Genomic DNA, 57,671 nt, shown 5'->3' on the forward strand with positions numbered 1-57,671 from the left:
TTTCCAAGAAATCTATCCCTGGCTGTAAAATATCCTTTATTCCTTGATAACGATTAATGATGAAACCCTCCAATTGATCCTTGATGGATTCATCCAATAAATCAATGGTGCCGTTAATCGCTGCAAAGACGCCCCCATAATGGATGTCCGACACGAGTAGGAGCGGGGACTTCGTTATTCGAGCCGTGAAAATATTAGCAACGTCCTCATGGGCCAGGTTGATTTCCGCCGTTGAGCCTGCGCCCTCTATGATGAGAATATCGTATTTTGCCGCAAGTCTTTCAAATGAACTTTCAATACTTGCTCTGATCTCCGGTAGAAAATCTCCATATTTCGTATAGCAACCAGTATGAAATAACTTCCCATTCATGAAAATTTGCGTCTCATCATAAGCCGGCTTAATCAGGATGGGATTCATATCCGCCTCAGGGGCTGCGCCAGCACTTAATGCTTGAATATAAGTAGAATAAGCAATCTCACGATTATCCTCAGTTACATAGGATTTCGAGGAAATATTTTGTGCTTTGAAGGGGGCTGCAGCGTACCCTTTGTTCCGAAGCATACGCAGCAAAGCTGCTGTGATAAAGCTTTTGCCGCAGGAAGAACTAGTTCCAACAATCATCAAGGATTTCATAAAGTTCACCACCCGTCTCGCTAAAGTATTTAATTTGGTTATTATACCGTATGAAAGTGCTTAAATAGAAATGTTTTCCTAGATAAATATAAAGGAAAATAGCAACTTTTAGGAGATTATGACGTTTATATGGGTGATGCTGGAATTGAGGGTTGATAGGGGGCATCGATTATTTTTCCAAAGGGATGAGTGGAATTGAGAAGGTTTGCGGCTATTGTATTTTCTATGATTGTTTTGTTACTGATTAGTGCTAATTCGCAGGCGTACGCCAATAGTGCTTCGATATTTCTTAACGGGACGCAGCTTAGCGCGGCAAATTTGTCTCAGGTTGAAATCGTAAACAATAAAGTGATGGTTCCTATACGAGTAGTAGAGGAGTTGGGCTACAGTGTAGATTGGAGTAAGGCGGAGCAAACCGTAACCATTCAAAGTAAGCAGAAAACGATAACGATGACGGTCAATGAATCCAGTGCCCAAGTCGATGATCGAGTCGTTATGCTGTCTTCGTCCCTTCTGCTGAAGGGAAATACTTCATTTGTCCCCTTGCGTTTCATGAGTGAGGAATTTGGCCTTGAGGTGAACTGGGACAATCGCATAAAAACTGTGTATTTGACTTCGAATGAGACTGCTGATACTCAGGATTCACTCGAATTTCTGGAGGAGCCTAAAGCGGAAGTCGGCAAGAGTGCAGGTGCAGGAACAGCTGCAGGTGCGACAACGGGTTCACCGAGAACAGGCGCAGGAACAGCTGCAGGTGCGACAACAGGTTCAATGAGTACAGGCACGACAACAGGGACAGGCACTACGGGTTCAACGAGAACAGACACGACAACAGGGACAGGCATTACAGGTTCAATGAGTACAGGCACGACAACAGGGACAGGCACTACGGGTTCAATGAGTACAGGCACGACAACAGGTACAAGCACTACAGGTTCAATTTCAGGTACTGGGGCAAACCCAGCTACGGCGGCAAGTGGTGCGGATGCTGCCTCAACTCTTACGAATCGGAGAATAGAAGACATTCATTTTACGGACAATCGGCTCACGATCACTATGGATCAAACGGTACAGCCGAAGGTATTTGCTATAAGTCAACCGGATCGAATCGTTCTTGATCTGCCGGGAACTGCACTGTCGGATGCTTTTAGCGTAAAAAATAGTGCCGAGGCGGGCGTCAATCAGATTGAGGTGGAGGAAGAGTATTCATTTGCTAGTAAAGTACGATACTCCCTCTTCGATTCCAAGTCATCTACTATACGAATTGTCCTAGATTTAAGTGCCCAGGCGGATTATCGAATGTCTACGGGAGAATCTATTATCGTTCTAGAACTGTCGGAGAAGACGGTGGCGGGCGCGATCCACCCAGATACAGATAACGCAAGAAAAATTGTCGTCATTGATGCGGGACACGGAGATCAAGACAATGGTACGACCGGGGTGTCAGGAAGAGTCGAAAAGGATTTTAATCTGACGATGGCATTGAAGGTCGAAGAGTTGCTCAAACAAGAGCCGATGATCGATGTCGTGCTTACACGGTACGATGATACTTACGTCACAAGGCCTGATCGGGCCAAGCTCGCTAATGATCTTCAAGCGGACGCGTTTATCTCCATTCACGCCAACTCCGTGCTGAATATCCCGACAGCAAGCGGTACCGAAACCTACTATTACAGTGATATAAGCAAACCCTTGGCGGATATGATGCATAAGCACCTGATTCAAGCGACCCAGCTTAGGGATCGCAAAGTCAAATACAACAACTACGAAGTGTTAAGAAGAAGCAACATGCCGGCTGCGCTGCTGGAGGTGGGCTTCTTATCGAACGCGGAAGAGGAAGCCTTGCTCTTCACGGAGGATTTTCAGGACCGGGTCGCCCAAGGGATCGCGGATGCGATAAAAGAATACTTTGGAATTGTTTAGCAAGGCATCATAATTAAAATTCTACTAGCTCTCTCCTCGAGTAATTTCGAAGGGAGAGTTTTTATTTTCTATTCAATGTTAACCAAAACTGTAAATAACAAGGGAGGATAAAACATAATTCTGTCGAATCATGTATACAAATCCATTATTTTATATAGGGCTAAGGAATTAAATTGATAAACAGTAATTGCTGGATAACGTCATATAAAGGAGGGAGAACGATGCATTACATAGCTCATATTAGACAGATAGATCATCAACACCAGACGGTGGAAGAGCATTTGTTAGGGGTAATGGCTCTAGCCGAAACACATGGTGAGAAGCTAGGAATTAAGCATATTACTGGATTGGCCGGGGTGCTTCATGATTTAGGTAAATACACCGTTGAATTTAAGGACTATATTTTAGGAGCGGTAGATAACCCAGAATCTCCACCTACTAGAGGAAGTGTGGATCATTCAACCGCAGGCGGGAAACTATTATATCAGCTCTTTCATACAAACAAAGCGGTAAAAGAAAATAGATACCGTGGAATTTTAGCGGAAGTCGTCGGAAACGCGATCATTTCCCATCATTCTTATCTACAGGATTTTTTGAGTCCAGAATTGGAATCCAAATATTTGTTTCGCGTAAGAGACAAGGAACTCGATAAGTTCGATGAAACAGTGGAGTTATTTTTTAAGTATGTAATGAAGGAATCTGAATTCTACCGTTATGTGGATCAAGCCGCAGATGAACTGGACACATTCCTATCGAAAAAATCTTCAGCGAGTAACGAGAATAAACTGATGTTTTTAACCAAGTTTGTATTTAGTGCACTAATTGATGCCGACCGAACAAACACCCGCCTGTTTGAAGAGAATATAGCAGAGAACTCTGGCCCGAATACAAAAGAAATATTTGATGCTTATTACAATAGGCTTATGACAACAATAAATTCTTTTACCATTCAACCGGATGCCCATTCCCGAATTAATCAATTAAGAAGAGAAATGTCGGACCACTGCGAACAATATGCAGCGAAGCCATCTGGCGTATACACGTTATCCATCCCGACGGGCGGCGGTAAAACTTTAGCCAGTCTAAGATATGCCCTCAAGCATGCCCAGCTATATCACAAAAAGCATATTATTTATGTTGTGCCATATACCACAATTATTGAACAGAATGCGGAAGAAGTGCGCAAGCTATTAAAGGATGACATGCATATCCTAGAGCACCACTCAAACGTAATTGATGATGTGGATGAGGACGATGAATCTTGGGATGGGATTATGAATGTTAAGCAAAAACTAAAACTGGCTAAAGATAACTGGGATTCTCCCATTATTTTCACAACGATGGTTCAATTTTTGAATGTTTTCTATGCCAAAGGAAGTAGGAATATACGTCGGCTTCACAACTTAAGTGAATCGGTCATTATTTTTGATGAAGTGCAAAAGGTTCCTATTCCCTGCGTTTCTTTATTTAATCAGGCTCTGAATTTTTTAGAGACGTATTGCCAATCTAGTATTGTGCTATGTACGGCAACGCAGCCTGCTCTGGACTTTGTTGAACATAAGCTAGATCTCAAGCCTGATGCTGAGATGATATCGAATCTCCCCAAGGTTATTGAGGCATTTAAGCGTGTTGAAATTATAGATCATGCTTCGGATGAGGAATTTAATAATGAGAAGCTTGCGGACTTTATTAGTGAAAGGTTGCAAGAGGTTCAGAGTGTTCTCGTTATTTTGAATACTAAGGGCGTGGTGAGGAATTTATACCTTCAATTGAAGGAAAAACATAGTGATATTCCTTTATATCACCTCAGTACATCGATGTGTGCTGCACATCGAAATCAGATTTTGGGAGAAGTTCGGCAACATCTTGAGAATAGAAATAGGGTTATTTGTATCAGCACGCAATTAATAGAAGCGGGAGTAGATGTTAGCTTCGAATGCGTCATTCGTTCTCTTGCGGGTCTGGATTCGATCGCGCAAGCAGCGGGAAGATGCAACCGACATGGCGAACAGGCTTTACGGCAAGTGTATGTCATTGACCATGTAGAAGAGAATTTGAAGCATCTGAAGGAAATCAGAGTGGGTAAACAAATATCCAAAAAAATGCTCATCGATCTCAAGCGGGATCGGACAGTGTATGGCGGCGATATTTTATCGGATGTAGCGATAGAGCGGTATTTTAAACAGCTGTATAGAGAATTTGATCATGATGTGGATTATGATATCCCGCAACTAAGGAAGAAAATGACGGAGCTGCTTTCGGCAGCCAAAGCGGAGAACACATACTTTCAGGCCTTTAACAGCAAGCATAACGAAAGTCTGCCCTTATATTTGGCTAACAGTTATAGAACAGCGGCTGAGCATTTTCGGGTTATTGACAATCTTACCACGTCAGTGCTTGTTCCATATCGTCATGAAGGGAAGGAGATTATTGCAGAGTTAAACGGAGAGAGAAGTATTGCGGATCTAACCCGGTTATTACGGAAAGCGCAGCAATATATGATTAATTTGTTTGATCGTGAACTACAGTTATTATCCAAAAATAGCGGATTGGAGAGCTGTCTGGACGGGAAGGTATTGGTATTAAAAGAAGGGGCTTATAGCGAGGAATTTGGATTGGACATTGAGAACGATAGCGGGTTTGATTTGAGTATATTTTAATCAGTCCAACGAGGAAGGAGGTGAGTTCTATGCGAAATTCAATCGAGTTCGAGGTTTACGGTGACTATGCCCTTTTTACTGATCCGTTGACAAAATTGGGAGGAGAGAAGCTGAGTTATCAGATTCCGACCTATCAGGCGATGAAAGGAATACTCGAAAGCGTCTATTGGAAACCGACTTTGATCATGATCGTCGACGAAGTTCGAGTCATGAATGCTATACGCATGGAATCCAAAGGCATTCGTCCCATAGATTATAGCGGTGGAAATACATTAGCGAATTACACGTACTTGAAGCAACCGAGGTATCAAGTCAAAGCGCATTTTGAATTTAACATGAACCGTCCAGATCTGGCTGATGATCGTAACGAAAACAAGCATCACAATATGTTGAAACGAGCGGTGAAGGCCGGAGGACGCAGAGATATTTTTCTTGGGACGCGGGAATGTCAGGGGTACGTTGAACCTTGTGTGTTTGGTGAAGGTAAGGGATTTTATGACGAGGTAGAAGAACTACATTTCGGGCATATGGTTCATGGCATCAATTATCCGGACGAGACAGGTAGAAATCAAATGGAAATCCGTCTATGGAACCCGGTGATGAGAAGTGGCATTATCCAATTTATTCGGCCAGAACAATGCACACAGGTTCGCAAAGTTTCCGATATGCTGCCCAAGACCTTCAATTCATCTAATGTTGAGTTCGTTGACAGACTATTAGCACAAATTGGAGAGGAGGGGAATGGATGAGTTGGTTATTGCATTTGTATGAAACTTATGAATCGAATCTGGATCGCGTCGGGGAAATCGAAAAAAGATACAATGACCGTGAATATACTCTACTACCTATCTCCCATACAACGCAGAATGCGCATATTGAAGTAGAAGTTACAGAAGATGGAGAGTTTCACTCCGCGTTCATTATTGATAAAAAGGATGCGAGCACTCTCATTCCGTGCACAGAGGAATCGGCAAGTCGCGCTGGTTCAAAAATAGCGCCTTATCCGCTGCACGATAAATTAAGCTATGTTGCTGGGGATTTTGTCGCCTATGGTGGCCAGATCAAGAAAGAAGAGCCTTATGCATATTATATCAAGCAACTGGAAAGCTGGGCTCAGTCTCCTTATGCTACAGCCAAGGTTCGCAGCATTTATAACTACTTAAAAAAAGGTCAATTAATACAAGACCTAGTCCATGTGAAGATTTTATGCGTTGATGCGGATAACAAGCTAATTGAGAAATGGGATAAAAAATACGAGCCGCTGTATCCGGAGAAACCTCTTATTTTCTCAACAGTAGCCGGGGGGCAAGACAGTGCCTTTATCCGCTTCAATGTGCACTCTCCCAAAGAAATTTTGACAAAAGTGTGGAAAGATCGGGAGATGTATGATTCCTTTATTAAATACTACCAGGACTTATTAGGCAGTGAAGATATTTGTTATGTAACGGGTCAAAAGCTGCCGAGCACGGACAGGCATGCGAATAAAATCAGGAACGCAGCGGATAAGGCTAAGCTTATCTCGGCTAATGATACTAGCGGATTTACGTTTAGAGGTCGTTTTAGCCAGAGTAATGAAGTTGCCAGTATCAGTTACGAGGTATCCCAAAAGGCTCATAACGCCTTAAAGTGGCTGATTAACCGACAAGCCAAAATTATAGATCAACGCGTATTTCTGGTATGGGGCAACGACATGCCGGAGGTGGCAGATCCAACAGAAGACACATTCTCCATTGATCCCACGCCTGTTACGTTGGTACAAAAAAAGTCATTTACAAACCAGGAGCTTGCGAGTGAGATATCTAAGGCATTGGATGGTTATCGAAACGATGTTACATCGAAATCCGAGGTCAATATTATGATTCTTGACTCGGCCACCACTGGACGAATGGCTGTATTATACTACCGCCATATGAATAAGGAACTGTATTTGGACAGGCTGGTGAAGTGGCATTCGTCTTGTGCCTGGCTGCATCGTTATCGGAAGAATGAACAAGGTGAATTTGTTCAATTTTATGGAGCACCAGCTACCAAGGATATTGCATTCGCAGCGTATGGGCCGCGAGCTAATGAGAAAATCGTAAAAGGATTAATGGAGCGCCTGCTGCCATGCATTGTGGATGATCTGAAAATTCCCCAGGATATTGTGACCAGTGTATATCAGCGGGCTTCCAATCCAGTTTCTATGGAGAAATGGGAGTGGGAGAAGACTTTGAGTATTGCCTGCGCCCTAATTAATAGACAGGAGGGATTCAAGTTGGCATTAGACACAGAAAGTAATGATCGGGATTATCTATTCGGACGACTATTGGCGGTAGCAGATGTTCTTGAACGATCCGCACTTGGGCGGGAAGAGACGCGGGCGAGCAATGCCATTCGTTATATGAACGCATTTTCAAGACATCCGTCCAGAACCTGGATGACGATTCAGCAAAGCTTGCAGCCGTACCAGGCTCGGTTGGGGACGAAGGCAAACTATTATTCTAAAATCATTGATGAAGTGGCATCTAGAATAAAGCTCGAAGAATTTAACAACAAACCACTATCTGGAAAATACTTATTGGGTTTCTATAGTCAACGCCACGAACTCTATCAGAAGAGGGAAAATAATAAAGATGTTGTAGAAGCATCTAATGAAGAGGAGAAATCAATATGACCATTCTAGATCATAAAATAGATTTTGCGGTAGTTCTATCCGTGACGAATGCCAATCCCAATGGTGATCCTTTAAACGGAAATCGTCCAAGACAAAATTATGATGGTCACGGTGAAATTTCGGATGTTGCGATCAAACGCAAAATCAGGAACCGTCTACAGGACATGGGAGAATCCATATTTGTTCAGTCCAATGACCGTAAGTCAGATTCGTTTAACAGTTTGAGAGAAAGGGCGGATGCAAACACAGAATTGGAGAAAATTCTAAAGTCCAAGACCAGTTCGAGTGATGATTTTGCTAGGATAGCATGTCAGGAATGGCTGGATGTTCGCAGTTTTGGCCAAGTGTTTGCGTTTAAAAGCTCCGACAAGAGCGGGGGTGTCTCTGTCGGTGTAAGAGGGCCAGTATCCATTCACACTGCTGTTAGCGTTGATCCGATTAATATTACAAGTATGCAAATTACGAAAAGCGTCAATTCTGAGCCGGGTAAAGAGCGTGGTTCAGATACGATGGGCATGAAGCATCGCGTAGACTTCGGGTTTTATGTTTTTTATGGAAGTATTAATACGCAATTGGCTGAGAAAACGGGGTTCACGAAAGAAGATGCGAACAAGATTAAGCAGGCGCTGGTCACTCTGTTTGAAAATGATGCATCGGCGGCGAGACCGGATGGAAGTATGGAAATTCATAAGGTCTATTGGTGGGAACATAAATCGAAGCTTGGCCAGTATTCTTCTGCCAAAGTCCATCGTTCGCTAAAGGTGACGTCTCGGTCGGAAGAGCCGAAATCGATCGAGGACTATTCGCTGGAACTTATTGAATTAGAAGGACTAAAGGTTGATGTGATAGATGGCCTCTAAGGAAGATGACGATTACCTCATGTTATCGGGGATACAGCATTTTCAATTTTGCAAACGACAATGGGCGCTTATTCATATTGAGCAGCAATGGGAAGAGAACGTGAGAACGATTGAAGGACAATATCTCCATCAGAAGGCGGATCAGCCATTTATTAGGGAGAAGCGTGGGGACAAACTCATTGTAAGAGCAATGCCCGTCAAGTCTGCTGAACTTAAGATCACAGGTGTATGCGATGTAGTAGAGTTCATTAGGGATGATAAGGGAGTAGAGATCCAAGGTGCTGATGGGAAATATCGAGCTTACCCGATTGAATACAAACGGGGAAAACCAAAATTAAATGATGCTGACTTATTGCAACTAACTGCTCAGGCTATATGCCTGGAAGAAATGCTGTTATGCAATATAGACAAAGGTTTTATGTTTTACAATGAAATAAAGCATAGACTCGAGGTTGGAATCACTGCGGAAATGAAAGATAAAGTGAGAATGCTCGTTTCCGAAATGCAGGATTACTATATTCGCAGACTGACACCGAAAGTCAAGACGGGTTCTTTTTGCAAAAGCTGTTCCCTTCATTTGATTTGTTTGCCAGAATTGATGAATAAAAGGTCTGTGAAGAGTTATATTGAAGGGAAAATCAAGGAATGAAGAAGCTGCTGAATACGCTATTTATTACGCAACCCGATGTCTATTTATCCTTAGATGGAGATAATGTTGTTCTTCTCAAAGAGCAGGAGAAGCTCGGAAGGTTGCCGCTTCACAATCTGGAATCCATCGTAGCATTTGGTTATACGGGGGCAAGTCCAGCATTTATGGGGTATTGTGCAGACAGGAACATTTCATTGGTGTTTCTTACCATGAGTGGAAGATTTCTCGCTAGAGTCATTGGTGCAAGCAAAGGTAATGTAGTTCTGCGGAAGAAACAATACCTACTTTCGGAAAACGAGTCGCTATCCGCTAAAATTGCCCGGAATTTCATTGTAGGAAAAATTTTCAATCATAAATGGATGATTGAGAGAATGACCCGGGACTACCCATTGCGTTTAAATGTAGATCAATTTAAGGAAGTGTCCCAGCACCTATCGTCAATCATGATGGATGTACGAGTATGCGAAGATCTGGAGCGATTAAGGGGCTTGGAGGGGCAAGCGGCTGTAAGCTACAATGCATTGCTGGATCAAATGATCCTGCAGCAGAAAGAACATTTTCATTTCCGTATCCGCTCAAGAAGACCGCCATTGGATAACGTAAATGCTATGCTGTCGCTAGCTTATACTTTGTTAGCTAACGATACGGCATCCGCCTTAGAAGCGGTAGGACTTGATGCATATGTTGGTTTCTTACATCGGGATCGCCCCGGACGAGCTTCTCTAGCCTTAGATGTCATGGAAGAGCTACGAGGAATCTACGCTGACAAGTTCGTTCTGACTTTAATTAACAAGAAAATTGTGAATCATGAGGACTTCCTTCATAAAGAGAATGGTGCTGTGATCATGACGGATGAAGCAAGAAAAAAATTCTTAGCAGCTTGGCAGAACAAGAAGCAAGAGAAGATTACACACCCGTATCTTGGCGAGAAAATTTCTTGGGGACTCGTGCCCTATGCACAGGCATTGCTGCTGGCGCGTCATTTACGTAATGACTTGGATGAATATCCTCCATTTCTATGGAAGTAGGTGTGAGATATGCTAGTATTAATTACGTATGATGTAAGTACGGTGAGCAGTGCGGGGCAGCGCAGATTACGAAGGGTATCCAAGGTATGCCAAAACTATGGACAGCGCGTGCAAAACTCAGTATTTGAATGCGTGGTTGATGCCGCTCAATTTGCAACTCTAAAGTTAAAGCTTATGGATATTATTGATCCTGATCAGGATAGCCTTCGCTTCTACCAGCTTGGGAATAACTATAAGAATAAGGTTGAGCATATTGGTGTCAAAGAGTCACTAGATTTGGAAGGGCCCCTAATTTTGTAAGGTGCGAATGTGAAGCGAACATGATTCTCCAGGGACATTCGCACCAGCCGATTTACTTAAATTATATTTGTTGGAAGAAAACACCTGGGAAAAAATCAGATAAACAACAAATATTGGAGTATTTATACTTGTATTTGCGATTTTAGGGTAATTTTACCTTGAAAATCGCCGTCGCATCCCTCGCGGATGCGTGGATTGAAATATCCAAAACCTTAAGAAACTCCGCTTCCTCGGCATGTCGCATCCCTCGCGGATGCGTGGATTGAAATACTCATTTAATCATCAACCCACTTTCACCAAGCGTCGCATCCCTCGCGGATGCGTGGATTGAAATAGCGACTTTGACACTATCCTCGGGGACATCACTAGGTCGCATCCCTCGCGGATGCGTGGATTGAAATTTCCGTCCTGAACGGGAACGGCGTCTGCGTCTCTTCAAGTCGCATCCCTCGCGGATGCGTGGATTGAAATTAAACTTGCCTCATCTAATTGCAATTCCGCTTGCCCATGTCGCATCCCTCGCGGATGCGTGGATTGAAATAGTACGCACCCGGTTAAGGTGCTCACACGTTTGGGAGTCGCATCCCTCGCGGATGCGTGGATTGAAATTTGTACAAACTGTAAAGCCCTTTCTGGCAGATTTGTCGCATCCCTCGCGGATGCGTGGATTGAAATGATCCTGTGGTATCATCCCTTGTCGCCTCCTTAGTCGCATCCCTCGCGGATGCGTGGATTGAAATCCCTACCACTGTGCCGCAATTATGGCAAAACTCAGTCGCATCCCTCGCGGATGCGTGGATTGAAATTGCAAGATCGCGCTGGAATAATGACTCTGATACATTGGTCGCATCCCTCGCGGATGCGTGGATTGAAATGGGGTGATAACATGGCTGAAGATAAAAGTAAAAAAGTCGCATCCCTCGCGGATGCGTGGATTGAAATTTGGGCTATATCGCGAATATCCATGCCCTTAAACGTCGCATCCCTCGCGGATGCGTGGATTGAAATGCGAATTAGAAGCCTTCCAAAACGAATGGAAATGCGGTGAGTCGCATCCCTCGCGGATGCGTGGATTGAAATTTACCGTGCAAAGGTTAGTGACGGCAAATCAGTGTCGCATCCCTCGCGGATGCGTGGATTGAAATAATCCCTTGTGATCCATCCCCTACCCCCCTATCGTCGCATCCCTCGCGGATGCGTGGATTGAAATGAAATAGAAGTGGAGACGAAGGGAAAAGATTTAATGGTCGCATCCCTCGCGGATGCGTGGATTGAAATGTCCGGGATACCGTGCGGGTAACCTTTAGTCTCGTAGTCGCATCCCTCGCGGATGCGTGGATTGAAATTAGGAAGCGTACACTATCAGCAATGACTTCTGTGTCGCATCCCTCGCGGATGCGTGGATTGAAATTGCGCTTGTAGATACCGTCAAGGTGGTTCAACTCCTGTCGCATCCCTCGCGGATGCGTGGATTGAAATGAGAATCATTGAATTTGACCGTGAATATTGCTGGGCAGTCGCATCCCTCGCGGATGCGTGGATTGAAATAATCAAAGTCGGAATATCATCTGGAGAAAGAACTACATGTCGCATCCCTCGCGGATGCGTGGATTGAAATGTTGTGGCGGTGCGTGGTTTGAAATAAATGCATTGGTCGCATCCCTCGCGGATGCGTGGATTGAAATAACCCACATTGCGTATCACCTTCCGTTTCTTGTTGTGTCGCATCCCTCGCGGATGCGTGGATTGAAATATGATAAAAGGTTGGTTTGTATCATCCATCACTGTGGTCGCATCCCTCGCGGATGCGTGGATTGAAATATAGCAGCAACGACTGCTAATATGGTAAGTTCTCGTCGCATCCCTCGCGGATGCGTGGATTGAAATTTTGAGCCATGACAAAAACCTCCTCGTTAACGATGTCGCATCCCTCGCGGATGCGTGGATTGAAATCATCGAAGACTGACTAACGCACCAAAAGGCATGGAGGTCGCATCCCTCGCGGATGCGTGGATTGAAATGGTTGCCCGAGTACGATCGACATAGTAGGTCAGCGTCGCATCCCTCGCGGATACGTGGGTAGAAATTACTAATCGTTTTAAGCCAACAGGAAGAGATTCCTTCATTACTACTAGGATTTTAAATTTTGTTAGGTACCATGGACATCTTAAAATTTCACTTCCAAAAACAAGGCGCTACTCATCCTGAGCAGCGCCTCCTTTGCGATATTGTAAGGGGGAGGTTCCAGTGGTGCGTTTAAACGCAGTGCTGAAATAATGCTGTGTTTCGTAGCCGACCTGCCTGGCGATTTCGGCGATGGTTAGATCGGTGCCATTGAGCAGCTGGGAGGCCCGACGAATACGGATTTGCGTCAGGTAGCCATTGAACGAAGCGTCAAGCTCCTGCTTGATCATCCGGCTTAAATACACCGGAGAGGTTTGAAGCTGCTGGGCCATGGATTCCAGGGTCAGCGTACAATCGCCGTAGTGCTCCAGCATATACTGCTTGGCTCTGCGCACCAATGGGGAAATGGCGGTTTCCTTTAGCACAGTGGATTTGCATTTGCGATAGACGGCAGGCATGGAAGTAAGGCCATTTTCCCCCTCGGCCAGATGGATGTCGACAGGCACCTTTAAGTAAGTCCGCACGGACGATTCAATTTGGTGGAAATCGCCATCGGCTGAGAAGCTCCACAGCAGTACGACAATGACGCCAAACGGGTCTCGAAAAATAACTTTTGGATAGGAGGAGAGCAGCTCGGCGGCAATGTTCTCGATGGCGAATAGATAGAGCTGGCGCTCACTCTCCTTCATCAGAGGCTGCGGAGTTGCAGACTCACGCAGACGAATCATGCCGAGCAGGCTCGGCGTGGTCACGGGCAATTGGAGAAAAGCCAGCTGCTCTACAATTTCCTCCTCCGTCATGCTGCCCTCCATCCATTCCTGGCAGAAGCGCTCCCGCAGCAGGGGATAGCTCTTTGTAATTTGCCGGGAGGCGGTTTGTAAATGCTGCTGTTGAATCGCCTCTTCCTCTAGCTCATTCCTAACCTGGCGCAGTACCTTTTCCAGTTGTGCCGGGTTGGCGGGCTTCAGAATATAGTCCTTTACCTGGAGGCGGATTGCTGTTTGGGCATAGGTGAATTCATCATGGCCGGTAATAATAACGATTTTGCAATCAGGCAATGCTTTGCGAATATGCTTCATCAGCTCGATTCCATCCATAATTGGCATGTTGAGATCGACAAGCAGAATGTTGACTCGATGCTTTAGTGCCAGCTCCAGCGCTTCTTCGCCATCTTCGGCCTCCGCGACGACATTCAGCCGCAGCTGCTCCCAATCGACGCTTTCTCGAATGCCTTCTCGGATGATGAATTCATCGTCGGCAATGAGCACCTTCCAACAATACTCTGTGGAAAGCGACTTCTCTTTTATCATCAACGATCAACTCCATTTAGATTGTACTCGTCCCGTATAAGCGGGTGGGTTACCGTTACCACAGTTCCCTCGCCTAACGTACTGGCGAGGCTCAGACCATACTTGTCGCCGAAGGTAAGTCGCAGGCGGGCCTGAACATTCAAGATGCCGTATCCCTTTGTCTCTTGCCCCCGCCTCACGGCTCCGGCCGTTTGATTCGCCCAATCCTCCCGAGGAGATCTACCGGCACCAGGCTCAGCTTCGGAGCTAACCACCTGTTCCAGAGCGCGATGAAGCTTCGAGAGCTGTTCTTCTGTCATGCCTTTGCCGTTATCGCGAATCGTCATCACTAAATTACTTCCTTGTTCCTTAGCTTCAACTTCAATCAATCCCGGCCCGCGGCGTTCTTTAATTCCATGATAAATGGCATTTTCCACGATTGGCTGAAGGATCAGCTTCAGCACGCTAAGCTCCTGAACCGCCGGATCGACCATCAGCACATAATCTAATTTATTCTGATATCGCACATGCTGGATTTGTAAATAACTGCGAATATGCTCGATTTCATCGGATAATGGGATGATGACATTACCCTTACTTAGTCCGATTCGGAACAGCTTTGAAAGCGACTCCGCCATTTCGGCGATATCTACGGCGCCTTTGCGGCGGGCCACCCAGTGAATCGTATCCAGCGTATTGTATAGAAAATGGGGTTTAATATGCGCTTGAAGGCTGCTTAACTCGGCCTCGCGCTTTTGTTGTTCCTGCCGTTCGGTCAAGGAAATGAGCCGATTGATCTGCAGGAGCATTTCATTGAAACGGCGGCCCAGCAAGCCGATTTCATCCGAACGATCGCCCCAATATCGGATTGTTAAATCTCCAGATTGTGCCTTTTGCATAAAGGACATCAATTGCCCGATCGGTCTGGAGATCGAATGAGCCAGGTAGAAGGAGGCTGTCATCCCAAGAAGGCAGACGACAAACACGAAGCTGACGACATAGAAGCGTATTTCCCGTATCTCTAAAATCGAATCCTCGGTAGCGAACACGCCGACCGTCGTCCAATTTGTGAACGGGGATACCCGATAGATGAACTGCAGCTTACGTCCGTCGGCCTGATGGGAATGCGTGCCCGAGCTATCTTTATTCAGCCATTCCAGTGGAATATGCTCAATGTACGGGTCGGAAGGAGCGTAGATGAGCTCGCCGTTGCTGTCGATGACCGTAAGGTAGCCTGTTTTTCCAAGTCGGACGTCCTGTGCCGTTTCCGCAATGACTCTCAGCTTCAGATCGATCAGGACGACCCCTTTTACCTGCTGCGTATCGGGATCAAGGATCGCTCTTACCGCCGAAACGACCTCACTGTTCTTATAGTTGACATGATTTGTGACATTGCGTTCGTTCGGATGGCCGACGATTTTGAATATCCCTTTATTGCGGACGGCTTCCTGGTACCAAGACTCGCGAGTTAAGTCGCTCTCCGTCCGTGCATACATTTCGTTGCTGATATATTTGCCGTCGCTGTTGACGATCATGATACCGGCGACTTCTGAGTGAAGCGTCGTGAAACCCTGCAGGAATTTGCGGATATCGTAATGATCTTCCTCCTGGGCAGACTCTTGCAAGGAACCCAGTTCGCGATCGGACTCCAGAAAACGCTGGACATCAGGATTGAAGGCAACAAGGAATGTCATGTTCTGCAAATTTTCCACATACGTTTCCAACGATTCATTGACCTTACCGATGAGCTGTAGCGTGTTGTTCGTAACCTGGCGATCCAGAACACGATCCACCGTCCAGTGAATAAGGAACCCGAGGCCGATTGACGGAAGGATGCTGATCAGCAAAAAGTGGATGATTAGCTTATAGCGAATCGGTAAGTTATTAAATGACAAGTGACGTATTCCCGCTGACTTAAAATTATTTCGCATAGTAGTCATCCACATTATGCCGCGTCACTACGGTAATTCCGGTATCCACTTGTTCGGGAACGGGGGGCATGCCTGCGATTTGCGCGGTGTTCCGATCATGTCCCAGGGAGAAGAGGAACTGGAGCGACCAATAACCCATATTCCAGGTGCCCTGGGCCATAGTAGCGGAAATATCCCCGTTCTTCACGAGATCCAGCGTGCCTTTGTCGGTGTCGAAGCTAATAATTTTTGGCCGCTGATCTCGGCCATTTTCTCGTACAGCCTCAGCTACACCGATACCGCCATTCGCTTCCGTGGCAAAAATGCCGGCGATATCGGGATAGTCCTGCAAAATTTCCTCTGCCGATTGTCTGGAGTAAATTTGATCCCCTTTGCCATTTTTTACGGCAACGACTTTCATTTCAGGATAATCCCTCTGAATCGTCGCTAGAAATCCGTCGGTTCTTTCCTGGTGGTTCTGTTGGTTCGGTGTCGTGACGACGGCGACTTGACCGCTTTCGTTCGTCAGCTCCGCCATTTTTTGCGCTGCCCGGACCCCGGAGGAATAATTATTTGTGCCTAGAAAAGAATAAGCTTTGCTTCCAGGGGCGTCGGAATCGAAGAGGACGACAGGAATACCGGCATCGACCGCCTTATTGATCGTTTCCGTCAAGTCGACAGGGTGTATGGCTGAAATTGCGATGCCGGCAGGCCTTTTGGCGATGATTTGCTCCAGCACGGTGATCTGCTCATGGATGTCACGCTGCGTCGAGCCACGGTATTCCACGGATACATTGAGCGCCTGTGCCGCATCCTCAAAGCCCTTTAAGCTGCTTTTCCAATAATCGATCCCCATTTGAAAGGTGACCATCACATATTTCTCATCGATTTCGCCGCGCAAGCCAGCGGTCTTCCACTGTTCATTAAGCTGACTTTGAGATCTGTAATCCAACACATACAGCAGGAAAAAGCCGATCAGTAGTAAGTATACGATCCAAATCTTTTTCACATTGAAACCCCTTTCATAACTTGAGCTTGGACAACATCATACTACGAAATGCTGCCGAAATGTATCCCTTATTCTTTAAGTAGCGTAGCTTTGTAATGTACTGCAACGTACAAAAGGCCGTCTCTAACGCAGAAATCTCTCTGCGGCTAAAGACAGCCCAAGGCTGAATTACGTCCTATGTTTAGGTGACACCATCCTCCCATTTACTCCTTTATCGCGACCTTTTCCGCCTCGTCTGCTTGCTTGCTCTCTTTGCTGGCCCTTGATTCTTTGTTTTCGATTTCGTGCACATCGTACAGCACCCGCGCGAGCAAGTCCTGACTGTAGTTGCCGAAATGCTTGCCGTAAATGGTTAACCCTCTTTTGTTGACCGGCTTGTCGGTGACTGCGATTCTGAAGGTCAGCTCGCTCTTGTAATCCAACTGGATCTGGTCGATCGTAACATCTGAAATACGGCATCCGTCAATGAAGCTGCCTTCGTGATTGATACGGATCAGCTTTAACATGCCGTACTGATTCAAATGGGGCGGCCACCAGTCAGGGTTGAAGGTTCCCCGTGCATCACCAAAATCGCCTGGACTTGTCCAGGAACCGATTTCGATTCCATTGACATAGAAATAGATGTCGGATGGATAATTATCGTTGAAACCAGGTGCTTCCGAGCTCAGCTCCATTGAGAATTGAATTTCACGGAACGTTTGATTCGGCTTCAAATAATTAGGAATCCGGTATTCCAGGAATCCGTCAGCAAGCCAAATGATTTCTGAATCGATGCGCTGCGGATCGGCGAAATAGCGAGGGTCGTCAAAGTCGCCGATAATGCTGTCTTTGGTCGCTAATCCACAGGTAGGAACTGCCTGGTAATCACTGTAGTGCCCAACCTGAATTTCGACTTCATATAAATTTTCGACATCCTTGCTGCGTAGATCGACCATCAGCTTATCTTTGTTCAAATAACAAATTTTCTGAATTCCGTGCTTGCCTACCGTCGTATTGATTTCAATAAGCCCGCTTTCCTCGAGCTTCCGAATATGCATCGTGATAGCCCCGTTGCTCAAATTAAGCTTGTTAGCCAGATCATTCAGATTCAAGGACTGATTGTTTGCTAACAGCTCGAGAATCTGAATTCGAATTTCCGAGCCTAAAGCCTTGAATATATCGATCCCACTCATTAGATCTTTAATATAGATCATCTACCGTACCAGCCTCCGAAAAAATAATTTCATTCCGTTTGTTTCAAATAATTATAAACCAACAATTCTAAAAATGAAAGCAATTAATTAAATAATGTAATATTAATGCATTATGAGACAAATTTTTACATAATAATGTGATATTATTTTATATTAATATAAAGTTTACCTATAAGTGAGTCAGTGAAAAGACGACAAAAGGCGAGTTTTATTAAATATATCGGTTTTTGGACGGAATAATTTTATGCAAACATAAAAAGATTTATATGGATATGTTTACAATGAGTTTTCTATATGCTACTTTATAGCTGTAAGCGGATTCATTTGGAAAAAATGCAATCAGTTCATAATTACTTGAAACAAGGGGGTAATAAAATGCAACAACGACCGTCACAGAAGAAATGCGTGGTTTGCGGTGACAGCCTGCACCTAATCATGCCTACAATAGAAAGCGAATGACCAGGCCTTGGATGAATGGCCAGCTGCATGCAGGCTATAAAAATGCTGCTCAACAGACCGGCTCGATTTCCATGAATAGATCCAGAGCAAAGAGCCCGGCTCATTACTGCCGACACATCATCAGGCAATGGCGGTAAGGTACGGTTCCCTTCTTCAGGCGGATTTTGACAGATTAATTCACTCTGCAATTCGGGAAAAACATGTCTAAAACATATCTTTCTTCGAAAATAGCGCATCTAATTATACCTTTCCTAGATACTCAGTCACCATTCTACACATAAAAGCACCCTAGATAACAAAACAAAAACCTAGATAGCAAAACAAAAAGTGAATGTATTCATCTATTCCATAATGATTGAGAGGCAGTTTCATGAATAGAACAACGTTGGGGCTATTTTTAGCACTAATAGTAGTATTCACATTGGTTTTATCGGGTTATGGTGATGGCAGCTCACAGACGAATGTATCTGGGTAGAATGCTGTGTCGTCTGGCAATAATTCAGCCAGAGTTGAGAATGCTGCTGAGGGGCAACTGATGAGGCTCAGCTGAATGCTGATTTACCGAGTAAAGATATTACCGGGGAAATAACGGTATGGGCTTTTAACGAGACCGTGTTCGATGAAGTGGGCGCGGCGTTCATGGCTGAATACCCCGGGATCAATCAAGGTGCCGCATCGTGGTTCCGTTGTATTTATTTTTTAGCGATCTGGGCTGGATCAATACGCATCTACCCTTTGTTGTGCCGTCTTTATTTGGGCACGGGCTCAAGGGCGCGATATTCGTGCTGATTTTTATCCAGTTTTATAGAAGGATGCCGAGCGTGCTGGAGGAAGTGGCGAGAATCGACAGGGCCGGCCCGTTTTGAACGTATTGGAACATCATGTTTCCTTTGGCGAAGCCGTCCACGTTGGTCGTCCATGTTGGTCGTGTTTTTGTTCTCGGTCGCCTGGCACTGGAATGACAGCTTGAGCCGAATACGTATTTGATGGTACCAAGCTTCTATAATCTGACGCAGCGGATGGCTGTGTTTTACGGCACGAATAATCAGGCAGCAGAGACGATGTTCCAAATGTCGTCCACTTCCATCAGGATGCACCGACAGAGCTTAATCAAGTGATGGCCGCGGTTATTTTAACGATACTTCCGATCCTGATCATGTATTTGTTCGTTCAGCGTCATTTTGTGGGGAGTGTCGAACGTTCGGGAATCGCTGGAGAATAAATCATGCTACAATTGAAATGGAGGGTTATCATTGAAAATAAAACTAGCTATCGGATTGACAGCCTTGCTGCTATTAACCTCTTGCAGTGAACAGGCTTTATCCGGTTTGCCTGAAGGGGCTGCTGGGGCTGCTCTGGGAACTACTTCAGGAGCTGTTGAAGGAGGCGGAAAAATGCTGGCAGAGACGGGGAAACAGGTTGCCGATGAGGCTCCGAAGTTTGAAAACGCATCGGTTCATGATCCGTCCGTCATTAAGGTGGAAGATACTTATTATGTCTTCGGATCCCATTTGGCTGCCGCGAAGACGACTGATTTCATGAATTGGACGCAGATTGCTTCGGGCGTGCACGATGGGAATCCCTTGATTCCTAATGTGACTACCGAGCTGGCGGAGACGCTGGAATGGGCGCAGAGCAATACGCTCTGGGCGCCGGACGTCATTCAACTGCCGGATGGGCGCTTTTATATGTACTATAACGCCTGCAAGGGGGATTCCCCGTTGTCGGCGATGGGCGTCGCGGTTGCGGATCATGTCGAGGGGCCGTATAAAGATTTGGGTATAATGCTCAAGTCGGGGATGTGGGGGCAGCCGAGCGAGGACGGTACAGTGTATGATGCCACCGTTCATCCGAATGTGGTGGATCCTCATGTATTTTTCGATAAAGAAAATAAGCTGTGGATGGTCTACGGTTCTTATTCCGGGGGCATCTATATTTTGGAGATGGATTCCAAGACCGGGTTCCCTTACCCAGATCAGGGTTACGGCAAGAAGCTGCTTGGAGCAAATCATAGTCGTATCGAAGGGCCTTATATGCTGTATAGCCCGGAGACGGATTATTACTATATGTTCCTGTCCTACGGCGGCCTTGATGCCATTGGGGGCTACAATATTCGCGTCGTACGCTCAAAAGCGCCTGACGGCCCGTTTGAGGATGCCGAGGGTCATGACATGACCGGCGTAGGCGGTCCGGCGGGAACATTCTTTGACGATGAGGCGATCGCGCCTTATGGCGTGAAGCTGATGGGGAATGTGCAATTCGATTATGTGGAAGGAGAGACGCCCGGGGTGGGTACGGCCTATGTATCTCCTGGGCATAATTCCGCCTACTATGATAAAGCGACTGGGAAGTATTATCTGATCTTTCATACCCGGTTCCCGAACCGGGGGGAGAGTCATGAGGTGCGCGTCCATCAGATGTTCCTGAACGAGGATGGCTGGCCGGTCGTTGCCCCTCACCGCTATAGCGGTGAAACGATTGGAGCGTATGAAGCGGCCGAGTTGGTCGGCGATTACAAGTTCGTCCGCCACGGCAAGGACATTACTGCGGAGGTCAAGGCGTCCTCGATTATTCATCTTGGGGCAGACGGCAAGGTCAGTGGGAGCGAGACGGGCACATGGCGCTTCATCGGCGATCATGGTTTGGAATTGAAGCTGGACGGCAGCGTATTTCGCGGCGGGTTCCTGCGTCAGTGGGATGGGGGAACGATGCAGAACGTCATCGTTTTCTCAGCGCTTTCTGAAGCCGGAGAAGCCGCATGGGGTAGCCGCGTGGGGTTGAAGGAGTAGGCTACGCGTGGCCACTTCGACATGAAATAGTTTGAGTGAGTTACAGGAGAGCAGGCCATGTGCCGCGCTGGAGAAGCAGGCTCTATGGGGATGCAATAGCTTGCGGTGGTATAGGAGGAGCGGGTTGTGTGGTAATGCAGGAAGCAGCTTTATCGATCGCCGTCATGCAGCAATGCACCGCGCGCTGGGAGCTGCGCGCGGTACGAAATGTGTAGGAGGATCAGGTTGCGTGGTAATGCAGGAAGCAGCTTGTATGAGATGCAGTAGTAGCTCGTGTGGCTTTTGAGGACCAGCCTAAATGATGTTAAAGGGCTAGTTATCGTATCCAATTTAATATTCTGCTAAAGCCCTTGACCAAATTGGTCAAGGGCTTATTGCAGTTATAGGGCTTATTGATCGTGTAAGTGTTTATAGAACCTATGGAGAAAAGCTGGAGACGCTAGAGACGCTGGAGAGTAGCGCAGAATAGTGTCTTCGTTGTTGGAGGTACTGGCTAATTTTAAAAGGGGATCGCCTGAAATAAGGCACTCGATTTCGATTTATACTAACTGTATTTCATACATTTAGAATGATACTTTTTAGCGTTGAATGTACAACTAACTGTATTTTCTGTATTTAGAATGGACATTTAGAGGGAGGAAGGCGTTTAGGGCATGTTCTAGATGTAGGAAATACAGTTAGTTTGCAAAAATGACCATGGCAACACAAAAATAAATGTACTAAATACAGCTAGCTCTTACAGCTAGTTCCTGAATATGTCCAACTAGTCGAGTTCATCCCGCCCTGTATCTACCCTCGAGCACCAGGTTACATTTCGCTCCGCAGCTACGTCCTACCCTCTAACCCCATTCCACACCGAGTATGACTTACCTTGCCCAACGATTCGACCGACCGCCGTCATGCAGCAATGCACCGCGCGCTGGGAGCTGCGCGCGGTACGATTGATCATGCCAACGTGCCCAAACACGTAACTATATCTAGCCTTATGCGAGTGCGAGAAAATGTTAGTCACTAGCCCCCAGTTGCGGTATTCTGCTATATGAGAGGTGGCCAATCAGTCAATCGACCATCCGACCACCAATCAGTCAATTAGTGCACCATCCACCCAACCACCCACCGGAACCGCCCAACCGGCCATCCACCCAACCACCCATCCACCCACCGGAACCAACCAACCGATCAGTCAATCGACAACACCGCATTCACACAATCGCGTAACTCCTCTAGGTGTTAAAAAATATGAATATATTAACGCATATATTATATATTTATATAAAATTAATAGGATAAATTAAAGGGATGTACCGGCTATCGATGCCAAAATCTGCTTGGCACAGGATTAGTTTCATATAACTATAAAAAGATTTAGTTTAATGATTTACAATCCAAATACTATATGTTATTTTATATTTGCAAGCGGATTCATTAAAGTAATATAAAAACATTTTATGTTTAATTGAAATGGAAGGTGAATAACTTGTCCACAACGTCAAGGTCAGCAACAAAGCTAAGTGCACGGATGGTCGTAGACAAAGCATTCAAGATTGCGGAAGTAGACAAACGTATTTACGGTTCCTTCATTGAGCATTTAGGACGAGCGGTTTATGGGGGGATTTATGAACCATCTCATGCCACCGCAGATCATTTAGGGTTTCGTCAAGATGTGAAAGAGCTTGTCCAGCAGTTGAATGTGCCTATTATTCGTTATCCGGGTGGAAATTTCGTTTCTGGCTATAACTGGGAAGACGGGGTTGGGCGGGTGGATCAGCGGCCGAAGCGACTCGATCTCGCATGGCGAGCGCTAGAACCGAACGAGGTAGGAACGAACGAATTCATGAGCTGGGCGAAGGATGTAGGCTCAGAAGTGATGATGGCGGTCAATCTTGGTACTCGGGGCGTGGACGCGGCCAGAAACCTATTAGAATACTGCAACCATCCCGGAGGCAGTTATTGGAGCGATTTGCGCCGCAGTCACGGCTATGAGCAACCGCATAAGATTAAAACCTGGTGTCTTGGCAACGAGATGGACGGCCCTTGGCAAATCGGACAGAAGACGCCGGTGGAGTATGGACGCTTAGCTTATGAAACGGCAAAAGCGATGCGCTTGGTTGATCCTGACATCGAGCTCGTATCCTGTGGCAGTTCCGCCACATCTATGCCGACGTTCCCGGAATGGGAAGCGATAACACTAGATCACACTTACGATGTGGCTGACTTCGTCTCGTTGCACCAATACTACGGCAACAGAGACAATGATACGGCTAATTATCTTGCGCGTTCGATGGATATGGAGCATTTTATCCGCACCGTAGTTGCCACCTGCGATTACATTAAGGCGAAGAAGCGCAGCAAGAAGACGATGTATTTAAGCTTTGACGAATGGAATGTATGGTACCACTCCAATCAACAGGACAGGGAAATCGAGCCGTGGACTGTGGGGCCGCCGCAGCTGGAGGATATTTATAATTTCGAGGATGCCTTGCTCGTCGGCAGCATGCTGATTACACTTCTGCGACACGCCGATCGGGTGAAAATGGCTTGCATGGCCCAATTGGTCAATGTGATTGCACCGATTATGACTGAGAATGGCGGAAGAGCTTGGAAGCAGACGATTTTCTATCCTTATTTACATGCTTCGATTTATGGTCGTGGTATTTCACTGCAGCCGGTCGTCGAATCCCCGGTCTATGATGCACAGGATTATACGGATGTTCCTTATTTGGACAGTGCCATTGTTTATAACGAAGCGGAGGATGAGCTAACGATCTTCGCTGTGAATCGTCATTTGGAGGAATCGCTGAATCTAGAGTGTGATGTGCGTGGATTTGAAGGTTACCGGGTGGCAGAACATATTGTGCTCGAGCACGACGATCTTAAGGCAGTAAATACCGCCGAAGAAGAGAAAGTGAAACCACATAATCGGGGCAATGCCACATGTCAGGATGGTTACGTGAATACTCGTCTATCCAAAGCTTCTTGGAATGTCATACGGCTAAAAAAGGCTTAATACAGATAGCCATGCAAGGGTATGCCGAAAATAGCATAGCCAGCGGATCTTGGTATAACCAACCATAACCGCCGGATTTAGTTGATGCATAACTGCTACGTAACTGTATATCTGCGAAACTGTGTATGCGTGTATCCGCATATCCGCGAAACTGCATAACTGTGTAACTGCATAACCGCGAACTGCGTAACTTCGTATCCGCGTATCCGCGAAACTGCATAACTGTGCAACTACGCAACTACGCAACTACGCAACTACATTTATGCTTAACTTCATTTACTTCTATGATCTGCACTTAAAAACTAAATTTTTTAAGGAGGTCAGTTATGAAGCAAAGATGGTTTATTGTGCTTGTTGCAATGTCAATGACACTGATGTTATTTGGATGTGGACAATCGCCCCAAAGCACGGGAGGGGATAGTACGGTTCTCGACGCTGGGGCAGGTGAAGGGGCGACGGAATTGTCCTATTGGACATTCGTGGAGCTACACGGTCAACATTTTGAGAAGATGCTTGGAAAATGGAACGAGGCCAACCAGGATCGGCAAATCAAGTTGAATGTGACAGTAATGCCTTATGATGACATGCATAATAAACTATCGATCGCAGTACAGACGGGGGTCGGGGCCCCGGATATCGCGGATATTGAGCTAGGCAAGTTCCCAGACTTCCTGGCGGGTACTCCCCAGTTGGAACCTTTGAATGATGTGATTGACCCGTACCGAGGTACGATCGTGAAGTCCAGGGTCGATTTGTACAGTAAGGGTGGCCAAAACTATGGCGTTCCTACACATGTAGGCGCTTCAGTCGCTTTCTACAATACCGAAATTCTGGAGCAGGCCGGCGTTGACTACAAGACGATTGAGACCTGGGAAGATTTCAAGCAAGCGGGCATTAAAGTGTATGAAGCGACTGGAAAATATATGGGTACCGCGGATACAAGCGCAACCTGGCAAGCCTCGATGCTGCTTGCCCAGCAAGGCAGCGATTTCACGGATGAGGCTGGCAAGCCTGTTGTGAATTCGGAAGCCATGGCCAAAGGCATGGCGATTCTAAAAGATTTGCAGGACAACAATGTCATAGCCACGGTTGCCGGAGGGCAGCCGGATACGGAAGAAGCCTATGGCGAGTTTAATGCGGGCAACTATGCCACCGCCTTTATGCCGTTATGGCAAATGTCGAGGTATACAAACTACATGAAGGATTTATCCGGGAAAATCGCAATTGCGCCGATCCCTGTCATTGAGAAAGGTATGCCCCGTTCTGTAGGCGGTGGCGGCACGGGAACGGTAGTGACAAAAACGGCCAAGGACGTTCAGCTGGCCAAGGATTTCCTGGCCTTCGCCAAATTGTCGTTGGACGCGAACAAGGAAATCTGGAATACATTAGGCTTCGATCCGGTCAATATGGACGTCTGGGAGATGCAGGACGTCACGCATGATCCGGATAATCAGTTTGTGCGTTATTTCCAGAATAATCCCTTTGATGTCTTGAATGAAATTAAGAGCGAAATCCAGCTGATCAAATCAACTTCCGCAACGCCAACGATCAATAATGTGCTATGTACGATCACATTTAACGAAATATTTGAAGACGGTAAGGATATAAAGGAAGCTCTAGACGCAGCTCAAGCGCAAATTGAACAGGAATTGAAATAGTGAAGCAGCTCCCAATCAAATTCATAAAAGGAGTAGTGCGATGATCAAGAAATTTCTCTACTCGCAAAAAGTCGCTCCCTATGTTTTTGTGCTGCCTTTTATATTCGTCTTCATATTCTTCTGGGTCTATCCGCTGGGCAGCTCTTTCAGCATGAGCTTTCAAAAAATACAGCTTGGGCAGGAAGCCAGTTGGATCGGCTTCAGCAATTACGAGAAGCTGATGGGCGACGGCGTTTTTCTTAAGGCCGTAACCAACAGCGCCGTGTACATGGTGCTCACCTTAGCCGTTCTAATTCCTTTTCCAATGCTGTTTGCCGTACTCATCAACAATAAATTCATGTGGGGGAGAGATTTTTTCAAATCCTCCTTCTTCTTCCCCGCCTTAACTTCGGTGGTCGTGGCGGGAACGATCTTCAGACTGATGTTTGGAGAAATGGAAGGCTCTTTGATCAACAGCGTGCTGGGATGGTTTGGGATCGGGCCGGTCAAATTTCTGAAGGGGCAGGTTACCGGATTCGTTGCGCTAGTATCGCTAGCGACTTGGAGATGGACAGGGGTCAATATGCTTTACTTCCTGGCAGGTCTCAAAAATATTCCCGACGAATACTATGAAGCCGCCTCGATGGACGGAGCATCATCCTTCCAGAAATTGACGAGGATTACGATGCCTCTATTAAAGCCCACCACGATCTACGTGCTGACGATCAGTATTTATGCGGGCCTTGCGATGTTTATCGAGAGCATGATGCTGTGGAACGGCAATAACTCACCGAAGAACATTGGATTGACGATCGTCGGCTACTTGTACCGGCAAGGAATCGAGAAGAACAACCTGGGATACGCGGCGGCCGTCGGCATTGTGCTCCTGGCGATCACGATGATCATCAACCTGGCGCAGCTGGCCTTTTCTGGGATGTTCAAGAAGGAGGACTGACGAATGAGCAGGGATAATTTGATCAAAATCGTCCTCTTCGTTCTTTTTGCAGGCTTGTGTGCATTGATTTTGCTCCCTTTTTATGCGGTTACGATTGCTTCCTTCAAGCCGGGCGAGGATTTGATTCGCTACGGGTTGAATTTGAGCCTCGATCTGTCGGTTATGAATTTTGACAATTTCATATATTTGTTCGCCGGTAACCATGCGTACTTTACCTGGTTCTTCAACTCGCTGCTGCTGACGACCGTTCAGGTCGTGCTGACTTTGCTCGTTAGTGCGACGGTGGCTTACGGGTTCTCGGCCTATGAGTTCAGAGGGAAGAACTTCTTGTTTATTTGCGTGCTGTTAATCATGATGGTGCCATTTGAAATATTGCTGCTCCCTTTATATACGCTGACGAACAAAATCGGTCTGATGAACTCCTATTCGGCCATTGTGCTTCCCGGCGTGGCTAGCGCCGCGACGATCTTCTTCTTTCGGCAATATCTAAGAGGGGTTCCGAAGGAAATTATTGCTGCAGGCAGGGTTGACGGCGCTTCGGAGTATGGAATTTATATGAGATTAATATTGCCTGTTATGAAACCATCATTTGCTGCTATGGCGATTTTAAACGGCATGAACAGCTGGAACAATTTTCTTTGGCCGTTTATGGTGCTCAGCGATGCCGGGAAATACACTCTTCCGATCGGTCTGAAGACGCTGTTGACGCCTTACGGAAATAACTACGACTTATTGATTGTCGGTTCGTTTTTCTCGATTATTCCTATTTTTATCTTGTTTGTAGCTTTTCAGAAGTATTTTATAGATGGCATGACGGCTGGAGCAGTGAAGGGCTAGATATAAGCTAAAAAGAAAGACGTATTTCCGTTTTTCAGGCACCGTCAGGTGCTTTTTCTTCATTTTGTTCAAATCTATGTCCATGCACTGGATTTTATTTTAAAGAAGCATAAATCCTTAATGCAAATAAAAGATACTATATTCGATTCATTGATAAAAATTACACTTTCATAATGAAAGATAGAAAAAAATCCTGAAACATTATATATTTATATAAAACTAAGGACTGATAATGGGGGTGTTAATTGTTTTTTTTAGCATAACTTTGACGAAAATAGGTTTAGTTTTATAAAACTATAAAAAGATTTATATTTTATTGTTTACAATCTGTATTCTATATGTTATTTTATATTTGCAAGCGGATTCATTCAAGTCTTGCAAAAATGTTTTAAGTTTAATTAAAACTGGTTCAGGGTTAACATTTATATTTTTAATATAGTGTTAAATCAATATTCATTAGGAGGGTTTATGGTGGTCAAGAAAAAAAGTTGGTTTATGCTCGTTTCGCTTATTTTCATCCTCTCTACCGTGTTAGCGGCTTGTGGAGGCAAAGAGAATAGTGAAGCAGGAAACGGTAACGGGGGTTCAGGGAAAGCCTCAGAGACGAAAGAATTGACATTTATGTATCGTGGAGGTACCGACGAACAGAAAGCGTATACAGAAGTCGTCAAGAAATTTGAAGAGGATCATCCTGGTGTAAAAGTAAAAATGGTCGTTACAGCAGCAGACCAATATGCCACGAAGCTAAAAGCAGCGATCACGGGTAATAAGGTGCCTGACGTATTCTATTTTGAATCAGGCGACTTGAAAGCTTATGTGAATAGCGGCATTCTTAAGAACCTTACGCCTTACCTGAATTATAGCGAGGATATTAATCTTGATAACATTTGGAAATACGGTGTGGACTTGTACCGTTATGATGGAGAAATGGCTGGACAAGGCGACATCTATGGCATGCCAAAGGACGTTGGGCCATTTGCTTTAGGATATAACAAGACGATGTTCGAGAAAGAGGGCATTCCTCTCCCGGACAATGACGTTCCGATGACTTGGGATGAGTTCATCGAAGTGAATAAGAAGCTGACGAAGGACACCGACGGGGATGGAAAGGTCGACCAATATGGAACAGGCTTTAACGTGAACTGGGCATTGCAAGCCTTTGTTTGGAGTAATGGAGCTGACTGGATCGATGAGACCAAAACTAAAGTAACGATCGATGATCCGAAATTTGCGGAAGCGCTGCAGTTCTTTGCTGATATGCAAAATGTTCACAAAATTACACCTTCCGCTGAAGATGCGCAAACATTGGATACCTACCAGCGTTGGATGAAAGGCGAGCTAGCTTTTTTCCCGGTAGGACCTTGGGATATGAGTACTTATGAAGGACTTCCGTTTGAATATGATTTGATGCCTTACCCTGCGGGTTCCACAGGCAAGCCGGCCACTTGGACGGGTTCGCTTGGAATCGGGGTTTCGGAGAAAACGAAGTATCCAGAAGAGGCAGTTGCACTAGTCAACTATTTGACGGCATCTAAGGAAGGCATGGAAATGCTAGTTAACGCTAAGGTACAAATTCCAAACCTGATCGACATGGCTGAGGAATGGGCTGCAGATACTTCGACTAAACCGGCAAATAAACAGGAGTTCCTCGATATCGTTGGAGATTACGGCCGAGTGTTGCCAGGTCACTACACTTATAATGCCGAATGGTACAACTTGTTCTTTACAGACATTCAACCTGTGATTGACGGCAAAATGACGGCTGAGGAATATGTGAAGCAGCAGCAGCCGAAAATGCAGAAATTGCTGGATAGAGCGATTGAACAGGAGCAAAAATCAAAGAAAAAATAATGAATTTGCAAGTTTAGTATTGTATTAATCCAGTATGCAAAATGATGTTAGTCACTGTGGTTACTATACTAAGGGACTAGCATCATTTTCATTCTGGCATCCGAAATAGAGGTGAACCGCATGAAAACCAAATCAAATCTCTATCGCAAAGAAAAATTATATGGATTGCTATATGTTTCTCCTCCTGTTCTGGGCTTTCTGCTATTTACATTGTTCCCTGTAGCGTACTCATTTTACGGCTCGTTTACGGATTGGGACGGCCTGGGGCAAATGGACTTTATAGGATTAAGCAACTTCAAGGATTTGCTCACGGATGACCTGTTTCATAAAGCAAGCTTCAATACGATTTACATGATGATTGGAATTCCGATTGGTATTGTCCTAGCCCTGCTGCTGGCTCTCGGATTAAATCGAGGCATACCAGGAACGACGACATTCCGGGTGATTTACTACGTACCGGTCATTTCTTCGCTAGCAGCGATTTCGATTATGTGGAGCTGGGCGTTCAACGGGGACTATGGCCTAGTGAACCAATTCCTTGAATTGTTCGGCATTGAAGGCCCTAACTGGCTGATGAACAAGCATACGGTCAAGCCTGCCCTCATTATGATGACGGTGTGGAAGGGCCTTGGCTATACGATGCTCTTGTATTTGGCCGCTCTACAGAGCGTTCCCCGTTCTTATTATGAAGCGGCTGAGCTGGACGGGGCGAATGGTTTCGCTGCCTTCCGTCATATTACCTGGCCGATGGTTAAACCAGTTACCTTTTTTATCGTAGTAACGAACATTATCGGAGGATCGCAAATTTTTACGGAGATCAACATTATGACTTCCACAGGGGGGCCGGAATACTCGTCGGCATCCGTCGTGTTCTATATTTGGCAGAAGGCCTTTAGTAACCTGCAGATGGGTTATGCCTCCGCAATGGCAGTCGTTCTGGGCATATTCATATTTATTGTGACCCTGATTCAATTCAAAATGAACGAAAAATCATCCTTTGATATTTGAGCATGAGGGAAAGGAGAGAATATGAATATGTCTCATTCGACTAGAATCAAACTGACGAACACGATCATTTTCATCGTCTTGGCGATCGGGGCCATTTTTATGATTGCACCGCTCCTATGGATGTTATCTACTTCTATTAAACAAAAAATGGACGTATTTGCATTGCCTCCGGTGTGGATACCTAGCAATCCCCAATGGGGCAAGTATTTAGAAATATGGGAAGCGGGCCCGCTCCTTAGCGGGATTAAGAACAGTGTAATTATAGCAGTTTCCGTAACGGTTGTCGGCACATTCACCTCAAGCTTGGCTGCATTCTCGTTCGCTAAGCTTAGATTTCCGGGCAAAAACCAAATATTTCTTATGCTGCTGTCAGCAATGATGATTCCTTATCCTGCGGTGATGATTCCGCAATTTATGATGTTTTCTAAAGTGGGCTGGATCGATACGTTGCTCCCGCTCATCGTCCCGGGTTTATTTGGCAACATCATTATGATCTTTTTCTTGCGACAATATTTGATTAGTATCCCGAATGAGGTTATTGAGGCGGCCAAAATTGATGGCAGCTCTTACTTCCGACTGTTCTCGGTCATCACATTTCCGCTGATTAAGCCGGCTGTGGCCGCTCAGCTAATTTTATGGTTTATGGGAATTTGGAATGATTATTTGGCACCTATTATTTATTTGAACTCTCCGGAAAAAATGACGTTGCAGCTGGTAATTGCCAACTTTAACGCAACGTATGCCATACAGACGGATTATCCGCTTATCATGGCGGCTTCCGTTATTGCTCTACTGCCGGTGCTGACCATCTTCCTTGTGTTCCAGAAACAAATTATTGAGTCTGTCGCGATTTCTGGCGTCAAAGGATAAGCGGGGCAGCAGGGCGGTGCGAAAAATGAAATATCCGAAAAAGGCGGTGTTGCTGGGAATGTTTGTTTTATTGCTTGTTGGTGCGATGGGATGCTCTGGCAAAGAACCTCCCCATCCGACATTTCCCGATCCCCCTGGGGTCACGGCGATGTATGATACGTCTGTGCTTCATGCGGAAGAGAAGTGGACGATTAATAATGCCCATGATCCCGGCATTATTAAGACAGAAGATGGCTACTATGTATTCTCGACTGATGTCAAGGTAGGCGGAGAGCCTAAAGCTGGTGTGATGGTCCGAAAGTCCAAGGATCTCATTCATTGGGAATGGGTAGGTTACGCATTGCCAGGTATTCCGGAAGAGGCGAAAGCTTGGTCTGATGCAGTCAATCTCTGGGCACCTGATGTCGTGAAGCACGGTGATGAATATCGGCTCTATTATTCCGCATCTACGTTTGGGAGCAGGCAATCGATGATCGGCATGGCAACCTCCAAATCGATCGAAGGGCCTTGGGTTGATCAAGGGGCTGTGCTCAAAACGAGAAGTGAGGATGTACTGAACGCTATCGATCCTAATATTATTACGGACGCTGAAGGGCGCATGTGGATGGTCTATGGTTCCTTCTTCGGGGGAATTCATATCATGGAGGTTGATCCCTCTTCAGGAAAACCACTCGAAGAAGGATTCGGAAAGACGATAGCCGTACGCGATCCTATCACGGAAGATGGGGCAGTAGAGGGGCCGTATATTATCTACAACGAAAAGTTCAAGAAATATTATTTATTCGTCTCCTATGACTCTTTATTCGAAGATTACAACGTGCGAATAGCTCGTTCGGACAATATTACTGGGCCTTATGTCGATTATAATGGCCGGGAAATGACGGATACGGAATTCGAACCACAGTATGAGGTCGGCAATAAAATACTCGGCGGATATAAATTCGGCGAGGATGAGGGATGGATCGCGCCTGGGCACAATTCCGTACTTAAGGATGGAAATGATTATTATATCGTTCACCATGCCCGTGGAGAGGCGGATAAGCATTGGTCATACCTTCACATCCGCAAAATTTTGTGGACGGAGGACGGATGGCCGGTCGTCTCGCCGGAGAGATATGCCGGCGAGATGGAGCAGGACATCCCGGAAGCGCTTATTGCCGGTGAATGGGAACGTATTGAGATCGATCCCTTTATTGACGGAATGGTAAAGTCCGACCCTCTCACCTTGTATCCAAAAGGGAAATTGGAAGGCAGACGTGGTAAGGGGACATGGACATTCGACGGGCATAGGACGCTGAAATTGACCTGGGATGATGTTCAGGAAGGCGAAGGACGCAACTGGAGCGTTCAACTGCTCCCTTCGTGGGATTGGGAGAAGGGCGTTCAAACCATAGTATTTACCGGATTGGATGAACGTGGAATTTCAATCTGGGGCAAGCAAACGGCTCGTAATGAGAGCTGAGCTGGCCCTGGACTTAACAATATGATTCCAAAAGGAGAAACCAGAAATGAAGACAAATCAGGAATTTATGAATCCAATTGTAGAGCAAAGAGCTGATCCTTGGGTTTATCGACATAGCGACGGATACTACTACTTTACTGCATCCGTCCCAGAATACGATCGTATCGAAATTCGCAGATCTTTAACGATTCAAGGTCTCGGGGAGGCAGAGCCTGTAGTCGCTTGGCGAAAATATGACACCGGACCACTTAGCGCCAACATTTGGGCTCCAGAAATTCATTATATTCAAGGGAAATGGTATATCTACTTTGCTGCTGCGCGAACGACGGAGACTAAGGACGGACTGTTCGATCACCGGATGTACGTGCTTGAGAACAGCTCTGCCAACCCGCTCGAAGGGACTTGGGTGGAGAAAGGGCAGGTTCGTACTCGCTGGGAATCTTTTGCTTTGGACGCAACGGTGTTCGAGCACCGGGGAGACTTGTACTATGTCTGGGCTCAGAAGGATCCTGAAATAGAGGGCAACTCGAATATGTACATTTCCAAAATGAGCAATCCATGGACGCTGACAGGGGAGCAGGCGATGATTTCTACGCCGGAGTATGATTGGGAAATCATTGGCTTCAAGGTCAACGAAGGGGCTGCCATCTTAAAGCGTAACGGGAAAATTTTCATGAGCTATTCAGCAAGCGCCACGGACCACAATTACTGCATGGGTCTCTTGTACGCCGATGAGGATGCGGATCTGCTTAATCCGAAGTCCTGGTCGAAATCCCCGGTTCCCGTCTTTCAAACGAATGAGGAGAATGGACAATACGGCCCAGGGCATAACAGCTTCACGGTTACGGAGGATGGGCAGGATGTTATCGTTTATCACGCCCGCAATTACAAGGAAATTACGGGTGATCCTCTCTATGATCCAAATCGGCATACACGCGCCCAAATTTTCCATTGGAACGAAGACGGGACGCCGAACTTCGGCGAGCCTGTACCGGATGCGCAGCGTACTCGCTAACGGATTGCCGTTTCTGCTGAGGGTGGATTAAAGGATAATGAGAATTAAATCTGGAGGGCATCGCTGTGAATAACAATGTGATCGTCAACGCGGATATTCGCAAAGGAACCATTAATAAGAATATTTATGGTCATTTCTCGGAGCATCTTGGCAGATGTATTTACGAGGGAATTTGGGTAGGAGAGGATTCTCCTATCCCGAATACAAAGGGCATTCGCAATGACGTTCTGGAAGCATTGAGGCAAATCAAGGTTCCAGTCCTGCGTTGGCCGGGGGGCTGTTTTGCTGATGAATATCATTGGAAGGACGGCGTTGGGCCGAGGGAACAACGCAAGCGCATGGTAAATACGCACTGGGGCGGCGTGGTTGAGAATAATCATTTTGGCACCCATGAGTTCATGCTGCTCTGCGAATTGCTGGAATGCGAGCCGTATATTTGCGGTAATGTCGGAAGCGGAACGGTTCAGGAGATGTCGGAATGGGTTGAATACATGACCTTTGACGGCGAGTCTCCGATGGCGAACTGGAGACGCGAGAATGGCCGGGAAGAGCCGTGGAAGCTGAAGTATTTTGGAGTAGGGAATGAGAACTGGGGCTGCGGCGGAAATATGCGACCGGAATATTATGCTGATTTATACCGCCGTTACCAGACCTATGTACGGAATTACGGGGACAACAAAATTTATAAAATCGCCGGCGGGGCGAACGTGGATGATTACAACTGGACTGAAGTGTTAATGAAGAACGCCGGCTGGCTCATGGACGGCTTGAGCCTGCACTACTATACAATCCCAGGAGATTTCTGGCTAGGCAAAGGATCGGCCCTCGACTTCCCGGAGGACGAGTGGTTCATCACGATGAAAAAAGCTCTTCATATGGACGAATTGATTACCAAGCATAGTACGATCATGGATAAATACGATCCGGAAAAACGCGTAGGCATGATCATTGACGAGTGGGGTACTTGGTTTGATGTTGAGCCGGGCACGAATCCAGGCTTCCTGTATCAGCAGAACACAATTCGGGATGCATTGGTGGCAGGCTTGCATTTCAACATTTTCCACAATCATTGCGACCGTGTGCAAATGACGAATATTGCACAGACCGTAAACGTATTGCAGGCGATGATCCTGACGGAAGGCGAGAAAATGATTCTGACGCCGACCTATCATGTATTTGATATGTACAAAGTCCATCAGGATGCAGAGCTATTAGCTGTCGACTCGACGTTCGGCGAGTACGAATACAATGGCGAGAAGCTGCCGCAAGTGACGGTATCCGCTTCGAGAGATGCGGCTGGCAAAGTTCATATCAGCCTGTGCAATATCGATCATCGGCAGGAGGCCGTGCTTGACCTTGAGCTTCGCGGCATCGATGCTGCCGGTGCGAAAGTATCTGGAACGATCATCACGGCTGACCAGATGAACGCGCACAATACCTTTGAGCAGCCGGATACCGTCAAACCGGCAGAATTTACTGGGGCTGCCGTACAGGGCAATAAGCTGGCGATCAAGCTGCCGGCCATGTCCGTTGTGACGATTGCTGTAGAGTAAGTAAATATTCATTTTAACAAACGAGAACCGACAGCGAGAAGGAGCATTTTATATTCTGACGCGCTGCCGGTTCTCTTGGTTTGTCAGCTGCGTGTACTGTTACAGTTAGCATCAATCATTAGGCTTGCTTTAAAAAACATGAATGAGGGGGATATCCATTTGAAGCGTTCTTTTAACAGACTGTTGGCAATCCTGTTGACTGTGGCTATGCTTATGCCCGTCACGGCCTTTGCTGATGATAGCAGCTCCGTCCTTGCTGATGGCAGAGCAGGCAGTATGAGTGACATCAAGGGCCATTGGGCCGAACAGACCTTTACCACTTGGCAACAAAAAGGGTTGGTTCACGGCTATGGCGAGGGGATTTTTAAGCCGAATCAGGCGATGACGAGAGCCGAATTTGTTGCTCTGATTAATAATGTATTTCAGTTTTCGGCAATGAAGGAGATATCATTTGCAGATCTAAGCTCAGGAGATCCTTATTATTCCGAAATTAAGAAAGCGGTTTCATCTGGATATCTAAGCGGGTATGAGGACGGAACGATTCGCCCCGGCGCCCTAATTACCAGGCAAGAAGCGGCTGTTGTGCTCGCCAAAGCCTTTGAATTGAAGTTAACTGCCTCCGATTCAGTGCAGCTTCAAGATGCGGGCGAGCTTCCTGCGTGGAGCAAAGCGGCGGTAGCAGCACTGCTGAACGAAGGGTATGTCAGCGGTTACCCCGATAACACCTTCAGAGGCAGCAATTCCATGACGAGAGCCGAAGCGTTGATTATGCTGAGCAAGCTCTCCGGCGAGGTGCTTAACCAGACTGGCCTGTATTCAAGCGGCAATTATCAGAATGTGGTAGTTAATCGTTCAGGCGTTGTATTGAAGGATGCGACGATTCGAGGTCATTTATATTTGACGGAAGGAATTGCTGAGGGCGATGTGACGCTCAACAACGTGAAGGTACAGGGCAATGTGTATGTTCACGGGGGTGGGGAGAACACGATTACTTTTACAGATTCCGAAATTCGTCAAATTATTGTTAATAAGCGGAACGGTCAAATCCGATTGGCCGCGAAGGGAAATACGAAGGTTCAACAGGTTATTGCCCTCTCCAGTGTCAAGCTAGAGGAAGAGGCGTTAGTAGATGGGGCTAAAGGGTTCATGCAAGTGATCCTGGATGAAGCTTTAGCGATGAATTCGATGATTCAGCTCGCTGGAGATTTTGATGAGGTTGAAGTTCGTTCGTTATCTGGAACGGATATTAGTTTGTTAAGAGGCCTGATCAAGAAACTGGTTCTTCGTCAGCAGGCAGGACTGAATGTGGAGGAAGGCAGCGTTATCGAAGAAGTCGTCTTCCATGTAGATAAGACCGTTACTGTCAAAGGCAAAGGGAAGATCTATTCGGATGACCAAAGACTTGTTCGCAGCGACGAGGAGGAGGATAAATCTGGTACTGGAGGCATAAGCGCTTCAATGGGGGCAGGCTCTAGCTCGTCATCGGGCTCAAGACCATCGCCAAGCCCGAATCCATCACCGAACCCTTCTCCAAACCCTGACCCAGGGGCAAAGCCAACCTTTACCGAGGTGTCGGTGCATGATCCGTCGATCATCAAGGATGGGGACACCTATTACGTATTTGGTTCTCACATTGAGGCGGCCAAATCCACCGATTTGATGAACTGGACTCGGTTTACGAATGGGTACGACACGCCGAATAACGTTATTTTCGGTGATCTGTCATCGAATTTAGCGGGCTCGTTCGCTTGGGCGGGGGAGAATGATTCCGACAGTAAAGGCGGCTTTTCTGTCTGGGCGCCGGATGTCTTCTGGAATGAGCAATATGTAAATGAGGATGGAACTACGGGCGCTTATATGATGTATTACAGTGCGTCCTCCACGTATATCCGTTCAGCGATCGGTTATGCGGTATCCCAAAATATCGAAGGCCCTTATAAGTATGTGGACACAATCATTTATTCCGGTTTCACGAGAAACGAGGCCTATGACGCAGATAGCCAGGTCAATAAGAAATGGAGCAATACGAATATCCAAGCTCTTATTGATGACGGTACCCTAGCAGAGATTAGCCCGAATTGGTTTAACAGCAACGGCTCCTACAACAACAGCATGTATCCGAATGCGATCGATGCGACATTGTTCACGGACCATGAAGGCAGGCTTTGGATGACGTACGGCTCCTGGTCGGGCGGTATTTTCGTGCTTGAGCTAGACCCGCAGACGGGTAAAGCAATCTATCCAGGTCAGGATGGAAAGACGGCGGATGGCAGACTGATTGATCGCTATTTCGGTACCAAGATCGCGGGTGGTTATACGAAATCAGGTGAAGGGCCATACATTATCTACGACGAGAATTCCGGCTATTATTTCTTGAACGAGACCTATGGCTGGCTAGGGGCAGATGGCGGTTACAATATGAGATTGTTCAGATCGACAGAGCCGGACGGTCCATATGTGGACGCCGCAGGCCAGAATGCGGTTCTCCCAGGCAATACGGATAACGCTCCTTATGGGATTAAAATGATCGGCAATTTCCTGTTTGAGCGACTGGTTGGGGAGCCGGGAACAGGAATCGGATATGGCTATGCATCGCCGGGGCATAATTCGGTATATTATGATGAGGAGACAGGGAAGTATTTCCTCCTGTTCCATACCCGTTTTCCGCAGCGGGGCGAGGCCCATGAGCTTCGAGTCCATCAAATGTTTATGAATAAAGACGGCTGGCTAGTGGTCGCTCCTGAGCGTTATGGCGGAGAGACGATTCAAACTGTGAATGCAATGGATATCGCTGGCGAATATAAATTCGTGAACCATGAACTGGCGTATTCCGGCAAGATCGTAAGTGCTGTGAACATCCAATTGAACGAGGATCAGACAATCACAGGTGATGTTACAGGAACATGGGAGTTACAGCATGGGCATCAAGCCGTAATTACGGTGGATGGAGTTCGTTACGACGGAGTATTCATTCGTCAATGGGATATGGCTCAGGAGCGTGAAACAATGGTATTTACCGCCATATCAACTGCTGGAGAGACCATTTGGGGCATCAGGCAGCCGGATATGACGGATGAGCAAATCGTAGCAGCTGTGCAAAGCGCCCTGGATCTTGGCGATACGAGTCGGGTAATGACCCATTTGACGCTTCCGACAAAAGGCGCCCGAGGCACGGCCATTACATGGCACACTTCGGATGAGACCGTCATCACCGATAAAGGCGTTATCTCTCCGCCAGAGGTTGGCGAGCTGGATTTAACGGCTACCCTTACGGCTACTATTACGAAAGGGACGGCCACGGCAACCAAGACGTTCTCCATCGTGGTGATACCGATCGACCCTGCGTATGGCTTGGCGGCACAGTACTCCTTTGAAGGGGATTTGAGTGACTCCAGTGGCAATTTCTGCTTAGGCACAGTCACGGGCAATCGGATCGATAATACCGGCGGAAGAATAACCTATGATGATGGGGTTACCGGCAAAGCTGCGGTATTCGATGGAAATTCTGGCATTAAACTGCCGGATGGATTGATTTCCAGCAACCGATATTCGGTATCCATGTGGTTGAATGTCGAGCAGCATACGCAGTTCTCTACCAGCTTCTTTGGCGGAAAAGCGGATAATAGCTGGATCAGCTTGGTGCCGCAATCGTGGGATAATAATACGATGCTATGGTCGGGCGAGTCTTGGTACGATGCGACGACCGGATCAAGAATCCGTGCCAACGAATGGCATCATATAGCTTTCACGGTAGATAACGGGGCAGTAAAGGTATATGTAGACGGTGTACAGAAATTTTCAGGTACAGGCTTTCCGAATGTATTTACGGATGAACATGGAGCCTTCGGCCTAGGCGTAAATTGGTGGGATGTGCCATTCAAAGGCATGATGGACGAGGTACGGATATACAATGTGCCGATTACAGCCGAATTAGTGACCAAGCTGTCGCAGGAGCATCACCCTGAGCAGGAAGAAAATACTCCTGAACTAGTGGCTAAATTCTCCTTCGAGGACGACCTGCTGGATACGGCGGGCAGCTTCGGGGCAGGAACGGTCATTGGCGATAAAATTGGCTCTCCGGCGGGTGGCGCAATTGGCTATGAAGCTGGTGTATCTGGAAAGGCAGCCGTCTTCGACGGCGCTTCGGGGGTTCTTCTTCCGAAAGGGTTGATTTCTAGCAACAGCTACTCGGTAACGATGTGGGTGTATGGGGAGGAACTCGAAGCCTATACCCCAGCATTCTTTGGAGCCCAGACCAGCGATAGCTGGATCAGTTTTCAGCCGAAGGGCCATGACGGCGTTGACAACAGTTCCATGCTATGGTCGGGATCGGACTGGTATGATGCCGGAACCGGTGTGCAAACCATGTCGAGAGAGTGGACGCATTTTGCATTCACGGTCAATAAGGGCAATATCACCGTGTACGTGAACGGAGCAGCGAAATTTACGGGTAGCGATTTCCCGGATGTGTTCCAGGATGAACAGGGAACCTTTAGCTTGGGCGTGAACTGGTGGGATGCTCCGTTCAAGGGCATGATCGATGAGCTCCATATCTACAAAGGAGCGATTACCGCGGATGAAGTAGCGGCGCTGGCTTTCAAGTAGGTATATAACACAGATGGGCTGACCACAAGCAGATATGCCTCTGCAATGGGTCAGCCTTTTGTGCGTTTGACAGCAGAATAGGTGATTATTTTTGCTAAGGAAGAGGAGTGTTGTTGCTATTAACCAGGTTAGCTCCTTACTTATTAGCCTCCACGGAGTATTGCTTGCGAAACTGCAGTGGAGAGCAGCCGTTCTTGATGGTGAACCGATTAGAGAAATAGGGCGTGCTCTTAAAGCCGACATATTTGGCGATTTCCGCTATAGGCCATTCGGTCTTCAGCAGCAATAGCTTGGCCTGCTCCAGGCGGTAATGCTGTAAATAATCATTGGGTGTCATCCCGTAGACTTGCTTCATGCACCTCGTAATGTAGTTGTAATGATAATGCAGCGCTTCGGACATATCCTTGCTCGTTAGCTCCGCCTTGTAATTGTTCTTTATGAAGGCTTCTGTCTTCTCAGCTACGGCAACGATCGGAGAGGTGTATTGCTCCAACTGCCGCAAATCCATCATGCGCAGCAATTCCTCAAATGCCTGCTGCTGTGTCCAGAAGGCGCTTGATTGGCGGGTGCCGGGTGATTGCAGCAACTTTTCCATAAGCTGATAAGCCCTTTCCGGATAAGGCATGTCCCACATTTTCGGCAGCTGGATGCTGTAGGGAGAAGTCAGGAATGTCTGGTAGTGTTCGTCGGGCTGGGGAACGTGAACCATTTGCTGCTCAGCAGAGGACTCGGCCCAAGCGCATATGGAATGGAAATGAATCCAATAAAAATGGGTCTCTTCCTCACATGGTTGTACGGAATAGTGATAACGATTGGGAAGCAGAAGTAAGGACTGCCCAGCGGTTAGCGCCCAATTCTTGTCCTCTTCGCCAATAAACAGCGTACCGGACTTCATCATTATGAGATCGAATTTTCCCATATTCCGTCGATTTGGATGCTCATCGCCAGGAGCATATACGGTGTAGCCGCATTCCAAATAATAAGGCGCTGGCGGTGCGGGGAAATGGACGATTTCCGTTGTTTTTACCATGTGAAACCTCCTTTTTTACTGAGCGAATTTGAGTATGTTTAGTGTGAAATATTATAAATAATAGGTTGGTTGTATTCGTATTATTTATTGATTATATCGGATAGAATCAAAGGTGTCAGTATGATATTTTGTAAAAGGGAGGAGTCTTTAGTATGAGCAAACAGGTTCAATTTGAGCATGTCGCAAGGGTGCCACTGAATAACATAAAGATTAAGGACGACTTTTGGAGTTATTATATTAATCTGGTGCGCAGCGTTGTAGTTCCCTATCAGTGGGAGGCGCTGAATGATCGGATCGAAGCTGCAGAGCCAAGCGGGGCTATTCGTAACTTCAAGATTGCCGCCGGATTAGAGGAAGGCGAATTTTATGGCATGGTGTTTCAGGACAGTGATGTGGCCAAATGGCTGGAGGCCGTATCCTATTTGCTGGAATCGCAGCCAGATCCCGAGTTGGAGAGAACGGCGGATGAAGTGATCGAGATTATCGCCAAAGCCCAGCAGGAGGACGGTTACCTTAATACTTACTATACGCTTAAAGAGCCAGGGAGAAGATGGAGCAATTTGGCGGAATGCCATGAGCTCTATTGTGCCGGTCATATGATCGAGGCAGGGGTGGCTTATTACCGGGCAACGGGAAAAAGAAAGCTGCTTGACATTGTATCCCGCTTAGCGGATCATATCGACTCCGTCTTTGGCACGGAGCCGGGCAAGCTGCAGGGCTACGATGGACATCAGGAGATCAAACTGGCTCTCGTCAAGCTCTATCACGCAACCGGAAACGAGCGTTATTTGCGGCTGGCCCAATATTTTGTAGAGCAGCGCGGCCAGAAGCCTAACTTCTATGAGATGCAGCTGCTGGAACGCGGAGGAGAGAGTCATTGGACAGGAATCGATCATGCGTTTGATCTGGAACACACCCAGTCACACGCGCTGGTCAGAGAGCAGGAGAAAGCGGTCGGCCATGCTGTGCGCGAGGTCTATATGCTGACGGGGATGGTCGATATCGCCGCGGAGACGAAAGATGAATCGCTTCTGGCAGCCTGCGAGCGGTTATGGGACAATATTGTTTCGCGGCAAATGTACATTACGGGTGCTATCGGCTCGATGGCGCAAGGGGAAGCGTTCTCGTTTGATTATGATTTGCCCAATGACACTGCATATGCGGAGACATGCGCCTCGATCGGTCTGATTTTCTTTGCCCACCGGATGCTGCGAACTTCGCAGAAGGCCGAGTATGCGGATGTACTTGAGCGTGCCTTATACAATACGGTCGTGGCCGGAATGTCACGGGATGGCAAGCGCTTCTTCTACGTGAATCCGCAAGAGGTCGATCCGAAGGCTTGCAGCGGAGCAAACCATAAATTCGATCACATTAAGCCCGTGCGCCAGGAATGGTTCGGCTGTGCATGCTGCCCGCCGAATGTAGCTCGCTTATTGTCCTCGCTTGGGGAATACATTTATATGGTGCAAGGAGACACCCTTTATACGCATTTGTATATTAGCGGTGAGGCCGAGCTAAGCGTTGGCGGCAGCACGGTGCGAGTAAAACAAAGCTCCAATTATCCATGGGATGGACGGATTAAGCTGGAGGTTCATCCGGAGCAGCCTGGTGAATTTGCAGTTGCGCTGCGCATCCCGGGCTGGTGCAAGAATGCGAGCTTGTCAGTTAATAACGAGACGTATCCACTGAACGGCCAAACGATTCAAAATGGCTACGTCCGTGTTGCCCGGATCTGGCAGCAGGGCGACATCGTGGAGCTGACACTGGATATGCCCGTGGAGCGTATGCGCAGCCATCCTTTGGTTCGCGGAAATGCCGGCAAAGTGGCACTGCAGCGCGGGCCGCTCGTCTACTGCCTGGAGCAGGCCGATAACGGCGCGAACCTGCATGGACTCATATTACCAGCGGAGGCTAAGTTGGAGACGAAATACGAAGCTGATCTGCTAGACGGCATCGTGGTTATTATGGCGGAAGGCTTGCGTGAGGATGCGGCAAGCTGGCCTGGCGGGCTTTACAGCTCAGAGTCGGCCACGGCACTCCGCGAAGAGAAAGTGACATTTATCCCCTATTATGCTTGGGCGAATCGTGGTGAGGGCGAAATGAGTGTTTGGGTTAGAGAAAAGCTATAGCCAAGTATGCTGTCCTTCTATTGCTAGGCGGTCCTATCCGCGCAAATAGTACGGATGGGACTGTTTTTACAAAATAGTAAATATCAAAATAGTGCAACAAATGAACAGAATTATGTAGGCAGGAAGTTTGAATGGGGTATATGATTAATGAAAACGCTTAACTTTGGCTGTTATGGTAATATGACAGTTTATTTGTGTTGATAGAGATCTGCATCTAGGTTCTGCTTAATTTATATCCGGAGGGGGAGTTCTGGATGATTGATGTGCTGATTGTGGATGATGAGCCGAAGCTGAGAGAGGGACTTCGCACGTTCATCGACTGGGGGACACTTGGTTACCGGGTGGTGGATACAGCGGCTAATGGCAATGAAGCGCTGGAAAAGTATGCCGCATGCCGGCCGGAGCTCGTTATTGCTGATGTTAGAATGCCGGGCATGGACGGACTGCAGCTCATTGAGCGGCTTAGAGAGCAGGATCCTTTGCTTCATATATTAATCTTAAGCGGATACGCGGATTTTGATTATGCCAAGAAGGCTATAGCACAACGTGCGGACGGTTATTTGCTGAAGCCCGTCGATGAAGATGAACTCGTTGAATACCTTCATGGAATTAGGACGACTATTGAGAGTGAACGAGCATCGGAAGAATGGCGGCATGCCGCTAAGGAATGGACGAGAGAAGCTTTGATTCAGCTATTGTTGACGGAGACGGAGCATACATCGGAGGATCGCCGCCAATTGAAGGAGAGAGCGGAAGAGCTGGGAGTTCTGTGGAATAACTACCAGGTACTGCTTGTCGCTTTACACGATGAGCTTACGGAATCAGTGCTTTATCTGCTAAGAAGGTCGTTAGTTGAGAGCTTTGAACAGCAGGAACGGGGCTGGGTGTTCGAGCACTATGGGCAAATTGGCGTGCTGTTGAAGGAACCCCTTCTGGCTGTTGAGAGAGAAGGGGTATATCGTTCTATCGAAACTGCGGTAGGAGAGATGGGAGTTGAGTTCACCGTAGCACTCGGGTCCAAGGTTAGCTCGCTAGGCGAAATTGCCGACTCTTACGGCGTCGCGCGCGAACTGATAAAATTGCATTTTTTTCTTGAGGATGGGAAGCTGCTGTGCGAGGAGGATGCGTATAGTGAGCATGAAGAGGATTGCTCCGAGGTTTTCCCATCTGAAACTCTGAGTGATCAAATCTATTATGCTGTTGATATCGGGAATAAGAAAGCGATGAAATCGCTGGTGAGGCAAGCGGGGCGCAGTTTGGTTACTGAAGGATTTACGGAGGCCGATATTAAGCGCCGTTTCGTGGAGATTTTGACCTCGATTATGAGTAAGGGCTTTAAACAGCATCCTGAACTTCAGCAGCAAAGCAGACAGTATTCAGACATGCTGACAGAAATCTATCATCTGCGGAGCATAAAGGCCCTTTACGAAAAGACCGATGACTTCCTGCAGCAGATGATGACGCATTTAGGCGAGAATGACAAGCACCGCGAGGTGAAGATCATGCTCGACTTGATCGAGCGAAATTTCAGTGATAATCTGAAACTGGAGACGCTGTCGGGCGTTCTAAACTACAATAGCGCGTATTTGGGCAAACTGTTCAAGAATGAGACAGGGGAGTATTTCAACACCTATCTCGACAAGGTGCGAATTGAGAAAGCGAAAGCCTATCTTGAGGATGGTCTTAAGGTTTATCAAGTCGCGGAGAAGGTCGGATATACGAACGTGGACTATTTTCATTCAAAGTTTAAAAAATATGTAGGCACATCTCCATCAGCATATCGCCGACATGCAAGCAGTGAATAATCAGCCCGGCGATAGGGTAGCGGAGCGGAACTAACTAGACTGACAATGGGAAATAGCAAGCTTCTCTTTTGTTTTGCTTCAAGCAAAAACGAAAATATATTACTTTTGCGTCTTTCCAAGCGTATCTTGGGAAGACTTTTTTTGTCCATGCTATTTAGTACATATTAGTACCTAACTAACTGGATTTCTTGTAATAAAATGATATAGCCTGTCGCTAAATTTGGAATTAACTGGGTTTCTTGTAATTAGAAATAATATAAGGAATCTTTAAGGCTGAAAAGCTATGTTTTAGATACTGTATTTACAGCTAATTTGAGAAGCTGCACATATGGACTGAAAATAAATGCATGAAATCCATTAAATTCAGTGGCTAGTCTGGTCAGTCTGTTTGGCGCATAAGGCTGTTTTTTCAGCAGAAGCCCGTGTGGCAGCGCGACGAACTCGCGGCGAACTAAGATTATTATATGAAAACTTGACTAATGTTCCGTGTATGAAGTCTCTATAACGCAAGCTATGATGACAGTATGGGAAGCTAGGAGCCAAATATCCCCATATTTAAAAGCGCTTTCAATTACTGAAATCATACAGAAATGAGGTCATTCAACGTGGAGCAACTTATTCAGTATCCTTTTCAGAATCCAGATTTGCCGTTAGAGAAGCGGGTAAATGATCTAGTATCCCGATTTACGTTGGAAGAGAAAGTTCAATTGATGTGTCAGTATCAGGCAGAAATTCCCCGGCTTGGCGTAAAAAAATATAAGCATGGCACCGAGGGCGCTCACGGTGTGGCCTGGCTTGGCGAAGCTACTGTATTTCCGCAGAATACGGGCTTGGCCTGCACCTGGAATCCTGAGCTTATGCATGAAATTGGGCAAGTTATTGCAGATGAAGCGAGGGTGTATTACCAGCGGGATCCAGCTATGAACGGGTTAACGATTTGGTCGCCGACGGTCGATATGGAGCGTGATCCTAGATGGGGGAGAACGGAAGAAGCTTATGGCGAAGACCCCTATCTTACTGGGCGTTTGACCACGGAGCTTATCAAGGGAATGCAGGGAGACCATCCTTTCTATTATAAGACGGTGGCTACTTTGAAGCATTTTTATGGCAACAATAATGAAATTGATCGCGGCAGCGCTTCGGTCAGCATCGATCCGCGGAATAAGCGTGAATATTATTTGAAAGCGTTTGAAGCGCCGTTTCGTGAGGGGCGGGCGGGCTCCATGATGACTGCGTATAACGGAGTCAACGGCACACCTTGCAATCTCAATCATGAAGTCAACGGCATCGTAAAGGGCGAATGGGGCATGGACGGCTTTGTAGTCGGGGATGCCGGAGACGTGCTTGGAACAGTAATGGATCATGGCTATGTTCAATCTTATGCAGAGGCGGTTGCCGGCTCGGTGAAAGCAGGGATCGACAGCATTACCGATGAGCAGGACATTTCTTTCCAAGCGCTTCGAGATGCCTTGGAGCAGCAGCTACTGAGCGAAGCCGATCTGGATCATGCGCTGCGAAATACGTTTCGGGTACGATTCCGTTTAGGAGAGTTCGATCCAGTAGAGCGTAATCCTTACTATAATGTACCGGAATCGAAGCTTTGTGCCCCTGAGCATTCGGCTCTATCTCTAAGAGCGGCACAGGAGTCCATTGTTCTGCTGAAGAACGAGGGTCTGCTGCCGCTTTCGAAGGAGAAGGATTCGATCGCGGTTATTGGTCCGCTTGCCAATGAGGCATATACGGATTGGTACAGCGGTACGCCCCCATACAAAATCACGCCACTGCAGGGTGTGATCGAACAGGTAGGAACGAGCTCCGTTCATTTCTCTACGGGGAATAACCGTGTTCGTCTTCGCTCGGCAGAGACTGGTAGCTATATATCGATTGCTCCGGACGGCGGAGAATTGAGAGCGAACGTCAGGAATGCGGAAGAAGCAGAAATTTTCGAGTGCACGGACTGGGGCTGGGACAATCTTACACTGCGCGCACTGAGCAGTGGGAAATTCGTTACTGAGCGCGATCACGAACAAGGCGGAGGTCTTGCGGCATCCGCGGAGGAGGCTCGAGGCTGGTTCGTAAAAGAGGCATTCAGCTTTGCTAAAGGCGAGAAAGATGCGCTTATCATGAGATCTTGGGAAGGCAAGCCGATTATCGAGGACGATAATCAACGCCTGACCGTGGCTGGAGAAGAACAGTCAACTTATGCTGGGTTTTATGTCGAAGTAGTGCAGAACGGATTGGAGGAGGCTGTGATTACGGCAAAATCCGCAGATACTGCGATTGTTTTCGTAGGCAATAGCCCATTTATTAATGGAAAAGAAACGATCGATCGTCCCGACATTACGTTGCCACATTCCCAGCAGGCTTTAATTCAAGCCGTTCATGCCGCAAACTCGAATACGGTCGTAGTTATCGTGGGCAGTTATCCGTTTGCCGTCAATTGGGAGAAGGAGCATGTTCCTTCCCTAATATTTACTTCGCATGCAGGCCAGGAGCTTGGACGTGCCGTTGCGGACGTGCTGTTTGGCGATTACAACCCGGCGGGACGGCTTAATATGACGTGGTATAAATCGGTCTCCCAGCTGCCGGACATCATGGATTATGACATCATAAAAGGCAAAAGAACCTATCAATACTTCGAAGGTGAAGTACTGTATCCGTTCGGTCACGGATTAAGCTATAGCGAGTTTGCATATAGTGATTTGAAATTAAGCGCTTCTGCCGTATCCGCGGCCGATACCGTTACGGTATCGGTTGATGTTCATAACGTGGGGCAGATGGATGGCGATGAAGTTGTTCAGCTTTACGTTCGGGCAGGTCAATCCCGGGTAGTACGGCCGCTTAAAACGTTAAGCGGATTCCGTCGTATTCATCTCGCGAAAGGCGAGAAAAGAGCAGTAGCCTTTGAGCTCCGCTGTGCTGATCTGGCGTTTTGGGACGTGACACGGGATCGTTATTGTGTAGAAAGCGGAACGTATGCGTTAATGATCGGACGTTCGGCGGGAGATATCGTGCTGGAGACATCGCTGGAGGTTCAGGGGGAACGCATTCCGCCACGCACGGTCGCTGTACCGGTGAGGGCGGTTAACTACGATAATTATGAGGGCGTCTTTGTGGATGAATGCTGCGAGGGCGGGGAGAGTGTCGCCTGCTTGCAAGGCGACGGCTGGATTGCATTCCATGACGTGGAATTCGGAAGCAAGGCAGAAGTCTTTGAAGCAAGGGTATCCGGGGCGATCAAAGGTGGAGAAATTGAAATAGTTATGGATAAAGTGGACGGAAGCACTGCTGCTGCATGCCGGGTGCTGCCGACCGGAGGCACGCAAGCATGGACTACAGTATCTGTCTCGCTTGAAGGTGTGTCTGGACGGCGGGATTTGTACTTGAAGCTTCTAGGGGAAGTACGATTAAGCTGGTTCCGTATCGTTTAATTAACTGCCGATCGCTTCGAGCATTCTTTTTCGGAATTCGGAAGGCGAGCAATTCATCGCCTTCCGGAATACCCGGATGAAGTAGCTGATATTGTCGTAGCCGACCTCCAGTGCAATGTCGGATATTTTGCGGTCAGGCTCCCTGAGTAGTTCGACGGCTTGGCGAATCCGATAAGAGTTAATGTAATCCATCGGGGTTTGCCGGGTCATGGATTTAAAGAAACGGCATAGCTGCCCTTCGCTCATGGGGATAAGCGCAGCTAATTCCGATAGACGTATTTGCTGGTCGTAGTTTTGCTGGATGTACAGGATCACTTTTTTTAACCGCTCTATTTTGAAAGAGTCAATGCTGCTGCTTGCTGCACGGTTGCACAGTTGGCCACGGCCCGCCAGATCCGAAAGCATGAGGTATAAATGCCCTTTGACAGAACCCTCATATCCGGGAGTTCTCGCTTCGCAGCTGCGCATCATGGTTGTTAGATGCTGCAATAAGGACTTACCGTAATCGTGCTTCTCGGTAATATGACGGGGGAACGTGGCCCTTCTTTCTTGCAGAGGGAGAATTAAGTTCTCCTGGACAGCGTCATAATTAGCGCTGGATAGCATATTCGTTCCAAATACAAAGGAGAAGAAAGAGCAGCCTTGGTCACCATGGGCGTGTGCGGCATGAATGTCACCTCCGTCGACAAATACGGCTTCTCCGGCACGCACGACGAAATAGTCCGTGTCTACCTGGAACAGTGTCTCTCCCTCCAGGCAGTAGAAGAATTCGGCTTCTTCGTGCCAGTGGCAATCGACCACGTGCTCACTTGGCCCAAATTGATACCAATAGGTGCCAAATGGCAATCTTTCGTCGCCATGGATTTTACTTTCCTTCAAAGAACGACGCATTGCTTTGTCCAATTCTCTCACCTCGTCAATTTTGTGTTATAAAATCATCATATTATGTTAGAGTACGTTGTTTTATATCAGTATAATGCAAGTATAGAACGTTTTTTACAAGATTACAATGAATACAGAAAGGCGGTTCTTTAACGATGAAATTTACAGATGGTAACTGGTTGATTCGTGAAGAGTTTACACTGTCTACAGCGGTTCAAGCTCATGATTTTACGATTGCAGATCAAAAATTGACGGCCTATGCTTCAACGGCTCCAATCCATGGCCGCGCAAATACGATTAATGGTCAATTGCTGACCGTTCAGTTTCACTCCCCGTTTCCAGGTGTAATTGGCGTGAAGCTTGTACACTTTGCTGGCACCGTGGATCAGGGCCCTCATTTTGAACTAGCTGGCGGTAACGGCGATCATGTTCAAATTCTTGAAAATGATGATTATGCCGAGCTGAAGAGCGGCAATTTGAGCGTTAGAGTTAACAAGGGGGCGCAGTGGTCTGTTGACTTCTATCGGGGCTCTGAGCGCATTACAGGCAGCGCTTTCAAATCCATGGCACATGTTAAGGAAAATAACGGCGCGGTGTATATGCGTGAAGAGCTTGACCTCACGGTTGGCGAGTATGTATACGGGCTGGGTGAGCGTTTCACTTCGTTCACAAAAAACGGCCAAGTGGTGGATATTTGGAATAAGGATGGAGGCACAAGCTCAGAGCAAGCCTACAAGAACATTCCTTTTTATATTACAAACAAAGGGTATGGAGTATTTGTGAATGATCCGGGCGCTGTATCCTTTGAAGTTGCTTCGGAGAAGGTAAAGAAGGTCCAATTTAGTGTACCAGGCGAATCACTCGAATATTTCGTAATCGACGGACCGGAGCCGAAGGAGGTTCTGAACAAATATACGGCGCTGACAGGCAAGCCATCTCTGCCTCCGGCATGGACATTTGGTCTGTGGCTGACGACGTCGTTTACGACGAATTATGATGAAGCGACGGTCAACTCTTTTGTAGACGGTATGGCGGAAAGAGATTTGCCGCTGCACGTCTTCCATTTCGACTGCTTCTGGATGCGCGAATTCCACTGGACAGATTTCAAATGGGACGAGCGTACCTTCCCGGACCCAGAAGGAATGCTGAAGCGTCTTAAAGAGAAAGGGCTTAAAATTTGTGTATGGATTAACCCATATATCGCGCAGCGCTCCGCCTTGTTTGAAGAGGGCAAGAAGCATGGCTATCTTGTGAAGAAGCCTAACGGCGACGTATGGCAATGGAATCTCTGGCAGCCGGGAATGGCGCTCGTTGACTTCACGAATCCTGATGCTTGCGAATGGTTCGCCGGCTATCTGAGCGATCTCGTAGATATGGGCGTAGACAGCTTCAAGACGGACTTCGGTGAGCGGATTCCAACGGATGTCGTCTACCATGACGGATCCGATCCGGTGAAAATGCACAACTACTACACTCAACTGTACAATAAGGTTGTATTTGAAGTGTTGGAAGAGAAGCTTGGCAAGAATGAAGCAGCATTGTTTGCCCGTTCGGCTACAGCAGGCGGACAGAAGTTCCCGGTTCACTGGGGCGGGGACTGCTATGCGGATTACGAGTCGATGGCAGAGAGCCTAAGAGGCGGATTGTCGCTTGGAGTTTCTGGTTTTGGCTTCTGGAGTCACGATATCGGCGGATTCGAGAATACGGCGCCTGTCGATGTATTTAAGCGCTGGCTCGCATTTGGCCTTCTGTCCAGCCACAGCCGTCTCCATGGAAGCAGCTCGTACCGGGTACCATGGGCTTATGATGAAGAGGCCGTTGACGTAACGCGTTTCTTCACGAAGCTGAAATGCCGCCTGATGCCGTACTTATTCGACACAGCGGTTGAAGCTACGGAACTGGGCGTACCGACGATGCGGGCAATGTTCCTGGAGTTCCCGGAAGACCCGGCAAGCGAAACGATTGATCGCCAATACATGCTTGGTGATTCCGTGCTAGTAGCGCCGGTGTTCAGCAAGGAAGGCGATGCAGTTTACTACTTGCCAGAAGGAAAGTGGACACATCTCTTGACGGGCGAAACCATCGAAGGCGGAAAATGGCGCAAAGAAAAATACGACTTCTTCAGCCTCCCGCTCTTTGTACGTCCGAACTCCATTCTGGTTATGGGAGCCAACGATACTAAACCGGACTATGATTTCGCTCAAGATGCGGATGTCAGATTGTATCAAATCGAGGACGGTGCGCAAGTATTCCGTAAAGTTCGCGGCGTGAAAGGCGAGACCGAGCTGGAAATCGCAGTATCACGTGAAGGCTCTGCGCTCCGTATTACAGCAGAAGGCGTTGGCAAGCCGTTCAGCATTAGCCTGCATGGTTTTGGAGAAGCTGCATCGGTACAAGGCGGCGGTCAATTAAGTGCTGACGGCAGCATTGAAGTAAGTTCGTTCAGCAGCAAAACGGAAATTCAGGTTACCCTTAAATAAGGTGAATTAAATAACAGACGGCTGTTAGAGTAACGCGAGTCGGATTGGCTTGTTGTAGATATCAGACGCATAGACATGTGGAAATATCCCCTATCGGTTATAGGGGGTATTTTCCGTTTTTTTGGAGTCTTGTCTCCCTTTTAGTCATAACCTCGCTTTGTCATAATATAGAAGTAAGCTATAGCCTAGCGAGGCGGATTGTATTTATTTTAAATTGAAATGGGCATATGCCGGGAGGGGCTAGTCAAACGATGGATGCTAGAAACAGAGATGCAAAATGAAGGTTAGAAGATAAGGGGGAGGTGAGTCTTGATGAGAACCAAAATTGTGCGTTTATTGAATGATCTAAAGTTGAAGCACAAGTTATTGATGACTTATATCGTGGTCGTTATGCTTCCTGTTCTGATTATAGGGGGAGCGGTAACCGGCTATTTTAGGGCGCAGGCGATGGATCGGGCAATTGAGCAAACTACGAATGATGTGCAGAAAATTAAAAGCCAGCTTACGACAATGCTTCGTGCTCCGACAGACATTTCCAATACGATGATGTTCGATAAAACGCTGCAAAAAATGGTTACTACGCAATATCCTAACGTGCTTGAACTGACCAAGGCCTATTTGGCATATGAGGACTTCAAGGATTACGTCCGGCTTTACCGGGAAATTTCTGCGATACGTTTTTATTACGACAATCCGACGCTTATTAACAATATGGAGCTTATTCCATTAGAGGAAGCAACCCGTTCTACAGCGTGGTATCAGAGGGCGATGCAAACGAAAAGCATAAACTGGTTCTATATTCATGATGAAGAGGATGTCCCTGTCCGTAAATTAAGTTTGGTGCGGCAAATTCCTTTTCCGGAATATCGATCAAGCGGAGTACTTATGATCGTGATGGATCAGGAGGAGTTAAACCGGATGCTGCGGCAGGAGCAGTTTGAGACGCTGATATTCGATGAACAGGGATATATTATTGCCGGTAAAAACCCAAAACTTGTAGGACAAAATATATATGATCTGGATTATGGCATCAATTTGCATCAACAGGTAAACGGAGCGCACAAGATGGATGTAAATGGCGAGCCATCCTATTTGGTCATCGAGGATTTACTTCCGGAATCCAGCGTAAACGGCTTAAAGATAGTATCTGTCTTTGCAACGGACGCCATTGTAAAGGATGCCAATACCGTTAGTTTTTTGGGCCTGATTTTTGTATTGCTTGTATTGCTGATTGCACTGCTATTTGTTTATATCGTGTCATTCCTTATGACAAACCGGTTGTTGCGTTTAAGTCGTCATTTTAACCGGCTAGCATTAGGCGATCTCGCTGTCGTTTCTTCCGTAGATGGAAATGATGAAATTGGACAATTATCACGTCAGTTTAATTATATGGTTGAGAGTATTAAATTGCTGATGAATCAGGTTGTAGAAAAGACGGAGCAGAACAACTCTCTGGAAATTGCGCAAAGGGAAATTAAGCTGAAGATGCTGGCCAGCCAAATCAATCCACATTTTCTGTTTAATGCGCTCGAGTCAATCCGGATGAATGCCCATATGAAAGGCGAGAAGGAAATCGCTAACGTCGTTCGCCTACTGGGAAAATTGATGCGCAAAAATCTAGAGGTAGGGCGGGAGCAAATAACTTTGAAGGAAGAGCTGGACATGGTTCGTTCGTATTTGGAAATCCAAAAGTTCCGCTACGAGGATCGATTGAACTATGAGTTGATTATCGATCGTAGGTTAGAGGGGATTTTCATGCCGCCTCTAATTATTCAGCCGCTCGTTGAAAATGCCGTTGTGCATGGAGTGGAGAATAAGGAAAGCGGAGTAAAAGTGAAACTGATTATTCAAATCGTTGGCGAACATGCGGAAATTATGATTGAGGATGATGGAGTAGGGATGACCCCGGAACGCCTTGATGAGGTGAGAAATTCGCTCCATGGATTGGAATCAGGGGTGGATAACCGTATTGGCTTAAGCAATGTTCAGCAAAGACTTGTAATGACCTTCGGCGAGCAGCATGGTCTAAACATCTCTAGCAAATTCAATAAAGGCACACAGATATCTTTCACAATTCCCTTAAAAAAGGGACATATCTAATTATCGCTGATGAATGTCTAATTTCTATATGGTTTTCTCTGAAATCTGTCGGGTATTACCTAACCTCCTTCTGGTTTATCTTTAATATATAGTCAGAAGGGGGGATTGGACAGACAAATGAAGACGCTCTCAGCGCAAGCCGATACTAGAAATGTAAGCGCAACCCCTGAACCGCCGAAGCAGCGGAAGAAAGGAATATGGCGAACAGTAGTACGGCAAAGATACCTTTATATGATGTCCGTGCCATTCGTAATTTGGTTATTTGTATTTAATTATTTACCGATCTGGGGCTGGACGATGGCCTTCCAGAATTATAAACCATCCAAGTCGTTTTTTGAGCAGGAATGGGTCGGGTTAAAGCACTTTGTCGATTTATTCCAGGACGAAAGATTTTACCTCGTATTAAGGAATACGCTGGCGATGAGCGTAATGGGCTTAATTGCAGGCTTCGTTATTCCAATCGCTTTTGCGATATTTTTGAATGAATTGCGGGGGAAATATTTTAAACGAACCGTCCAGACGATATCTTATTTGCCCCACTTTGTCTCATGGGTCGTTGTCGCTGGGATTGTTACAAAGATGCTCTCTATTGACGGAGGCATTGTCAACGAGGTTTTGCTTGCACTTCATATTATAGATGAACCTATTCAGTTTATGGCCCAAGGTAAATGGTTCTGGGGAATTGTAACCGTTTCCGATGTGTGGAAAGAGACTGGTTGGAACGCCATTATTTATTTGGCAGCCATCGCTGGAATTGACAGGGAACTGTACGAGGCTGCAAAGGTAGATGGTGCGGGTCGTTTCAGACAAATGTGGAATATTACCTTGCCGGGAATCCGGACAACCATTTCTGTATTGCTGATTATGTCGATTGGTCATTTGATCGGTATTGGCTTCGAGAAACAGTTCCAGCTCAGCAACTCACTCGTAACGGATTATTCGGAGGTTCTCGATTTGTATGCATTGAATTATGGGATTAACATCAGTCGGTTCTCTTATGGTACGGCAATAAGCATGTTTACTTCTATAGTAAGTATCATCCTGTTGCTTACAGCGAACGGTATCATGAAGAAAACAACAAAAGAAAGCATCATGTAGGGGGAGGAAATAAAATGGCAAGTAAAGCATTCGACTCCACCAAATCCGATCGAATCTTTGATGTTTTCAACTTTATAATCATGACGATCATTATGGTTATCACGTTATATCCATTTTTGAACGTGCTGGCGATATCGTTAAATGATTCAACGGATACGGTTCGGGGCGGTATTTATCTGTGGCCGCGTGAGTTCACCTGGGAGAATTACAAGACCATTTTCAGCTACAGCAGTTTGATTCAAGGCTTCAAAATAACGATTCTGCGTACGCTGTCAGGAACTGTTCTAGGTTTGTTAAGCGGGTCTATGCTTGCGTATACGCTGAGTCGGCAGGACTTCAAATCAAGAAAATTTATCTCTACTTTTCTGGCTCTGACGATGTATGTTTCCGGCGGTTTGGTGCCGACTTACATGCTGATGCGGCATTTGGATCTGATCGGTACATTCTGGATTTATATATTGCCTGGTATTGTCAGCGCATTTAACGTCTTTGTCATCCGTTCCTTCATTGATGGCTTGCCATATGCATTGCAAGAGTCGGCAACACTGGACGGAGCGAATGATTTCACAATTTACTACAAGGTGATTCTCCCGCTTTGTAAGCCGGTATTAGCAACCATCGCGTTGTTTCTGGCGGTGGGACAATGGAATTCCTGGTTTGATACCTACCTGTATAACGGGAATAAACCGCACCTGACTACACTGCAGTTTGAATTGATGAAGATTCTGCAGAGTACGAACCAGGGAGCTAACATGATTAATGCTAATGATATGGCCAATCAAATGGCTCAAGTATCTCCGGAGTCGATTAAGATGGCGATAACCATTGTCGTGACATTGCCCATTTTGTTCGTATATCCTTTCCTGCAGCGTTATTTCGTATCCGGCATGACGTTGGGGGCTGTCAAGGCATGAATGATCTAGAGTTCAGTTCCGTCACTTATTCAGAAGCGTCGGAATTGAACTACACAGTAAGCTCATTTCCAACAACTTAAACTCTGCCACTGTCTGCTCATAGCCTTGGTATACGCAGGGATAACCTGTTATACAGATATAGTTTATGTGATTATTACTTGAGGGGGAAAGTAGAAATGAAATGGAAAAGTCCTAAGACGTTTGCTGCACTTTTACTAGCAAGCACATTGCTGCTCAGTGCCTGCGGAAGCTCCGGTAGCGATAGCAAGAATGCGGGGAATAGCAGCACTGGAAATACAAACCAAAGCAGTAAAGCGGGAGATGATACAAGTCCGATCACATTTACATTTTTTGGTGCAGATGCTAGTCCGAACTGGAATAACATGCAGGACGATATCGGTAAAGTGATTACCGAGAAAACAGGTGTAACCATCGATGCTGAATATGATGTGGGTAGCGGCGGTGGAGAGAATAAACTAGCTTTGATGACAGCTAGCGGCGACGTTCCAGATATGATTTTTGCAAAGGGCAACTTGTCCAACCTGGTGGATGCTGGCCTTGTAATCGACATGGCTCCGTTAATTGAAGAGCATGCTCCGAATATCAAAAAGATCTTCGGTGATAACATGAACCGTTTAAAATACAGCAATGATGATCCTTCCATTTATTCCATCGTTACGAATATGGGGGTAGACCAGCAATCATTTGATGCTACTGGCGGTTTTGAAATTCAGCAACGTGTACTGAAGGAGCTTGGCTATCCAAAAATTCGCACGGTGAAGGACTTTGAAAATGCGTTAAAGCAATATGTGGAGAAGCATCCGACAACGGATGGACAGCCTACGATCCCGCTTACGTTGAACGCTGATGATTGGAGAATTATGATTACGGTTACAAACCCGGCATTTGCAGCAACGGGCGCGCCGGATGACGGCGAATATTATGTCGATCCAGAAACCTATGAAGCCAAGCTTCATTACAAACGTCCGGAAGAGAAAGAGTATTTCCGGTGGCTAAACCATATGTACAATGAAGGATTGCTTGATAAAGATACTTTTGTGCAAAAGGATGACCAGTACAAAGCCAAAATCGCCAGTGGACGTGTGCTCGGTCTGATCGACCAGGAGTGGGGATATCAGGATGCTGAAAACGCATTAAAAACAGCAGGCAAGGACGAATACACATATGCGCATTTCCCAGTAACATTGACTGAGGAGTATGTCGATCACTCCTTCCAGTCAGCAGGCGTTGACGGGTATGGTATTAGTATTACAACTGCTTGTAAAGATCCGGTTCGTGCGATTAAATTCCTCGACTGGATGTCCTCCGAAGAAGGCCAAATCCTAAGAAACTGGGGCATTGAAGGAAAGCATTACACGATCGAGGATGGTGTACGGGTAATTCCACAAGAAATTCAAGATAGAAAGGTCAATGATGCAACTAACTTTACGAAAGAATCTGGTATTAGCCTGTACTTAACTCTCGGTGCTCGCTATGGCGATGGCGTGAAGGATTCAACTGG

The 57,671-nt window shown here is 46.7% G+C and carries 37 protein-coding genes and 1 CRISPR repeat array (2 of these 38 running past the window's edge); of the genes, 30 read left to right on the plus strand and 7 right to left on the minus strand.

Annotated features, from left to right (window positions below):
- A protein-coding gene (locus EIM92_RS11605) for a cobyric acid synthase (protein ID WP_125082763.1) crosses the window boundary here: on the minus strand, positions 1-634 show its 5' portion. 149 nt of this gene lie to the left of the window's left edge; only the first 634 of its 783 coding nucleotides appear in the window; it begins with the start codon at positions 632-634; its stop codon lies beyond the left edge, outside the window.
- A 195-nt stretch (positions 635-829) separates the two neighbouring features.
- On the opposite strand from EIM92_RS11605, the gene EIM92_RS11610 reads away from it, so the two are divergent.
- The 8 genes from EIM92_RS11610 (at position 830) to cas2 (ending at position 10,707) form a co-directional block, all read left to right on the plus strand.
- Entirely contained in the window at positions 830-2,557 is a 1,728-nt protein-coding gene (locus EIM92_RS11610; RefSeq protein WP_164515090.1) for an N-acetylmuramoyl-L-alanine amidase family protein, read from the plus strand.
- A gap of 221 nt (positions 2,558-2,778) precedes the next feature.
- A complete protein-coding gene (gene cas3, locus EIM92_RS11615; protein WP_125082765.1) occupies positions 2,779-5,217 on the plus strand; it encodes a CRISPR-associated helicase Cas3' in 2,439 nt (812 codons plus the stop codon).
- Positions 5,218-5,246: 29 nt separating this feature from the next.
- Positions 5,247-5,966 carry a type I-C CRISPR-associated protein Cas5c gene (gene cas5c, locus EIM92_RS11620; protein WP_125082766.1) on the plus strand — a complete coding sequence of 240 codons (720 nt, stop codon included), beginning with the start codon at positions 5,247-5,249 and terminating at the stop codon, positions 5,964-5,966.
- Entirely contained in the window at positions 5,963-7,870 is a 1,908-nt protein-coding gene (gene cas8c, locus EIM92_RS11625; RefSeq protein ID WP_125082767.1) for a type I-C CRISPR-associated protein Cas8c/Csd1, read from the plus strand. Before cas5c ends, cas8c begins: the two co-directional genes overlap by 4 nt.
- Complete coding sequence (gene cas7c, locus EIM92_RS11630; protein WP_125082768.1) at positions 7,867-8,730, plus strand: type I-C CRISPR-associated protein Cas7/Csd2; 864 nt, start codon at positions 7,867-7,869, stop codon at positions 8,728-8,730. The genes cas8c and cas7c overlap by 4 nt, the downstream gene beginning before the upstream one ends.
- Positions 8,720-9,379 (plus strand): CRISPR-associated protein Cas4, encoded by a 660-nt coding sequence (gene cas4 / locus EIM92_RS11635; RefSeq protein WP_125082769.1) that lies wholly within the window; start codon positions 8,720-8,722, stop codon positions 9,377-9,379. The genes cas7c and cas4 overlap by 11 nt, the downstream gene beginning before the upstream one ends.
- Positions 9,376-10,407: a type I-C CRISPR-associated endonuclease Cas1c gene (gene cas1c / locus EIM92_RS11640; RefSeq protein ID WP_125082770.1), complete on the plus strand. Its 1,032-nt coding sequence runs from the start codon at positions 9,376-9,378 to the stop codon at positions 10,405-10,407. The genes cas4 and cas1c overlap by 4 nt, the downstream gene beginning before the upstream one ends.
- 9 nt (positions 10,408-10,416) lie before the next feature.
- Complete coding sequence (cas2, locus tag EIM92_RS11645; protein ID WP_125082771.1) at positions 10,417-10,707, plus strand: CRISPR-associated endonuclease Cas2; 291 nt, start codon at positions 10,417-10,419, stop codon at positions 10,705-10,707.
- A gap of 170 nt (positions 10,708-10,877) precedes the next feature.
- Positions 10,878-12,794: a CRISPR direct-repeat array (repeat unit 32 nt; unit sequence GTCGCATCCCTCGCGGATGCGTGGATTGAAAT).
- Between the two features lie 108 nt (positions 12,795-12,902).
- Here cas2 and EIM92_RS11650 read toward each other — a convergent pair.
- From EIM92_RS11650 to EIM92_RS11665, 4 genes are all read right to left on the minus strand, one after another.
- Positions 12,903-14,141, minus strand: a complete 1,239-nt coding sequence (locus EIM92_RS11650; protein WP_125082772.1) for a response regulator — start codon at positions 14,139-14,141, stop codon at positions 12,903-12,905.
- Positions 14,141-16,051: a cache domain-containing sensor histidine kinase gene (locus EIM92_RS11655; protein ID WP_125082773.1), complete on the minus strand. Its 1,911-nt coding sequence runs from the start codon at positions 16,049-16,051 to the stop codon at positions 14,141-14,143. Before EIM92_RS11655 ends, EIM92_RS11650 begins: the two co-directional genes overlap by 1 nt.
- Positions 16,041-17,039, minus strand: a complete 999-nt coding sequence (locus EIM92_RS11660) for a substrate-binding domain-containing protein (protein ID WP_125082774.1) — start codon at positions 17,037-17,039, stop codon at positions 16,041-16,043. Before EIM92_RS11660 ends, EIM92_RS11655 begins: the two co-directional genes overlap by 11 nt.
- A 203-nt stretch (positions 17,040-17,242) precedes the next feature.
- Positions 17,243-18,232, minus strand: a complete 990-nt coding sequence (locus EIM92_RS11665; RefSeq protein WP_125082775.1) for an ArsR/SmtB family transcription factor — start codon at positions 18,230-18,232, stop codon at positions 17,243-17,245.
- Positions 18,233-19,368: 1,136 nt separating this feature from the next.
- Here EIM92_RS11665 and EIM92_RS23695 point away from each other — a divergent pair.
- The 14 genes from EIM92_RS23695 to EIM92_RS24740 all read left to right on the plus strand — a co-directional run bounded on the left by EIM92_RS23695 (position 19,369) and on the right by EIM92_RS24740 (position 40,280).
- On the plus strand, positions 19,369-19,557 hold the full coding sequence (locus tag EIM92_RS23695; protein WP_164515091.1) for an ABC transporter permease family protein: 189 nt from the start codon (positions 19,369-19,371) through the stop codon (positions 19,555-19,557).
- A gap of 528 nt (positions 19,558-20,085) precedes the next feature.
- Positions 20,086-21,480, plus strand: a complete 1,395-nt coding sequence (abnB, locus tag EIM92_RS11670) for an arabinan endo-1,5-alpha-L-arabinosidase AbnB (protein WP_125085140.1) — start codon at positions 20,086-20,088, stop codon at positions 21,478-21,480.
- 59 nt (positions 21,481-21,539) lie between these two features.
- Positions 21,540-21,695 carry a hypothetical protein gene (locus EIM92_RS11675; RefSeq protein WP_164515092.1) on the plus strand — a complete coding sequence of 52 codons (156 nt, stop codon included), beginning with the start codon at positions 21,540-21,542 and terminating at the stop codon, positions 21,693-21,695.
- A 1,304-nt stretch (positions 21,696-22,999) separates the two neighbouring features.
- The gene (arfA, locus tag EIM92_RS11680) at positions 23,000-24,487 is read left to right on the plus strand and encodes an arabinosylfuranosidase ArfA (RefSeq protein WP_125085141.1); all 1,488 of its coding nucleotides are present in this window, start codon (positions 23,000-23,002) and stop codon (positions 24,485-24,487) included.
- Between the two features lie 326 nt (positions 24,488-24,813).
- A complete protein-coding gene (locus EIM92_RS11685) occupies positions 24,814-26,145 on the plus strand; it encodes an ABC transporter substrate-binding protein (protein WP_125082777.1) in 1,332 nt (443 codons plus the stop codon).
- A gap of 40 nt (positions 26,146-26,185) precedes the next feature.
- Positions 26,186-27,079, plus strand: coding sequence for a carbohydrate ABC transporter permease (locus EIM92_RS11690; RefSeq protein WP_125082778.1), 894 nt, complete (start codon positions 26,186-26,188; stop codon positions 27,077-27,079).
- A gap of 3 nt (positions 27,080-27,082) precedes the next feature.
- A complete protein-coding gene (locus EIM92_RS11695; RefSeq protein WP_125082779.1) occupies positions 27,083-27,916 on the plus strand; it encodes a carbohydrate ABC transporter permease in 834 nt (277 codons plus the stop codon).
- 471 nt (positions 27,917-28,387) lie between these two features.
- Positions 28,388-29,767, plus strand: coding sequence for an ABC transporter substrate-binding protein (locus tag EIM92_RS11700; RefSeq protein WP_425464202.1), 1,380 nt, complete (start codon positions 28,388-28,390; stop codon positions 29,765-29,767).
- A 120-nt stretch (positions 29,768-29,887) separates the two neighbouring features.
- Positions 29,888-30,775, plus strand: coding sequence for a carbohydrate ABC transporter permease (locus tag EIM92_RS11705; protein ID WP_125082780.1), 888 nt, complete (start codon positions 29,888-29,890; stop codon positions 30,773-30,775).
- A 27-nt stretch (positions 30,776-30,802) separates the two neighbouring features.
- Positions 30,803-31,645 carry a carbohydrate ABC transporter permease gene (locus EIM92_RS11710; RefSeq protein ID WP_125082781.1) on the plus strand — a complete coding sequence of 281 codons (843 nt, stop codon included), beginning with the start codon at positions 30,803-30,805 and terminating at the stop codon, positions 31,643-31,645.
- 58 nt (positions 31,646-31,703) lie between these two features.
- Positions 31,704-33,107, plus strand: a complete 1,404-nt coding sequence (locus EIM92_RS11715) for an arabinan endo-1,5-alpha-L-arabinosidase (protein ID WP_125085143.1) — start codon at positions 31,704-31,706, stop codon at positions 33,105-33,107.
- A gap of 46 nt (positions 33,108-33,153) precedes the next feature.
- The gene (locus tag EIM92_RS11720; protein ID WP_125082782.1) at positions 33,154-34,122 is read left to right on the plus strand and encodes a glycoside hydrolase family 43 protein; all 969 of its coding nucleotides are present in this window, start codon (positions 33,154-33,156) and stop codon (positions 34,120-34,122) included.
- A gap of 65 nt (positions 34,123-34,187) precedes the next feature.
- Positions 34,188-35,675, plus strand: a complete 1,488-nt coding sequence (locus EIM92_RS11725; protein ID WP_125082783.1) for an alpha-N-arabinofuranosidase — start codon at positions 34,188-34,190, stop codon at positions 35,673-35,675.
- A 159-nt stretch (positions 35,676-35,834) separates the two neighbouring features.
- The gene (locus EIM92_RS24740; protein WP_164515093.1) at positions 35,835-40,280 is read left to right on the plus strand and encodes a LamG-like jellyroll fold domain-containing protein; all 4,446 of its coding nucleotides are present in this window, start codon (positions 35,835-35,837) and stop codon (positions 40,278-40,280) included.
- A 136-nt stretch (positions 40,281-40,416) separates the two neighbouring features.
- On the opposite strand, the gene EIM92_RS11735 is transcribed toward EIM92_RS24740, so the two are convergent.
- Positions 40,417-41,310, minus strand: a complete 894-nt coding sequence (locus tag EIM92_RS11735) for a helix-turn-helix domain-containing protein (RefSeq protein WP_125082785.1) — start codon at positions 41,308-41,310, stop codon at positions 40,417-40,419.
- 152 nt (positions 41,311-41,462) lie between these two features.
- On the opposite strand from EIM92_RS11735, the gene EIM92_RS11740 reads away from it, so the two are divergent.
- From EIM92_RS11740 to EIM92_RS11750, 3 genes are all read left to right on the plus strand, one after another.
- Entirely contained in the window at positions 41,463-43,439 is a 1,977-nt protein-coding gene (locus EIM92_RS11740) for a glycoside hydrolase family 127 protein (protein WP_125082786.1), read from the plus strand.
- Between the two features lie 254 nt (positions 43,440-43,693).
- On the plus strand, positions 43,694-45,244 hold the full coding sequence (locus tag EIM92_RS11745; protein ID WP_125082787.1) for a response regulator transcription factor: 1,551 nt from the start codon (positions 43,694-43,696) through the stop codon (positions 45,242-45,244).
- 590 nt (positions 45,245-45,834) lie between these two features.
- On the plus strand, positions 45,835-48,675 hold the full coding sequence (locus tag EIM92_RS11750) for a glycoside hydrolase family 3 protein (protein ID WP_211344447.1): 2,841 nt from the start codon (positions 45,835-45,837) through the stop codon (positions 48,673-48,675).
- Here EIM92_RS11750 and EIM92_RS11755 read toward each other — a convergent pair whose 3' ends face one another.
- Positions 48,676-49,578, minus strand: a complete 903-nt coding sequence (locus tag EIM92_RS11755; protein ID WP_125082788.1) for an AraC family transcriptional regulator — start codon at positions 49,576-49,578, stop codon at positions 48,676-48,678. It abuts the gene before it with no gap.
- Positions 49,579-49,712: 134 nt separating this feature from the next.
- Here EIM92_RS11755 and yicI point away from each other — a divergent pair, with 134 nt between their 5' ends.
- The 5 genes from yicI to EIM92_RS11780 form a co-directional block, all read left to right on the plus strand.
- A complete protein-coding gene (gene yicI, locus EIM92_RS11760; RefSeq protein WP_125082789.1) occupies positions 49,713-52,037 on the plus strand; it encodes an alpha-xylosidase in 2,325 nt (774 codons plus the stop codon).
- A 312-nt stretch (positions 52,038-52,349) separates the two neighbouring features.
- A complete protein-coding gene (locus EIM92_RS11765) occupies positions 52,350-54,137 on the plus strand; it encodes a cache domain-containing sensor histidine kinase (protein WP_125082790.1) in 1,788 nt (595 codons plus the stop codon).
- Between the two features lie 117 nt (positions 54,138-54,254).
- Complete coding sequence (locus EIM92_RS11770) at positions 54,255-55,235, plus strand: ABC transporter permease (protein ID WP_125085145.1); 981 nt, start codon at positions 54,255-54,257, stop codon at positions 55,233-55,235.
- A gap of 14 nt (positions 55,236-55,249) precedes the next feature.
- A complete protein-coding gene (locus EIM92_RS11775) occupies positions 55,250-56,149 on the plus strand; it encodes a carbohydrate ABC transporter permease (RefSeq protein WP_125082791.1) in 900 nt (299 codons plus the stop codon).
- A 176-nt stretch (positions 56,150-56,325) separates the two neighbouring features.
- A protein-coding gene (locus EIM92_RS11780; protein ID WP_125082792.1) for an ABC transporter substrate-binding protein crosses the window boundary here: on the plus strand, positions 56,326-57,671 show its 5' portion. The gene runs 382 nt beyond the window's last position; 1,346 of the gene's 1,728 nt are visible here — the first part of the coding sequence; its start codon is at positions 56,326-56,328; its stop codon lies beyond the right edge, outside the window.

This window comes from Paenibacillus lentus, from assembly GCF_003931855.1.
Classification (GTDB): domain Bacteria; phylum Bacillota; class Bacilli; order Paenibacillales; family Paenibacillaceae; genus Fontibacillus; species Fontibacillus lentus.

Excerpts from the sequence above, each read along its gene's own strand:
- EIM92_RS11740 (WP_125082786.1), top strand. The coding sequence starts at position 41,463 with ATGAGCAAACAGGTTCAATTTGAGCATGTCGCAAGGGTGCCACTGAAT.
- EIM92_RS11775 (WP_125082791.1), top strand. The coding sequence starts at position 55,250 with ATGGCAAGTAAAGCATTCGACTCCACCAAATCCGATCGAATCTTTGAT.
- cas7c (WP_125082768.1), top strand. The coding sequence starts at position 7,867 with ATGACCATTCTAGATCATAAAATAGATTTTGCGGTAGTTCTATCCGTG.
- EIM92_RS11750 (WP_211344447.1), top strand. The coding sequence starts at position 45,835 with ATGAGGTCATTCAACGTGGAGCAACTTATTCAGTATCCTTTTCAGAAT.
- EIM92_RS11715 (WP_125085143.1), top strand. The coding sequence starts at position 31,704 with ATGTTTGTTTTATTGCTTGTTGGTGCGATGGGATGCTCTGGCAAAGAA.
- cas2 (WP_125082771.1), top strand. The coding sequence starts at position 10,417 with ATGCTAGTATTAATTACGTATGATGTAAGTACGGTGAGCAGTGCGGGG.
- cas3 (WP_125082765.1), top strand. The coding sequence starts at position 2,779 with ATGCATTACATAGCTCATATTAGACAGATAGATCATCAACACCAGACG.
- arfA (WP_125085141.1), top strand. The coding sequence starts at position 23,000 with ATGGTCGTAGACAAAGCATTCAAGATTGCGGAAGTAGACAAACGTATT.
- EIM92_RS11735 (WP_125082785.1), bottom strand. The coding sequence starts at position 41,310 with ATGGTAAAAACAACGGAAATCGTCCATTTCCCCGCACCGCCAGCGCCT.
- cas1c (WP_125082770.1), top strand. The coding sequence starts at position 9,376 with ATGAAGAAGCTGCTGAATACGCTATTTATTACGCAACCCGATGTCTAT.
- EIM92_RS11705 (WP_125082780.1), top strand. The coding sequence starts at position 29,888 with ATGAAAACCAAATCAAATCTCTATCGCAAAGAAAAATTATATGGATTG.
- EIM92_RS11745 (WP_125082787.1), top strand. The coding sequence starts at position 43,694 with ATGATTGATGTGCTGATTGTGGATGATGAGCCGAAGCTGAGAGAGGGA.
- EIM92_RS11690 (WP_125082778.1), top strand. The coding sequence starts at position 26,186 with ATGATCAAGAAATTTCTCTACTCGCAAAAAGTCGCTCCCTATGTTTTT.
- cas5c (WP_125082766.1), top strand. The coding sequence starts at position 5,247 with ATGCGAAATTCAATCGAGTTCGAGGTTTACGGTGACTATGCCCTTTTT.
- EIM92_RS11720 (WP_125082782.1), top strand. The coding sequence starts at position 33,154 with ATGAAGACAAATCAGGAATTTATGAATCCAATTGTAGAGCAAAGAGCT.
- EIM92_RS11665 (WP_125082775.1), bottom strand. The coding sequence starts at position 18,232 with ATGATCTATATTAAAGATCTAATGAGTGGGATCGATATATTCAAGGCT.
- EIM92_RS11655 (WP_125082773.1), bottom strand. The coding sequence starts at position 16,051 with ATGCGAAATAATTTTAAGTCAGCGGGAATACGTCACTTGTCATTTAAT.
- EIM92_RS11710 (WP_125082781.1), top strand. The coding sequence starts at position 30,803 with ATGTCTCATTCGACTAGAATCAAACTGACGAACACGATCATTTTCATC.
- cas8c (WP_125082767.1), top strand. The coding sequence starts at position 5,963 with ATGAGTTGGTTATTGCATTTGTATGAAACTTATGAATCGAATCTGGAT.
- yicI (WP_125082789.1), top strand. The coding sequence starts at position 49,713 with ATGAAATTTACAGATGGTAACTGGTTGATTCGTGAAGAGTTTACACTG.
- EIM92_RS11685 (WP_125082777.1), top strand. The coding sequence starts at position 24,814 with ATGAAGCAAAGATGGTTTATTGTGCTTGTTGCAATGTCAATGACACTG.
- EIM92_RS11770 (WP_125085145.1), top strand. The coding sequence starts at position 54,255 with ATGAAGACGCTCTCAGCGCAAGCCGATACTAGAAATGTAAGCGCAACC.
- cas4 (WP_125082769.1), top strand. The coding sequence starts at position 8,720 with ATGGCCTCTAAGGAAGATGACGATTACCTCATGTTATCGGGGATACAG.
- EIM92_RS11650 (WP_125082772.1), bottom strand. The coding sequence starts at position 14,141 with ATGATAAAAGAGAAGTCGCTTTCCACAGAGTATTGTTGGAAGGTGCTC.
- EIM92_RS11695 (WP_125082779.1), top strand. The coding sequence starts at position 27,083 with ATGAGCAGGGATAATTTGATCAAAATCGTCCTCTTCGTTCTTTTTGCA.
- EIM92_RS11765 (WP_125082790.1), top strand. The coding sequence starts at position 52,350 with ATGAGAACCAAAATTGTGCGTTTATTGAATGATCTAAAGTTGAAGCAC.
- abnB (WP_125085140.1), top strand. The coding sequence starts at position 20,086 with ATGCTGGCAGAGACGGGGAAACAGGTTGCCGATGAGGCTCCGAAGTTT.